Annotated in this window: 51 protein-coding genes and 2 riboswitches (1 of these 53 only partly in view); of the genes, 24 read left to right on the top strand and 27 right to left on the bottom strand. The window is 71.0% G+C overall.

Annotation, left to right across the window (positions count from 1 at the left end; all coding sequences use genetic code 11):
* From ACZ6QQ_RS29535 to ACZ6QQ_RS29520, 4 genes are all read left to right on the top strand, one after another.
* Positions 1–829, top strand: the 3' portion of a protein-coding gene (locus tag ACZ6QQ_RS29535; protein WP_465880711.1) for an NAD(P)H-binding protein. 11 nt of this gene lie to the left of the window's left edge; only the last 829 of its 840 coding nucleotides appear in the window; the start codon falls outside the window, past its left edge; its stop codon occupies positions 827–829.
* A gap of 28 nt (positions 830–857) precedes the next feature.
* Positions 858–1,304: a GNAT family N-acetyltransferase gene (locus ACZ6QQ_RS29530; protein ID WP_465880710.1), complete on the top strand. Its 447-nt coding sequence runs from the start codon at positions 858–860 to the stop codon at positions 1,302–1,304.
* Positions 1,305–1,472: 168 nt separating this feature from the next.
* Complete coding sequence (gene serA, locus ACZ6QQ_RS29525) at positions 1,473–2,687, top strand: phosphoglycerate dehydrogenase (RefSeq protein WP_465880708.1); 1,215 nt, start codon at positions 1,473–1,475, stop codon at positions 2,685–2,687.
* Positions 2,684–4,066: an FAD-binding oxidoreductase gene (locus ACZ6QQ_RS29520; protein ID WP_465880706.1), complete on the top strand. Its 1,383-nt coding sequence runs from the start codon at positions 2,684–2,686 to the stop codon at positions 4,064–4,066. Before serA ends, ACZ6QQ_RS29520 begins: the two co-directional genes overlap by 4 nt.
* A gap of 41 nt (positions 4,067–4,107) precedes the next feature.
* Here the strand turns inward: ACZ6QQ_RS29520 and ACZ6QQ_RS29515 are convergent, their stop codons facing one another.
* Positions 4,108–4,539: a permease-like cell division protein FtsX gene (locus ACZ6QQ_RS29515; RefSeq protein WP_465880705.1), complete on the bottom strand. Its 432-nt coding sequence runs from the start codon at positions 4,537–4,539 to the stop codon at positions 4,108–4,110.
* A gap of 251 nt (positions 4,540–4,790) precedes the next feature.
* On the opposite strand from ACZ6QQ_RS29515, the gene ACZ6QQ_RS29510 reads away from it, so the two are divergent.
* Positions 4,791–5,153 (top strand): YciI family protein, encoded by a 363-nt coding sequence (locus tag ACZ6QQ_RS29510; RefSeq protein ID WP_465880704.1) that lies wholly within the window; start codon positions 4,791–4,793, stop codon positions 5,151–5,153.
* A gap of 114 nt (positions 5,154–5,267) precedes the next feature.
* On the top strand, positions 5,268–6,467 hold the full coding sequence (locus ACZ6QQ_RS29505) for an RNA polymerase sigma factor (protein ID WP_465880795.1): 1,200 nt from the start codon (positions 5,268–5,270) through the stop codon (positions 6,465–6,467).
* Positions 6,468–6,559: 92 nt separating this feature from the next.
* On the opposite strand, the gene ACZ6QQ_RS29500 is transcribed toward ACZ6QQ_RS29505, so the two are convergent.
* The 8 genes from ACZ6QQ_RS29500 to ACZ6QQ_RS29465 form a co-directional block, all read right to left on the bottom strand.
* The gene (locus tag ACZ6QQ_RS29500; RefSeq protein WP_465880702.1) at positions 6,560–7,789 is read right to left on the bottom strand and encodes a right-handed parallel beta-helix repeat-containing protein; all 1,230 of its coding nucleotides are present in this window, start codon (positions 7,787–7,789) and stop codon (positions 6,560–6,562) included.
* A 182-nt stretch (positions 7,790–7,971) separates the two neighbouring features.
* Entirely contained in the window at positions 7,972–9,399 is a 1,428-nt protein-coding gene (locus ACZ6QQ_RS29495) for a GH1 family beta-glucosidase (RefSeq protein ID WP_465880700.1), read from the bottom strand.
* Positions 9,400–9,507: 108 nt separating this feature from the next.
* Entirely contained in the window at positions 9,508–10,527 is a 1,020-nt protein-coding gene (locus ACZ6QQ_RS29490) for an ABC transporter ATP-binding protein (RefSeq protein ID WP_465880698.1), read from the bottom strand.
* Complete coding sequence (locus tag ACZ6QQ_RS29485) at positions 10,524–11,585, bottom strand: ABC transporter permease (protein WP_465880696.1); 1,062 nt, start codon at positions 11,583–11,585, stop codon at positions 10,524–10,526. The genes ACZ6QQ_RS29490 and ACZ6QQ_RS29485 overlap by 4 nt, the downstream gene beginning before the upstream one ends.
* Before the next feature lie 3 nt (positions 11,586–11,588).
* The gene (locus tag ACZ6QQ_RS29480; RefSeq protein WP_465880694.1) at positions 11,589–12,569 is read right to left on the bottom strand and encodes an ABC transporter permease; all 981 of its coding nucleotides are present in this window, start codon (positions 12,567–12,569) and stop codon (positions 11,589–11,591) included.
* Entirely contained in the window at positions 12,566–13,672 is a 1,107-nt protein-coding gene (locus ACZ6QQ_RS29475) for an ABC transporter ATP-binding protein (protein WP_465880692.1), read from the bottom strand. Before ACZ6QQ_RS29475 ends, ACZ6QQ_RS29480 begins: the two co-directional genes overlap by 4 nt.
* A 110-nt stretch (positions 13,673–13,782) precedes the next feature.
* On the bottom strand, positions 13,783–15,459 hold the full coding sequence (locus tag ACZ6QQ_RS29470) for an ABC transporter substrate-binding protein (RefSeq protein WP_465880690.1): 1,677 nt from the start codon (positions 15,457–15,459) through the stop codon (positions 13,783–13,785).
* A gap of 227 nt (positions 15,460–15,686) precedes the next feature.
* Positions 15,687–16,691 carry a LacI family DNA-binding transcriptional regulator gene (locus ACZ6QQ_RS29465; RefSeq protein ID WP_465880689.1) on the bottom strand — a complete coding sequence of 335 codons (1,005 nt, stop codon included), beginning with the start codon at positions 16,689–16,691 and terminating at the stop codon, positions 15,687–15,689.
* A gap of 364 nt (positions 16,692–17,055) precedes the next feature.
* Between ACZ6QQ_RS29465 and ACZ6QQ_RS29460 the strand changes: the two genes are divergently transcribed.
* Together ACZ6QQ_RS29460 and ACZ6QQ_RS29455 are read left to right on the top strand one after the other, a co-directional pair.
* Positions 17,056–18,972 carry a ricin-type beta-trefoil lectin domain protein gene (locus ACZ6QQ_RS29460; RefSeq protein WP_465880687.1) on the top strand — a complete coding sequence of 639 codons (1,917 nt, stop codon included), beginning with the start codon at positions 17,056–17,058 and terminating at the stop codon, positions 18,970–18,972.
* 210 nt (positions 18,973–19,182) lie between these two features.
* Positions 19,183–19,530, top strand: coding sequence for a histone-like nucleoid-structuring protein Lsr2 (locus ACZ6QQ_RS29455; RefSeq protein WP_326558798.1), 348 nt, complete (start codon positions 19,183–19,185; stop codon positions 19,528–19,530).
* Positions 19,531–20,128: 598 nt separating this feature from the next.
* On the opposite strand, the gene ACZ6QQ_RS29450 is transcribed toward ACZ6QQ_RS29455, so the two are convergent.
* On the bottom strand, positions 20,129–20,785 hold the full coding sequence (locus tag ACZ6QQ_RS29450) for a 4'-phosphopantetheinyl transferase family protein (protein ID WP_465880686.1): 657 nt from the start codon (positions 20,783–20,785) through the stop codon (positions 20,129–20,131).
* Positions 20,782–21,633 carry a metallophosphoesterase family protein gene (locus ACZ6QQ_RS29445; protein WP_465880684.1) on the bottom strand — a complete coding sequence of 284 codons (852 nt, stop codon included), beginning with the start codon at positions 21,631–21,633 and terminating at the stop codon, positions 20,782–20,784. The genes ACZ6QQ_RS29450 and ACZ6QQ_RS29445 overlap by 4 nt, the downstream gene beginning before the upstream one ends.
* Positions 21,634–21,950: 317 nt before the next feature.
* Between ACZ6QQ_RS29445 and ACZ6QQ_RS29440 the strand changes: the two genes are divergently transcribed.
* Complete coding sequence (locus ACZ6QQ_RS29440) at positions 21,951–22,298, top strand: hypothetical protein (RefSeq protein WP_465880794.1); 348 nt, start codon at positions 21,951–21,953, stop codon at positions 22,296–22,298.
* A gap of 97 nt (positions 22,299–22,395) precedes the next feature.
* Here ACZ6QQ_RS29440 and ACZ6QQ_RS29435 read toward each other — a convergent pair whose 3' ends face one another.
* Positions 22,396–22,992: a TetR/AcrR family transcriptional regulator gene (locus ACZ6QQ_RS29435; protein ID WP_465880683.1), complete on the bottom strand. Its 597-nt coding sequence runs from the start codon at positions 22,990–22,992 to the stop codon at positions 22,396–22,398.
* Positions 22,993–23,106: 114 nt separating this feature from the next.
* On the opposite strand from ACZ6QQ_RS29435, the gene ACZ6QQ_RS29430 reads away from it, so the two are divergent.
* Positions 23,107–23,802 (top strand): SDR family oxidoreductase, encoded by a 696-nt coding sequence (locus tag ACZ6QQ_RS29430; protein WP_465880682.1) that lies wholly within the window; start codon positions 23,107–23,109, stop codon positions 23,800–23,802.
* A 144-nt stretch (positions 23,803–23,946) separates the two neighbouring features.
* Here the strand turns inward: ACZ6QQ_RS29430 and ACZ6QQ_RS29425 are convergent, their stop codons facing one another.
* Positions 23,947–24,153 carry a hypothetical protein gene (locus tag ACZ6QQ_RS29425; protein ID WP_465880681.1) on the bottom strand — a complete coding sequence of 69 codons (207 nt, stop codon included), beginning with the start codon at positions 24,151–24,153 and terminating at the stop codon, positions 23,947–23,949.
* An 813-nt stretch (positions 24,154–24,966) separates the two neighbouring features.
* Here ACZ6QQ_RS29425 and ACZ6QQ_RS29420 point away from each other — a divergent pair.
* Positions 24,967–26,556 carry a pectate lyase family protein gene (locus ACZ6QQ_RS29420; RefSeq protein ID WP_465880679.1) on the top strand — a complete coding sequence of 530 codons (1,590 nt, stop codon included), beginning with the start codon at positions 24,967–24,969 and terminating at the stop codon, positions 26,554–26,556.
* A gap of 6 nt (positions 26,557–26,562) precedes the next feature.
* Here the strand turns inward: ACZ6QQ_RS29420 and cobN are convergent, their stop codons facing one another.
* Complete coding sequence (gene cobN, locus ACZ6QQ_RS29415; RefSeq protein WP_465880677.1) at positions 26,563–30,183, bottom strand: cobaltochelatase subunit CobN; 3,621 nt, start codon at positions 30,181–30,183, stop codon at positions 26,563–26,565.
* A 123-nt stretch (positions 30,184–30,306) separates the two neighbouring features.
* Positions 30,307–30,427: riboswitch (cobalamin riboswitch) on the bottom strand.
* A gap of 121 nt (positions 30,428–30,548) precedes the next feature.
* On the opposite strand from cobN, the gene cobG reads away from it, so the two are divergent.
* From cobG to ACZ6QQ_RS29385, 6 genes are all read left to right on the top strand, one after another.
* Positions 30,549–31,844, top strand: a complete 1,296-nt coding sequence (cobG, locus tag ACZ6QQ_RS29410) for a precorrin-3B synthase (protein WP_465880676.1) — start codon at positions 30,549–30,551, stop codon at positions 31,842–31,844.
* Positions 31,844–32,467, top strand: a complete 624-nt coding sequence (locus ACZ6QQ_RS29405) for a precorrin-8X methylmutase (protein WP_465880792.1) — start codon at positions 31,844–31,846, stop codon at positions 32,465–32,467. The genes cobG and ACZ6QQ_RS29405 overlap by 1 nt, the downstream gene beginning before the upstream one ends.
* 17 nt (positions 32,468–32,484) lie before the next feature.
* Positions 32,485–34,059: a precorrin-2 C(20)-methyltransferase gene (locus ACZ6QQ_RS29400; protein WP_465880675.1), complete on the top strand. Its 1,575-nt coding sequence runs from the start codon at positions 32,485–32,487 to the stop codon at positions 34,057–34,059.
* A gap of 179 nt (positions 34,060–34,238) precedes the next feature.
* Entirely contained in the window at positions 34,239–35,453 is a 1,215-nt protein-coding gene (locus ACZ6QQ_RS29395) for an NAD(P)/FAD-dependent oxidoreductase (RefSeq protein ID WP_465880674.1), read from the top strand.
* A 4-nt stretch (positions 35,454–35,457) separates the two neighbouring features.
* Positions 35,458–36,522 (top strand): hypothetical protein, encoded by a 1,065-nt coding sequence (locus tag ACZ6QQ_RS29390; protein ID WP_465880672.1) that lies wholly within the window; start codon positions 35,458–35,460, stop codon positions 36,520–36,522.
* 77 nt (positions 36,523–36,599) lie between these two features.
* Complete coding sequence (locus ACZ6QQ_RS29385; RefSeq protein WP_465880671.1) at positions 36,600–37,106, top strand: NUDIX hydrolase; 507 nt, start codon at positions 36,600–36,602, stop codon at positions 37,104–37,106.
* 92 nt (positions 37,107–37,198) lie between these two features.
* Here the strand turns inward: ACZ6QQ_RS29385 and ACZ6QQ_RS29380 are convergent, their stop codons facing one another.
* The gene (locus ACZ6QQ_RS29380) at positions 37,199–37,579 is read right to left on the bottom strand and encodes a hypothetical protein (RefSeq protein WP_465880670.1); all 381 of its coding nucleotides are present in this window, start codon (positions 37,577–37,579) and stop codon (positions 37,199–37,201) included.
* Positions 37,580–37,698: 119 nt separating this feature from the next.
* On the opposite strand from ACZ6QQ_RS29380, the gene ACZ6QQ_RS29375 reads away from it, so the two are divergent.
* Positions 37,699–38,574: a helix-turn-helix domain-containing protein gene (locus ACZ6QQ_RS29375; RefSeq protein WP_465880668.1), complete on the top strand. Its 876-nt coding sequence runs from the start codon at positions 37,699–37,701 to the stop codon at positions 38,572–38,574.
* Positions 38,575–38,583: 9 nt separating this feature from the next.
* Positions 38,584–38,775, top strand: a complete 192-nt coding sequence (locus tag ACZ6QQ_RS29370; RefSeq protein ID WP_465880666.1) for a DUF397 domain-containing protein — start codon at positions 38,584–38,586, stop codon at positions 38,773–38,775.
* Positions 38,776–38,985: 210 nt separating this feature from the next.
* On the opposite strand, the gene ACZ6QQ_RS29365 is transcribed toward ACZ6QQ_RS29370, so the two are convergent.
* From ACZ6QQ_RS29365 to ACZ6QQ_RS29355, 3 genes are all read right to left on the bottom strand, one after another.
* Entirely contained in the window at positions 38,986–39,495 is a 510-nt protein-coding gene (locus tag ACZ6QQ_RS29365) for a hypothetical protein (protein WP_465880664.1), read from the bottom strand.
* 260 nt (positions 39,496–39,755) lie between these two features.
* Complete coding sequence (locus tag ACZ6QQ_RS29360; RefSeq protein WP_465880663.1) at positions 39,756–41,276, bottom strand: hypothetical protein; 1,521 nt, start codon at positions 41,274–41,276, stop codon at positions 39,756–39,758.
* A 142-nt stretch (positions 41,277–41,418) separates the two neighbouring features.
* Positions 41,419–42,198 (bottom strand): cobalt-precorrin-6A reductase, encoded by a 780-nt coding sequence (locus ACZ6QQ_RS29355; RefSeq protein WP_465880661.1) that lies wholly within the window; start codon positions 42,196–42,198, stop codon positions 41,419–41,421.
* 77 nt (positions 42,199–42,275) lie between these two features.
* Here ACZ6QQ_RS29355 and ACZ6QQ_RS29350 point away from each other — a divergent pair, with 77 nt between their 5' ends.
* Positions 42,276–43,364: a cobalt-precorrin-5B (C(1))-methyltransferase gene (locus tag ACZ6QQ_RS29350; protein WP_465880660.1), complete on the top strand. Its 1,089-nt coding sequence runs from the start codon at positions 42,276–42,278 to the stop codon at positions 43,362–43,364.
* 22 nt (positions 43,365–43,386) lie between these two features.
* Here ACZ6QQ_RS29350 and cobM read toward each other — a convergent pair whose 3' ends face one another.
* The 7 genes from cobM to ACZ6QQ_RS29315 are packed head-to-tail and all read right to left on the bottom strand — an operon-like array spanning position 43,387 to position 50,284.
* Complete coding sequence (gene cobM / locus ACZ6QQ_RS29345) at positions 43,387–44,130, bottom strand: precorrin-4 C(11)-methyltransferase (RefSeq protein ID WP_465880658.1); 744 nt, start codon at positions 44,128–44,130, stop codon at positions 43,387–43,389.
* Entirely contained in the window at positions 44,127–45,425 is a 1,299-nt protein-coding gene (gene cbiE, locus ACZ6QQ_RS29340) for a precorrin-6y C5,15-methyltransferase (decarboxylating) subunit CbiE (RefSeq protein ID WP_465880657.1), read from the bottom strand. Before cbiE ends, cobM begins: the two co-directional genes overlap by 4 nt.
* Complete coding sequence (locus tag ACZ6QQ_RS29335) at positions 45,418–45,834, bottom strand: PPOX class F420-dependent oxidoreductase (protein ID WP_465880656.1); 417 nt, start codon at positions 45,832–45,834, stop codon at positions 45,418–45,420. The genes cbiE and ACZ6QQ_RS29335 overlap by 8 nt, the downstream gene beginning before the upstream one ends.
* Positions 45,831–46,322: a cobalamin biosynthesis protein gene (locus ACZ6QQ_RS29330; RefSeq protein WP_465880655.1), complete on the bottom strand. Its 492-nt coding sequence runs from the start codon at positions 46,320–46,322 to the stop codon at positions 45,831–45,833. The genes ACZ6QQ_RS29335 and ACZ6QQ_RS29330 overlap by 4 nt, the downstream gene beginning before the upstream one ends.
* Entirely contained in the window at positions 46,313–47,662 is a 1,350-nt protein-coding gene (locus ACZ6QQ_RS29325) for a cobyrinate a,c-diamide synthase (protein ID WP_465880654.1), read from the bottom strand. Before ACZ6QQ_RS29325 ends, ACZ6QQ_RS29330 begins: the two co-directional genes overlap by 10 nt.
* Entirely contained in the window at positions 47,656–48,258 is a 603-nt protein-coding gene (gene cobO / locus ACZ6QQ_RS29320) for a cob(I)yrinic acid a,c-diamide adenosyltransferase (protein ID WP_465880653.1), read from the bottom strand. The genes ACZ6QQ_RS29325 and cobO overlap by 7 nt, the downstream gene beginning before the upstream one ends.
* Before the next feature lies 1 nt (position 48,259).
* Positions 48,260–50,284 (bottom strand): VWA domain-containing protein, encoded by a 2,025-nt coding sequence (locus tag ACZ6QQ_RS29315; protein WP_465880651.1) that lies wholly within the window; start codon positions 50,282–50,284, stop codon positions 48,260–48,262.
* An 83-nt stretch (positions 50,285–50,367) separates the two neighbouring features.
* Positions 50,368–50,492, bottom strand: a riboswitch (cobalamin riboswitch).
* 178 nt (positions 50,493–50,670) lie between these two features.
* Here ACZ6QQ_RS29315 and ACZ6QQ_RS29310 point away from each other — a divergent pair.
* Together ACZ6QQ_RS29310 and ACZ6QQ_RS29305 are read left to right on the top strand one after the other, a co-directional pair.
* Positions 50,671–51,666 (top strand): acyl-CoA dehydrogenase family protein, encoded by a 996-nt coding sequence (locus tag ACZ6QQ_RS29310; protein WP_465880650.1) that lies wholly within the window; start codon positions 50,671–50,673, stop codon positions 51,664–51,666.
* Between the two features lie 374 nt (positions 51,667–52,040).
* Positions 52,041–52,301: a hypothetical protein gene (locus ACZ6QQ_RS29305; protein ID WP_465880649.1), complete on the top strand. Its 261-nt coding sequence runs from the start codon at positions 52,041–52,043 to the stop codon at positions 52,299–52,301.
* Positions 52,302–52,427: 126 nt separating this feature from the next.
* Here the strand turns inward: ACZ6QQ_RS29305 and ACZ6QQ_RS29300 are convergent, their stop codons facing one another.
* Entirely contained in the window at positions 52,428–52,901 is a 474-nt protein-coding gene (locus tag ACZ6QQ_RS29300) for a hypothetical protein (RefSeq protein ID WP_465880648.1), read from the bottom strand.
* A 389-nt stretch (positions 52,902–53,290) separates the two neighbouring features.
* On the opposite strand from ACZ6QQ_RS29300, the gene ACZ6QQ_RS29295 reads away from it, so the two are divergent.
* Positions 53,291–54,193: a DMT family transporter gene (locus ACZ6QQ_RS29295; RefSeq protein WP_465880646.1), complete on the top strand. Its 903-nt coding sequence runs from the start codon at positions 53,291–53,293 to the stop codon at positions 54,191–54,193.
* Between the two features lie 110 nt (positions 54,194–54,303).
* Here the strand turns inward: ACZ6QQ_RS29295 and ACZ6QQ_RS29290 are convergent, their stop codons facing one another.
* Positions 54,304–55,194: an SMP-30/gluconolactonase/LRE family protein gene (locus ACZ6QQ_RS29290; protein WP_465880645.1), complete on the bottom strand. Its 891-nt coding sequence runs from the start codon at positions 55,192–55,194 to the stop codon at positions 54,304–54,306.
* Positions 55,195–56,142: 948 nt separating this feature from the next.
* On the opposite strand from ACZ6QQ_RS29290, the gene ACZ6QQ_RS29285 reads away from it, so the two are divergent.
* On the top strand, positions 56,143–56,820 hold the full coding sequence (locus ACZ6QQ_RS29285) for a C40 family peptidase (protein ID WP_465880644.1): 678 nt from the start codon (positions 56,143–56,145) through the stop codon (positions 56,818–56,820).
* Positions 56,821–57,015 lie beyond the last annotated feature (195 nt).

The raw sequence follows: 57,015 nt of genomic DNA, 5'->3' as shown, positions 1-57,015 counted from the left end.
AACGGGAGCAACCGGAAACGTCGGCCGACCACTCGTAGCGGCACTGAACGCGGCCGGCGAACGGGTGAGGGCGGTCTCGCGGGGCGCGGCCCACCCGGACACACCCCCGGACGTACGTCACCATCCGGCCGACCTGGCCGCGCCGGAGACCCTTCGGCCGGTGCTCGACGGCGCCGACGCGCTGTTCTTGCTCGTCTCCGGTGCCGGAGCACACCTCGACCCGCGCGCCATCCTCGACGTCGCGAAGGCGGGCGGGGTGCGACGGGTGGTCGTGCAGTCCTCCCAGGCCGTTGGCACCCGACCGGCGTCGGTGTCGCACTCGCCGCTCCTGCGGATCGAGAACGCCGTCCGGCAGTCGGGTCTGGAGTGGGCCATCCTGCGACCGGGCGGCTTCGACTCCAACGCGTTCGCCTGGGCCGACGGGATCAGGGAGGAACGGACGGTGGCGGCGCCGTTCGGTGACGTCGCCCTGCCGACCGTCGATCCCGCCGACATCGCCGAGGTAGCGGCCGTGGTGCTACGCGACCGGAGGCACGCCGGTCGGACATACGAGCTGACCGGTCCGGCGCCGATCTCGTCCCGCGAGCGTGTTCGGGCGATCGGCGACGCACTCGGCACACCCGTGCGGTTCGTCGAGCAGAGCCGGGACGAGGCGCGGGCGCACATGCTGCGGTTCATGCCCGAGCCGGTCGTGGAGGGCACGCTCGCCATCATCGGCGACCCGACCCCCGCCGAGCAGCGGGTCAGTCCCGCCGTCGAGCAGATCCTCGGCCGACCGGCCCGTACGTTCGCCGACTGGGCCGCCCGCAACGTCGCCGCGTTCCGCTGATCGGCCGGTCCGGTGCGAGAGTGGGCACATGGCGATCACGATTCGGACAGCGGTGGAGGCGGATCTGCCGGCACTGCTGGCCCTGTACGGACAACTGCACCCGGACGACACCCCGCTCCCGATCGATCGGGCCGGAACGATCTGGCGGGAGATCACCGCACAGGCCGGGCGTACGGTCCTGCTCGCCACGGATGACGAACTGCCGGCCGGCACCCTGGACTGCACCGTGCTGCCGAACCTGACCCGTGGCGGCCGGCCGTTCATGCTGGTGGAGAACGTGGTGGTCGGCGCGTCCGTACGCCGTCGCGGGGTCGGCCGGCAGCTGCTCGCGGCGGCGGTCGACCGGGCCCGGTCGGCCGGCTGCTACAAGGTCCAGTTGCTGTCCCGGCAGACCCGCGACGAGGCGCACGTCTTCTACGAGTCGTGCGGGTTCCGGCAGATCGCCGCCGGCTTCCGCCGCTACCTGTCCGACTGAGGCCCGGTTTCCGCGCGTCGAACCGGACGCCGGGGATCCACGGGTCGGGACGGGGCGGAGGAGGCGTGGGAGCGACTCGGCGCTGGACTAACCTTGGCCTCTGGTCGGGCTCTACGGCGCGCTCGCCACTGATCAACGCAACGGACCGCAACGGACGGAACAAAGATCATGATCGACCAGGCCAAGACACGCGTCCTGCTGCTGGAGAACATTCACCCCGACGCGGTCACCCGGCTGGAGTCGGAGGGATTCCTCGTCGAGTCGCTGCGCAACGCACTGGACGAGGACGAGCTGATCGCCCGGATCGAGGGGGTGCACCTGCTCGGCATCCGGTCGAAGACGCAGGTCACCGCCCGGGTGCTGGCCGCCGCGCCGCAGCTCGTCGGCATCGGCGCGTTCTGCATCGGCACCGACCAGATCGACCTGGCCGCCGCCGCCTCCGCCGGCATCGCCGCGTTCAACGCCCCGTTCTCCAACACCCGCAGCGTGGTCGAGTTGGCGCTCGCCGAGATCATCATGCTGGCCCGGCGGCTGCCCGAGAAGAACACCGGGATGCACGCCGGGATCTGGGACAAGGCCGCCAACGGCAGCCACGAGGTCCGGGGCCGGACCCTGGGCATCGTCGGGTACGGCAACATCGGCGCCCAACTGTCGGTGCTCGCCGAGAACCTCGGCATGAAGGTCTACTTCTACGACACCGCCGACAAGCTCGCCCTCGGCAACGCCAAGCGCTGCGACAGCCTCAACGAGCTGCTGGAGGTGGCCGAGACGGTCACCCTGCACGTGGACGGCCGGCCGGGCAACAGCGGCTTCTTCGGCGAGGAACAGTTCGCCCGGATGCGGCCCCGGAGCCTCTTCCTGAACCTCTCCCGCGGCTTCGTGATCGACTACGCCGCCCTGCGGGCCAACCTGGTCAGCGGACACCTGGCCGGTGCCGGCATCGACGTCTTCCCGCACGAGCCCAAGGGCCGGGGCGACGAGTTCACCTCCGAGCTGCGCGGCCTGCCGAACGTGATCCTCACCCCGCACATCGGCGGCTCGACCGAGGAGGCGCAGGCCGACATCGGCGGGTTCGTGGCCAACAAGCTGGCCCAGTTCGTCGGCGAGGGCAACACCACGCTGAGCGTGAACCTGCCCGCGATCCAGCTGCCGGCGGCGCCCGGAACGCACCGGATCGCGCACACGCACCACAACATGCCGGGCGTGCTGGCGCAGGTGAACAGCATCCTGGCCGAGCACGCGGTGAACATCGAGGGCCAGCTGCTGGGCACCCGTGGCGAGTACGGCTACCTGCTCACCGACCTCGGCGCCGGCTACACCGAGGACGTCGTGCTCCAGCTGCGGGCGATGAGCCAGACGATCCGGCTGCGGGAACTGTCGTGAGCGACCTCGAAGAGGACCTGCGGGCCATCGTCGGCCCGACGCACCTGCTCGTCGACCCGGACCTGCGCGACGCGTACGAGACCGACTGGACCCGCCGGTTCACCGGCACCGCGCGGTGCGTGGTCCGCCCGGCGGACACCGCGCAGGTGGCCGCCGTGGTCCGGGCCTGCGCCTCTGCCGGCGTGCCGATGGTGGTCCAGGGCGGCAACACCGGCCTGGTCGGCGGGGGTGTGCCCGGCGGCGGCGAGGTGCTGATCAGCCTGACCCGGCTGACCGACCTGGAGCCGGTCGACACCATCGAGGGCCAGGTCACCGTCGGGGCCGGCGTCACCCTGGAGAAGCTCCAGGCGCACGCCCGCCCGGCCGGCCTGGACGTCGGCGTCGACCTGGCCGCCCGGTCGGCGGCGACGATCGGCGGCATGGTGGCGACCAACGCCGGTGGCATCCGGGTGCTGCGCTACGGCAGCATGCGCGACCAGCTCACCGGTCTGGAGGCGGTGCTGCCCGACGGCACGGTGATCACCAGGCTCGCCGGCCTGGCCAAGGACAACACCGGGTACGACCTGACCCAGCTCCTCGCCGGCAGCGAGGGCACCCTGGCGATCATCACCCGGGTACGCCTGCGCCTGGTCCCGCTGCTGCCCGCGCGGGCGGTGGCCCTGGTCGCCGTCGACGGCACCGACGCGGCGCTCACCCTGCTCGCCGCCGCCCGCGGTCGCCTGTCCACCCTCGCCGCGGCCGAGATCTGCTACCCCGAGGGCATGGAACTGGTCCGCTCGTACGGTCGGCTGCCCGCCCCGTTCGACACCGACTATGCCGCGTACGTGCTGCTGGAGTGTGCCGGGCACACCGATCCGACGGACGAGTTGCTGGACCTGCTCGGCGAGTGCGACGCGGTGCAGGACGCCACGGTCGCCTCCGACGCGGCGGGTCGGGCGCGGCTGTGGGCGTACCGGGAGACGCACACCGAGGCGATCAACACGGCGGGCGTGCCGACCAAGCTCGACATCTGCGTACCGTTGCGCGAGCTGGCCGGACTGGTGGCGGTGCTGCCGGAGACGGTCGAGGCGGTCGCGCCGGGCGCCCGGACGATCCTTTTCGGTCACCTCGGCGAGGGCAACCTGCACGTCAACGTGCTGGGTGCTGGCGAGCGGGCCGAACAGGTGACGGACGCGGTGCTGCGGCAGGTCGCGGCGCGGCGCGGCAGCATCAGCTCGGAACACGGGGTCGGCCGGGCGAAGGCCGAGTGGCTGTCGCTGTCCCGCTCCGCCGAGGAGATCGACGTGCTGCGCCGGATCAAGTCCGCCCTGGACCCGGCCGGTGTGCTGAACCCCGGCGTCCTGCTGCCCACGTCCGCCGACGACCACGAGCGCGGGTAGCGCCCGTCGGTGACCGCTGGCCGGGCAGCAGCGACTTCCGGTCAGCGGGTGGGTGACGGTGCCACCGTCGGTGGTGCGGTCACCTCCGCGACGCCCGGCAACCGGCGCAGCTCGGCGAGAATCGGCTCGGCGGCGGCCCGGTCGGCCAGCGTGAACGTGAACGACTCGGGCAGGTCCTCGGGTCGGACCGACGCGACCAGCTCCGGCCTGTCCTTGAACGTTTCCTTGAACCGCTCGTAGGCCCGCTCCCGGGTTTCGAAGGTAATCCCGGTCGCGCTCGGGAGCGCCCGCAGCCTCGCCTCGACTTCCTGCTTCTGTGCGCCCGTGACGTCGTTGTCCAGGAACAGGACGACGTCGAGCGGTACGGGTCGGGACGGCGATGGAACCGGCACGGGCAACACCACCGGCACCGGCGTGCAGGCGGCCAGAACAGCGACCGTCAAGACCACCGCGAGCAGCCTGATCCTCCGCACCGTCGTAGCCTAGTCGGCAGCCTTTGCCGGCGCGCGTCACCGAACAGCGGTGCTCCGATCACCTCGCCCGCCGGGTAACCGCCGACGTGCCGGATCAACCTGGCAGGCTCCCCTACCGTCACGAAAGCTCTGGTCAAGCCAGCCATGACGAGATCACCCATCCCTAACCTGGACACGGGCTGTCGAATTCGTGCCGGCCGTACGACGTAGGGGTGCGGGCAACCGAGCCCGCCACCCGATGGGAGAACACGATGACCCAGTACGCGATCCTGCTGTTCGCGAACGCGCCGGCCGACCCCGCCGACCTGACCCCGCAGGAGCAGCAGGCACACGAGCGGCACGGCGAGGACGTGGAGAGGTTCGGCGGGACCATGGTCGCGGCGTTCGCGCTGCAACCGAGCACCACGGCGACCTCGGTCCGTGGCGATGTCCTGACCGACGGCCCGTTCCTCGACGCCAAGGAGGTCGTCGCCGGCTTCTACGTGATCGAGGCACCCGACCTGGACGCCGCCCTGGAGATCGCCCGCCGCAACCCCGCCACCCAGCAGGGCGGCGGTGTCGAGGTGCGCCCGGTCGCGGGCGGTTTTGTCGCGGTGCCGCAGGTCGAGCGCTGACGGACCGGGCCGACGGGTGAAGGCCGGAGACGGCTGGGGGCGGGGAGACGGATGACCGACCGGGAGGATGTCCGGGCGGCCGTCGCGGACGCGCACCGGCGCGAATGGGCCCTGGTGCTCGCCGCGACGGCGCGGGTCGCGCGGGACCTTGACCTGGCCGAGGAGTGCGTGCAGGAGGCGTACGCCACGGCGCTGGGCGCCTGGACCCGCGACGGGATCCCGGACAACCCGGCGGCCTGGCTCACCACCACCGCCAAGCGCCGGGCGATGGACGCGATCCGGCGCGAGCGGCTGTTTCGCGCCAAGCTGCCGTTGCTGGTCGAGCCGGAGGAGTCGGTGGAGATGGACATCCCGGTGGCGGAGGAACCGACGGACGTCGTACCGGACGAACGGCTGCGGCTGATTTTCATGTGCTGCCACCCGGCGTTGGCACAGGAGGCGCAGATGGCGCTCACCCTGAGGCTCGTCTGCGGGGTGCCGACCGCCGACATCGCCCGCGCGTTCCTGGTCTCGGAGGCGACGATGGCGGCCCGGCTGACCCGGGCGAAGAAGAAGATCACGGTCGCCCGGATCCCCTACCGGGTGCCCGGAGCCGCCGAGTTGCCGGAGCGGCTGGCCGGAGTGCTCGGGGTGATCCACGTGCTGTTCACCCTCGGGCACACGGCGCCGGCCGGTGCGGCGCTGGTGCGTACGGATCTGGTCGACCGGGCGGTGCACCTGACCCGGATGCTGCGGGAGCTGATGCCCGACGAGCGGGACGTGTGGGGCCTGCTCGCCCTGCTGCTGGTCACCGACGCCCGGCGGGCCACCCGGGTCGACGACCGGGGCCGGTTGCTGCGGCTGGAGGAGCAGGACCGGTCGCGCTGGGACCGGTCGGCGATCGCCGAGGCAAGCAACCTGATCATGGATGGTCTGCGCGGTGGCCGCCCGGGACGCTATGTGCTCCAGGCGGCCATCGCGGCCGTGTACGCCGAGGCGCCGACCTACGAACAGACGGACTGGCCGCAGATCGTGACCCTGTACGACGTACTGCTGTCGGTCTGGCCGTCGCCGGTGGTGGCGTTGAACCGGACGGTGGCGCTGGCCGAGGTCTCGGGGCCGGCGCGGGCGCTGGCCGAGGTGGAGGAGTTGGAGCGGGACGAGCGGTTGGCGGGTTACCAGTACCTGCCGGCGGTGAGGGCGGACCTGCTGCGGCGCCTGGGGCGTGCCGACGAGGCAGCGGTCGCGTACCGCCGGGCGCTGGAGTTGACCGGGAACGAGGCCGAGCGGGAGTTCCTGACCGAGCGCCTGGCCGCCGCGACCGAGCCCGGGTAGCCCCCGCTGCGGGTACGGTCACCGGCGGACCGCGACATCCACCTCCGCGCGGAGGTCAGCGGCGGACCACGACATCCACGTCCGCGCGGAGGTCACCGGCAGACGACTCCCACGCACCCGTTCGGGTCACCGGTCGAGACGTTGCCGCCACCGTCGCGGACGCTGCCGAGCGGTAGCGCCTCGATGCCGTGGTCGGCGTTGCTCTGGGTACGGTTCCCGGTGACCACGATGTCGCTGCCGACCGGCACGTTCGTGTGCAGCCCGTCGTCGTTGGGGCGACCGGCGGCGTCGGACTCGCCGGAGGCGTATCCGTTGGCCGTGAACCGGTTGTCGGAGACGCTGATCCGCGCCGGCACCGGTCCGACCGTGGTCGCTTCGATGAACAGGCCCACCGCCCCGTTGTCGGTGAAGGTGTTGCGGGTGACGGTCAACCCCTCGACGACGGCGAGCAGGTCCACCCGCACGTACAGCCCGTAGGACTGACCGGTGAACTGGTTGTCGAGCACCCTCGCGTCGCGCGAGGGCCCGAAGATCACAAAGCCGAACTCGGCGGCCCGGAACCGGTTGCCCCGGACGACGGCGTCGTCGACGGCGGGCCCGAAGATCACGGTCCCGCTGACGAACTCGTTGTCGACGATCGATGGCGCGGTGGACTCGGAGACCCGGATCCCGGCCTGGGTGAAGGAGTTGCCGCGTACCACCGTGTGGTTCGCCTCGGAGAGGGAGAGCCGGCCGCCCCGGAAGGTGTTGTCGGCGACCAGCGATCTGTGGGTGTTGATGCTCAGGTCGATCCCGCCGAACACGGCGATGTCGCGGATGACGACCCCACTGGAGTTCGTCGCCACCACAGCCGACGTACCGCTCTGAACGGCTTCGACGGCGCCGTCGCTGATCCGCAGGCCCGAGACGGATTCGGCCCGCACCCCACCGCCCCCCGGGGCTTCGGAGCCGTTGCGGAGCAGGCGTACGCCCTCGACCACGGTGTTGCGGGTGGAGTCGAGGTCGATCCCCCACGCGAAGTCGATGATCGCGCCGTTGCGGATGCGCAGTCCACTGCGCTGGGTCGCGGAGATACCGACACCGCCGGTACGCGGGCCGCTGATCACATGCTGGTTGAGATCCACCGTGACGCCGTTCGCGCCGATCACCAGTCCGACCCCGGCACAGCGTAGATCGGCCCGCAGGGTCACGTCCCTGGTGATGGTGTCACCGCAGGCTACGGGCGGGGGCGCCGCAGCCGACACCGGCGTGGCCGACACCGCCAACCCTGCGGCAAGGAACAGGATCGTTCCACTACGAAGCAACACTCGGTTACGTGCCATCTCTCTCACCACACAAACACTCGGGGAATTCCCCAGAGCGTAGTAACGCTGAGTGATCGAGTGCTCACATCTGTCACCTAGGCGACCCCATCCCGCCGCGTTGATCATGAAGTTAGCGCATCTCCGAGACCGGATTCCTGCACCAACTTCATGATCAACGCGACGAGGTGGGGTGGGAGGGGTCAGGGGGTGCGGGTGCGGGTGCGGTGGATGGTGTTGCGGTACCAGAGGGCGCTGGCCTTGGGGGTGCGGACCTGGGTGTCGTAGTCGACTCGGATGATGCCGAACCGCTTGTCGTAGCCGTAGGCCCACTCGAAGTTGTCCATCAGCGACCAGGCGAAGTAGCCACGGATGTCGGCGCCCTGCTGGCGGGCGAGGGCGACCGCGCCGAGGTGCGAGACGAAGTAGTCGATCCGGTCGTCGTCCTGGACGAAGCCGTTGGCGTCCGGCTGGTCGTCGAAGGCGGACCCGTTCTCGGTGATCACCATGGGCAGGTCGGGGTAGTCACGGCTGAGCCGTACCAGCAGCTCGGTGAAGCCCTCGGGCACTATCTCCCAGTCCATCGCGGTCCGGGGCCGACCGAACGGCACCTCGCGGCTGACCGGCAGCCCGTCGGCGTCCTCGGTGCGTCCCTGCTCGTCCACCCCGGAGTGCTGGGTGCTGAAGTAGTAGTTGACGCCGAGCACGTCGATCGGGGCCGAGATGATCTCCAGGTCACCGTCCCGCACCGGCAGCTCGATCCCACGCGCGGCCAGGTCGGCGACGATGTCCTGGGGGTAGCGGCCGTGCCGCAGCGGGTCGAGGTAGATCCGGACGCCGAGCCCGTCCGCCCGGCGGGCCGCGTTCACGTCGGCCTCGCTCTCGGTCGCCGCGACCGAGGTGCCCATGTTCAGCGTGATGCCGAGGTCGATCGGGCCGGGCGCCGCCGCCCGCATCCGCTGGGTGGCCAGCCCGTGCCCGAGCAGGAGATGGTGTACGGCGTGCATGCCGGCCTCGAAGTCCTGCCGGCCCGGCGCGTGCCGCCCGTACGCGTAACCGAGCATCGCCGAGCACCACGGCTCGTTCAGCGTCGTCCAGGTGCGTACCCGGTCTTTGAGCTGGTCGAAGACGAGCATGGAGTAGTCGGCGAACCGGTAGGCGGTGTCCCGCGCCGGCCAGCCGCCCGCGTCCTCCAGCTCCTGCGGCAGGTCCCAGTGGTAGAGGGTGACCCACGGGTCGATCCCCTGGGCCAGCAACTCGTCCACCAGCCGGTCGTAGAACGCCAACCCGGCCGGGTTCGCCGGGCCACGGCCGCCCGGCTGCACCCGGGGCCAGGCCACCGAGAACCGGTAGGTGTCCACCCCGAGGTCGCGCATCAGCCCGACGTCGGCGGGCATCCGGTGGTAGTGGTCGCAGGCGATGTCGCCGTGTTCGCCGTTGTGCACCGCGCCGGGGACCCGGCAGAAGGTGTCCCAGATCGACGGGGTGCGTCCGTCCTCGGCGACGGCGCCCTCGATCTGGTACGACGAGGTCGCCACACCCCAGCGGAAGCTGGCGGGCAGGCTGTCGATCGGGTCGGGTTGACCGCTGGCGACGCGGGCGGGATCGAGTGTCGAGGCGGTCGTGTCCATGGCTCTCCTGATCGGTGTGGGGAACTGGTGTCGGACTGGCGGGTGCGCGGCGGCCGCCCGTGGGTGGGCCGCGCGCGACGCGACGGACGACGGTGCGCACCGTCGGAGTCAGCTCCGGCTGATCACGACGGACTCGCGGGTGGGGTGCAGCCAGCAGGCCACGTTCCGGTCGGCGGCGGTCCCCTCCTTCGGCACGCCCAGCACCGGGATCTGGGTGGCGCACGGGTCGAACGCCTTCGGGCAGCGCGGGTGGAACGAGCAGCCGCTCGGCATGCCGCGCAGGTCCGGCGGGGAACCGGGGATGCCGCTCAGTTCGCGGCGGGGTCCGCGCAGGGCCGGAAAGGAGTTCAACAACCCCTCGCTGTACGGGTGCAGCGAGTCGCGGTAGAGCGCCGCCGCGGGCGCCTCCTCGACGATCCGTCCCCCGTACATGATCGCGATCCGGTCGGAGAACTCGACCAGCAGCGACAGGTCGTGGGTGATGAACAGCACCGAGAAGCCGAGCCGTTCGCGCAGTTCGACGAGCTGCCCCAGGATCTGCCGCTGCATCACCACGTCGAGGGCGGTGGTCGGCTCGTCCATGATGACGATCTGCGGCTCCAGGGCGAGCGCCATGCCGATCATGACCCGTTGCCGCATGCCGCCGGAGAGCTGGTGCGGGTAGCTGTCCAGCCGGTCGGCGGCGATGCCGACGAGTTTGAGCAGTTCGCGGGCGCGGGCCAGCCGGGCGGCTGCGCTCATCGTCGGCTCGTGCGCCTGGATCACGTCCATCAGCTGGGTGGAGACCTTGTGCACCGGGTTGAGCGAGTTCATCGCCCCCTGGAACACGATCGAGGTCTCGGCCCAGCGGAACCGGCGCAGCTGCGCCGGGCTGAGGGTCATGATGTCGATCGGATCGCCGCTCGGCGGGTGGTAGAGCACCGAGCCGCCGCTGATCACACCGGGCGGGGGCAGCAGCCGGGTCACCCCGTACGCCAGGGTGGACTTGCCGCTGCCGCTCTCCCCGGCCAGGCCCAGCACCTCGCCCCGGTGCAGGGTGAGGCTGACGTCCCGGACCGCCCGGACGGCCTGGTCGCCGAGTCCGTAGTCGACGTTCAGATTCTTGATCTCCAGCACGGGTCGGCTCATCGCCCGGCCGCCTTTCCCTCGGCGTTGGTCAGCACGGCGGCACCCCGGGGCGCCGGTGGCGGGCTCGGCGGTGCCCCGAGTACGGGGGTGAAGCCGACCCGCATCCGGACCACCCGGCCGTCGGCCGTACGCACCTTCGCCTTGCCGCTGCTGCGCAGTCGGGGGCTGACGAACTCGTCGATGCCGAAGTTGACCAGCGACAGCGCGGTGCCGAGGATGGCGATCGCCAGTCCGGCCGGGACGAACCACCACCACGCGCCCTGGGCCAGGGCCTGCTGGCTCTGCGCCCAGAACAGGATGGTGCCCCAGTTCCACTCGGAGATGGTGGAGATGCCGATGAAGGCCAGGGTGATCTCGGACATGACGGCGAAGATGACGGTGCCGACGAAGTTCGAGGCGATGATCGCGGTCAGGTTCGGCAGGATCTCGAAGCCGACGATCCGCCAGGTGCTCTCCCCGCTGGCGCGGGCCGCCTCGACGTAGTCGCGGCGGCGCAGCGAGAGGGTCTGGGCGCGCAGCACCCGCGCTCCCCAGGCCCAGGAGGTCAACCCGATGACCAGGGCGACGACCAGGTCACCGGCCGACGAGATGGTCGAGGCGACGATGATGACCAGCGGCAGCGCCGGGATCACCAGGAACACGTTCGACAGGGCGGAGAGGCTCTCGTCGGCGGCCCCGCCGAGGTAGCCGGCGGTGACCCCGATGACCACCGAGAGCACGGTCGCGACCACCCCGGCGAGGAAGCCGACGAAGATGACGCCCCGGGTGCCGACCAGGACCTGACTGAAGATGTCCTGGCCGAGGTGGGTGGTGCCGAACCAGTGTTCCCCGGACGGCGGCGCTACCAGGTCGGGTCCGCGCCCGGACGGGTCGTACGGGGCGATCCACGGGCCGATCACCGCGATCAGCAGGAAGACGCCCAGGATGATCAGCCCGGTCGCGGCCTTGGGGTTGGCCACGAACCGGAACCTGCGGCGACGGGCGGCGGCCGGCGGTGTGGCGTCGGTGACCGCGCCGGTGGGGATGACAGCGTCGATGCTGCTGGTGGGGATGGCCATCGCTCAGCCCTCCTTGCGGGTTCGGGGGTCCAGTGCCAGGTACGCCATGTCCGCCAGCAGGTTCGCCAGCAGCACCGAGAGCGTGATGATCAGGAAGATGCCCTGCATCAGCGGGTAGTCCTTGGCGCCGACCGCCTGGAAGAGCTGGAAACCGAGGCCGGGATAGGAGAAGACGATCTCCACCAGCAGGGTGCCGCCGACGATGAAGCCCAACGACAGGGCGAAACCGGAGACGTTGGGCAGCAGGGCGTTGCGGGCGGCGTAGCTGACCGCGACCCGGCGCTCCGACAGGCCCTTGGCGTGGGCCACGGTGATGTAGTCCTCGGCCGCGACGGTGACCATCATGTTGCGCATGCTGAGGATCCAGCCGGAGACCGACGAGATCAGGATGGTGAACGCGGGCAGGATGCTGTGCTGGATGGCGCTACCGATGAAGTACTGGTCGAACGCCGGCACCAGGCCGGGTTCGTAGCCGCCGGAGGACGGGAAGAAGCTGCCCGGCCCGGCGAGCAGGGCGATCGAGATCAGCCCGAGCCAGAAGTACGGCACCGACGACAGGAACGTGGTCGCCGGCAGCAGCCCGTCGATCCAGGAGCCGCGCCGCCAGCCAGCCACCACCCCGAGCGCGGTGCCGGTCAGGAAGCTGATCACGGTGGTGATGCCGACCAGGGCCAGGGTCCAGGGCAGGCTGTCGGAGAGCACCTGGGAGACCGGTGCGGGGAAGAACGTGAACGACAGTCCCAGGTCACCCCGGAAGAGCTGGCCCCAGTACTCGACGTACTCCTGCCAGATGCTCTTGTCCTTGTCCAGGCCGAACAGCACGTAGAGCGACTGCATCGCCTGGGTGCTGATCTGGCCCTGGTAGCGGGAGATCAGCGACTGGACCGGGTCGCCGGGGATCATCCGGGGGATGAAGAAGTTGATGGTGATCGCGGCCCACGCGGTGAACAGGTAGAACGCGATCCGTTGCAGCAGGAACTTCACGAGGCCACCGTCCGTACCTCGCGCGCGGCGGAGCCGGGCGTCTCGGTGTTCTCCGGGTCGTAGAGCCAGCAGGAGGCCCAGTGGCCCGGCTCGCCCTGCACGGCCAGCCGGGGCGGCAGTGCCGTGGAGCAGCGGGGCATGGCGCTGGGGCAGCGGGGGTGGAAGCGGCAGCCGGCCGGTGGGTCGATCAGGCTGGGCGGTTCCCCGCCGCCGCGATCCTCCGGGGTGGCGGCGGCCGCCTCGGTGGGCGAGCCCTGGATCCGGTCCGGGTCCGGCGCCGAGGCGATCAACAACCGGGTGTACGGGTGCGCCGGGCGCTGCGTCACGGTCTCGCTGTCACCGCCCTCGACCATCCGGCCGGCGTACATGACCAGGGTGTCGTCGGCGAAGTAGCGGGCCGAGGCGATGTCGTGGGTGATGTAGAGGATGGCCAGGTTCAGCCGTTCCTTGAGGTCACGCAGCAGGTTCAGCACGCCCAGCCGGATCGACACGTCGAGCATCGAGACCGGTTCGTCGGCGAGCAGGACCTCCGGGTCGGCGCCGAGCGCGCGGGCGATCGCCACCCGCTGGCGCTGGCCGCCGGAGAGTTCGTGCGGGAACTTGTCGATGTAGCGCTCGGGCGGGGTGAGGGACACCCGGCCGAGCAGTTCGTGCAGCGCCTGTTCCAGTTCGGCCCGGCTGTTGCCGCCGTGGCCGTGGATGCGCAGCGACCGGGTGAGGTGGTACCGGACGGTGTGCACGGGGTTCAGCGAGGCGAACGGGTCCTGGAAGGTGAGCTGCACCCGGCGGGCGTACGCCCGGAACCGCCGGCCGCCGCGTACGGTGGTCGACTCGCCGTGCAGCCGGATGTCGCCCGAGGTGCGGTGGTAGAGCTGGGCCAGCAGTCGGGCCACGGTGGACTTGCCCGATCCGGACTCGCCGACGAGTGCGGTGACCCGCCCCCGGCGCAGTACCAGGAACACGTCGTCGACCGCGTGCACCACCCGCCGCTCGCGGGAGAAGAGATCCCGCAGCCGCCGTCGGACCGGGAAATGTTTGGTCAGGCCTTCCGCCTCCAACACCACCTCGGTCAGCGCGGGGGTGGAGGTCTCGCTCATGGTCATGCCGGAGCTCCTGTCGAAGAGAGCTGATCCGTGCGCGGCGCTGGCTCCGCGCGGCTGCGCTGCCTCCCGGGTGGCCTGGTTCGGCACACCCGGGAGGCAGCGTGGCTGGATCAGGAAGCGGCGGGCTTGAGGTGCAGCACGACGTCAACCGCGTTCGGCTGGGTCGGCTGGGCCGGGGCGTACGGGTTCTGGTCGTCCGGCCAGCCCACCCAGTTCTTCGTGACGTAGGCGCCACCTGCGTTGTCCGCGCCGACCGGGATCATCGGCATCTGCTCGACGAAGATCTTCTGCAGGGTGTTCATGGCGGTGGTACGGGCGGCGTCGTCGGCGGCGTTGGCGTAGTCCGTCAGCGCCTTGGTCGCCTCCGGGTTGTTGAACCGACCGAAGTTGCCCTGCGGCGACGCGGTGCCGATCGGCTTGAGCAGCCGGCCGTCCATGATGGTCTGGTAGATGTCGTACGGGGTGGCACCACCGTTGGTCCAGCGGAAGCTGGCCTCGAAGTTGCCCTCCTCGACCGAGGTGAACCAGGCGTCCTGGTTGGCCTTGTCCACGGTCGCGGCGATGCCGATCTGGGACAGGTTGTCCTTCACGATCTCCAGGCTGGTGATGTAGTCGGACCAGCCCGCAGGGTCGCTCAGCTTGATCGTGACCGGCTTGCCGGTCGGGTCCTTCAGGACGTTGCCCTCCAGCTTGAAGCCGGACTGGGCGAGCAGTGCCTTGGCGCCCTCGACGTCGACCTTGTGGTTCTGGCCCTTGTACTCCGGGGCGATGAACGACTCACCCGCCGGCAGCGGGATGCCGGTCACCGAGGTCACCTCGGGGTGGAAGTAGGCCGCCTCGGCCTGGACGAAGATGTCGTTCCGGTTGATCACCATGTTCATCGCCCGACGCAGGGCCGGGTTGTCGAACGGCTTGATGGTGGTGTTGATGTAGAGGCCGTGGATGCCGAGTACGGACGCCGGCCAGACCTTGTTGAACTCGGGGTTCTTGTCCACGTAGACGGTCTTGTAGTTCGGGATGAAGACGAAGCTCCACTCCGACTCGCCGTTGGCCAGCGCGGTGGTCTGCGCGTTGTTGTCGTTGTACGACGTGTAGCGCAGCTCCTTGACCTTGGGCAGTTCCTGCCAGTAGTTGTCCCGCACGGTCAGCGTGGTGGTCTGCGGCGTGAACGACTTCAGGGTGTACGGACCGGTGCCGACCGGGTTCTTGTTCACGTCGGTGGCCGGGTCGGCGATGGTCGACCAGATGTGCTTGGGCACCATCGGGATGGTGGTGAGGATCTTGTGCTGGTTGACGAACTGCGGCGCCCCGAAGTTCACCGTGACGACGTTGCCGCTGGTCGTGATGTCCAGCAACGGCAGGGCGTTGATGTTCAGCGCCTCGGTCTTCTTGATCAGTTCCCAGGTGAACGCGACGTCCTCGGCGCCGAACGGCTTGCCGTCGGACCACTTGACGCCGTCGCGGATGGTCAGCGCGAGGGTCTTGTAGCCGTTGCTCCACTCCGCCTTGGTGGCCAGCCACGGCTTGCCCGCGTCGGAGGGGCGGATCAGGTTGTCCATGATCAGCGGCTCGTAGATCATCCAGCGGTAGCCGAGCGATGCGGCGGACGCGGACGTCAGGAACGGATTGTGGTTCTCGGTCTGCGGACCGTTGGGCATGCCGATGTTCAGCACGGACGGGGCGTTGTTCCCGTCCCGGTTCGCGTTCGGGCTGTCGCCGCAGGCGGCGAGTGCACCGACCGCCATCACGCTGGCGAGGGCGACCGCGAGAGTGCGCCTGACGTGCATGTATTCCTCCCTGTGTCGTGGTGGTGAGGGTGGTCATCGGGTGGTTCTGAGGGGGCTGTCTGACCGGGCCGGCCGATCGGTAGAGCGCTCTCTCAATCGGGTGGACGGACCCGGTGGATTTTGCTGCCGGTGGGGATGGTCGGAAACGGGTGGAGCCGGGCGGGGTGGTCCGGTGGGGCCGGGCGGACCGGTCAGGGGTGGTGACCGGTTGGGATCGGGTGGGTCGGTCAGGCGGGAACCATGGTGGAGGCTCGGATGATCAGCGTGGTGGGCAGCACGTGCGGGGCGTCGGGCAGCGGAGTGCCGTCGAAGTACGCGAGCAGCATCCGCGCCGCCGCCTCTCCCATCTGACGCATCGGCTGGTGCACCGTGGTCAGTGGTGGGTCGGTGTGCGAGGCGTACGGGATGTCGTCGAAGCCGACCAGGGCGACGTCCTCCGGCACCCGGCGGCCCGCCTCGCGGATGGCCAGCAGGGCACCCGCCGCCGACAGGTCGTTGTGGGCGAAGACGGCGTCGAACTCGACCCCCTCGGCCATCAACTGCTTGACCACCGCCCGACCCCGGTCGAAGGTGAAGTCGCCCTCCACCACAAGTCTCGGGTCCAGTGGCAGGCCCGCCTCGGCGTAGACGTCGCCGAATCCGGCCATCCGCTCCTGGGTGCAGCCGAACGGCTCGATGCCGGTGATGACCAGTGGCCGACGCCGGCCCAGTTCCAGCAGGTGGCGGGCGGCTGCCGCGCCCCCGCTGCGGTTGGTGGTGGCCACCGAGGGGAAGAGCGGCTGGTGGCCCCGGTCGTCGATGAGCACCACCGGCAGGCCGCGCGCATGCAGGTCGGTGATGTAGTCGAGGGTGCCCTCGGGCTCGATCACCAGCAGGCCGTCGAAGGACTTCGCCGACACCTGGGAGGCGAACTGCCGCATCGACTCCTCACCCCGGTTACAGGTGAACAGCAGCAGGCCGTAGCCCTCGGTCTCCACCACGTCCACCGCGCCCTGCAACACCTCGCCCATCCAGGGCCAGGTCAGCGAGGGAACCAGCATGCCGACCACCCGGGTACGACCCCGGGCCAGTCCGACCGCCCGTGCGCTCGGTACGTAACCCAGCTCCTCGATCACCCGGCGCACCCGCGCCGCCGTCTGCACGTCGAGCTCACCCTTGCCGTTCAGCACGCGGGAGACCGTGGTCTTGCTGACCCCGGCTCGGGCCGCGACGTCGGCGATGGTGATCGGCACCGGGTGCCCCTTCTTCGTGTCAGGACGGTTAACGGCTGGTTCGGAACCGGTTGCGGAAGCGGTTCCGGGCCGAGTCAACCGGAGTGACGCGGGCCACGTCAATCACGGTCGCGTAACAAAACCGATTTCTAAACAAACCTTGCAGTTAGCTGTACGGGCGTGTTACCTCTTCATCATCATCGATGGGCCCCGCCCGATCGCGGGCCCCATCCCGACGCAGACGGGCATCGCACCCCGGCCGACCAGCGCATCAGTCCCATCCGGCCGTGGCCCGCCCATCGCCCGGACGCTGACCGCCCCCGCCGAGCGGGCGCGGGGCGGCCGCCGTCCGCCGCGAAAAACTCCTCGCGGAAGGGGAACTTCTGTGCCATCGACAGCGACTCCACCGCTCGTCGCACCCGCCCGCCCGACCGGGCCGACGCGCCGACGCACGCTCCAGGCCGCCCTGCTGGCCTGCTGCCTGGTCGCGACCGGGCTGGCCGTGCTCCGGGCACCCGCCGCCCTCGCCGCCGGCGAACAGGTCAACATCTGGCTGACCACGACCTCGGACGCCCGTGGTCGTACGGTCACCCGCGGACTCCAGCCGCAGACGCCGATCGCCTTCGCCGCCAGCAGCGGCGCCGGCAACCAGACCGTCACCGTCAACGAGGACACCACCTACCAGCAGTTCGAGGGGGCCGGTGCCTCGTTCACCGACACCGCCGCCTGGCTCATCCACGGCAGTGGCGCCCTCAGCCAGAGCACCCGTGACAGCGTCATGCGGCAACTGTTCGATCCGGTGAACGGCATCGGGCTCAGCTTCACCCGCAATCCGATGGGCGCCTCCGACCTGGCCCGGTTCAGCTACTCGTACGACGACACCTGTTGCGACCTGAACGACTTCTCGCTCAGCCGGGATACCGACGTGATGGCGCTGACCAAGCAGGCGAAGAGCCTCAACCCGGCGTTGAAGGTGATGGCCTCGCCATGGAGCGCACCGGGTTGGATGAAGGACAACAACAGCATGACCCAGGGCTGGTTGCAGTGGCAGCACTACCCGACCTACGCGCAGTACTTCGCCCGGTACGTGCAGGGCTACGCCGCCCAGGGCGTGAAAATCGACTACGTGACCGCGCAGAACGAACCGACCTGCTGCGCCGGCTACCCCTCCATGCAGTGGAACGCCGCCGGGTTGCAGGAGTTCACCAAGAACCACCTCTACCCGGCGTTTCGCAACGCTGGGATCAACACCAAGGTGCTGGTGCACGACTGGAACTGGGACGGCTACCAGGAATGGGCCGCGCCACTGCTCAACGACCCGGCGATCCGCACCGACCCGCTCTTCGGCGGAATCGCCTGGCACGGGTACGGCGGGAACGTCAGCACCCAGACCACGGTGCACAACCAGTTCCCCAACGTGAACGCGTACATGACCGAGCACTCCGGCGGCGACTGGATCGCCAACCAACAGACCGAGGACATGCTGAACCTGGTCGACTACACCCGTAACTGGGACCGCAGCTGGATCAAATGGAGTCTGGCGCTGGACCAGAACCAGGGCCCGCACAACGGCGGCTGCGGCACCTGCACCGGGCTGGTGACCGTACACAACGGGGACGGCCGGCACGGCCAGGTCGACTACACCATCGAGTACTACACGATGGGACACCTGACCAAGTTCGTGAAGCCGGGCGCGTACCGGATCGACTCCACCGCCAACGCTTCGGTACCGAACGTGGCGTGGAAGAACCCGGACGGTTCGAAGGCGCTGATCGCGTACAACAACACCGGCGGCACCCAGAACGTCAAGGTGAACTGGGGAAACCAGTCCTTCACCTACCCCCTTCCGACGAAGACCTCGGCCACCTTCACCTGGAGCGGCACGCCGGGCACCGGTCCCACCACTCCCCCGGCCGGTCCGGCCGGACAGATCACCGGCCTCGGCGGAAAATGCATCGACATCGCCGGCGCCAACTCCGCCGACGGCACGCAGGTGCAGTTGTACGGCTGCAACGGAACAACCGCCCAGCGCTGGACCCGGGCCACCGACGGCACCCTGCGTGCACTCGGCAAATGCCTCGACATCAGCGCCGGGTCGACCGCGAACGGCGCCCGCGTGCAGCTCTACACGTGCAACGGCTCCGGCGCGCAAGTGTGGACCTACACCGCCGGACGGGACCTGGTCAATCCGCAGGCGAACAAGTGCCTGGACGTGACGGGTAACACCAGCGCCGACGGCACCCCGCTGCAGATCTGGAGCTGCACCGGCGCCGGAAACCAGAAATGGACCGTCCCGGCTTAGTAAGCGCGGAGCGCTTCGTACCGTACCGGCAGCCGCCGGCGCCCACCGAACCGGGAGGGCGCCGGCGGCGTCGCTTATGCCGGTCGGACGCGTTTCCGGGCTGCTCGGGGCACCCGCGCCACTCTGGCAATGGGTGAACGTTGCGAAATCAGTGATTGATGAGTCAAACTCATCACCTGGAACCCCATTGTTCACGTGGAGTGATCAACCATGGCTAAAAAGGTAATCACCGTCCTGACCGACGACCTCGATGGCGGCGAGGCCGACCGCACCGTCGAGTTCGGGCTCGACGGCGTCAGCTACACCATTGATCTGTCCGAAGAGAACGCGGGCAAGCTCCGTAAGGTGCTCGACCCGTACATTGCCGCCGGTACCCGCGTCGGTCGTGGTGGCGTGGAAAGCCGTCGGCCGGCTCGCCGCAGCGGCAACGCGGCACCGACCCGCAGCGACCGGGACCAGAACAAGGCGATCCGCGAATGGGCGTCCAAGAACGGCTACGACGTTTCCGAGCGCGGCCGGATTCCGGCTTCCGTGGTCGAGGCCTACAACAACCACTGAGCCGGCAGCTCAGGAGGTGGGGGGATACGCGGGAGATGCCCGGTCGGGGCATCCCCCGGCATATCGATCACCTCTGCCGGTCGGGCCCGGCCTACCCACCGTCGGTGAGCCGGGCTCGGAAGCCCCGAGGGCTGAAAATTGCACCACGCAAAGACGACCGCACGGCGATCCCCACATACGGCACCCCGGGTAGTCATCGTTACCGGGGATACGCGGGGTAACGAACAGAGACTGGAACCCGACGGCCGTCTTGTCCGGCCCGATCCCGCAACGGTTCCTCGCGGGCCGGTTCGCAACCAAGCTGACCAGGCATTCCTGTCGTTCTGAGGCAGCGCCATTCGGTCCGTTTGCCGGCAGAACGGCACTCCGGTGACCGGATACACAATGTCACCTTGCCGGCCCGGTAGTCACTATCCCGGCAACGGAGGCGACTCCGCGTCCGAGTGCACAGCACTCATTGAACGGAGTCGACCCAACTGCCGGGCAACCGACCGGGCACGCCATCGTGCTCGGCGCGCACATCGGGGCCCACTCGCCCCCGGTGCCCGGCGAGTCGTACCCGAAGGTCACTGTCCTGCACCGGGGCGACCGGCGCGGGTCAGGCCGGGACGGTGATCACGGCGAGCAGCAGGCCCCGGTCGACCAGCCACCGCCCGGTGAACCCGGTCAGCGGTGCGGCGCCGACCCGCGGTCCGGGCACCAGCAGGGCGGCGGTGAAGGTGCCGGTGGCCGGGTGGAAGTCGATCTCCGCCTCCTGGAAGTCCAGCCACCGTCGGGCGAGCGGGAACCAGGCCTTGTAGACCGCCTCCTTGGCGCAGAAGAGCAACCGGTCCCAGCAGACCGACGGATCGACCACCGCGAGTTCCGCCAGCCGGGCGACCTCGACCGGCAGCGCCACCGCGTCGAGCACACCGGACGGCAACGGCTGGTGGGGCTCGGCGTCGATGCCGACGGTCACCAGGTCGGTGGTCCGGGCCACGGCAGCGGCCCGGTAGCCGTCGCAGTGGGTGATGCTGCCGACGATCCGGTCCGGCCAGCGCGGCTCCCGCTGGGGGCCGGGCAGCAGCGGTGCCGGCGGGAACCCCAGCCCGGCGAGCGCCTCGCGGGCGCAGCGGCGGGCGGTGACGAACTCGCGGCGCCGCTTGTCGACCGACTTGGCGAGCAGCGCCTCCTCCTCCGGAAAGAGCAGACCGGGCACGCTGTCGTCGAACGCCTCCACCGCGACCGCCGGTGGGCGTACCAGCCGCTCGATCACCGGGTCGGCCCGTCGCCGGGGGTCAGCAGCCGGACCGGCACCCGTGGCGGCTGCTCGCGCCGCTGCCACTCGCGGGGATAGCCGAGCGAGACCTCCTCGAACCGGACCCCGTCATACCAGGTGGTACGCGGAATGTGCAGGTGACCGTAGACCGCGACCGCCGCCCGGAAGCGCAGGTGCCAGTCGGCGGTCCGGTCGGTGCCGCACCACTGCGCGAACTCGGGGAACCACAGCACGTCGGTCGGCTGCCGGACCAGTGGATAGTGGTTGACCAGCACGGTGGGGATGTCCGGGTCGCAGGCGGCGAGCCGGCGCTCGGTCTGCTCCACCCGGGCCCAGCACCACTGCTCGCGACTCGGGTACGGGTCGGGGTGCAGCAGGAACTCGTCGGTGCAGACCACACCCACCTCGTGTGCCCGGGCCAGCGACGCCTCCTTGGTGTCCAGGCCCGGCATCCGGAACGAGTAGTCGTAGAGCAGGAACAGTGGTGCCACGGTGACCGGACCGCCGGTGCCGTGCCAGACCGGGTACTCGTCCTCGGGTGTCAGTACGCCGATCTCCCGGCACATCCGTACCAGGTGCTGGTAGCGCTCCTCGCCCCGCAGTTGCAGCGGGTCCCCGGCGGGTGTCCACAGTTCGTGGTTGCCCGGCGCCCAGATCACCTTGGCAAACCGTTGGGCCAGCCCGGTCAGGACGGACTCGATGTCGGCGGCCATCTCGCCGACGTCGCCGGCCACGATCAGCCAGTCGTCGTCGGACTCCGGCCGCAGCTCGTCGGCGATCCGTCGGTTCTCCGGGTAGCCGACATGCAGGTCGCTCACGGCGAACAGGTGACCGGTCACCGCCATGCTCCACTCTTCACCGCACCAGCCTCGCATCCCGACGCCGCAGACGCGATATTGACGTGAGCCGTGCCTCGACGGACGCGCGGGTTGGTGGTGCCGGGCCGGTCGGTCCGGGTCGGCTCGGGGCCACGTGGTCCGATGGCCGACCGGATGTCAGGATGGACGGGTGCGACACCTGTCCGCCGGGTCCCGGCAGCCGCGATCGGCCGCGCGGTCGCCGTATCCCACCGCCGGCCGGACCGGCTCGCACCGGCGTGGGGCGGGGCACCGTGGCTGAGCTGTCCGGTCGACGCCACTGGTCGCCGCCGACCGGTTGCGCGTTGACCGTCTGTCGCGGCTGCTGCTGCGGCTCGGCCCGCAAGCACCCGGACGTGGACCACGCCGGCCAGGTGGACCGGCTGCGGGCCGAGGTCGGTGCGGAGCACCGGGTACGCGTCAGCGACGACTGCCTGGACGCGTGTGAGCGGTCGAACGTGGTGGTCGTACATCCGTCACCGGCGGGGCGGGCGGCCGGGGCCCGTCCGGTCTGGTTCGGTTTCGTCCTCGACGACCCGGCGGTGGACGAGATCGCCGCCTGGGTACGCGCCGGTGGCCCCGGCGTGGTCCCGATCCCCGCCGTGCTGGAGCTGTACGCGGTCCCCGCCCCCGGCCCGGCCGCCCGCCGCTGAACCCGAGCCGTCCGCTCCCCCGGCCGAGCCGCTCCTTCGACCGAACTGCTCCTTTGGCCGAGTTGCCCCTTTGGCCGAGCCGCTCCTTTGGTCCGGGCTACCGGCCGGATTCCGGCTCCGGCGGATGTACCCCGTTCGCCGCGAGCAGGGCGTCGGCGGTGAGCAGGCTGAGCCCGTCCAGCCCGGTGGCCTGCATGACGCTCCGGGCGGCGGCACCGTCATAGACGATGGTCAGCTGCTTGGCCAGCGTCTCCGGGTCGGTGGCACCGGCGAGTGCGGCCTGGGTGGCGAAGTAGTCGGTCATCGCCTGCTTGAAACCGTGGGCGACCTGGCTCGCCGCGTGGGCCGGATCGCGTAGTTCGGTGGCGACGTTGACGAACGGGCAGCCCCGGTACTGCGGGTTGGCCGCCAACTCCTCCAGGCGTTCGAAGACGTAGCGGATGCGCTCGCGCGGGGTGGGGTCGGGAATCGGGGGTGCGAAGAGGCCCGCGATGGTGGCCGGGCCGGAGTGGGCCAGGCTCTCCGCCACGAGTTCGTCCTTGGTCGCGAAGAGCTGGTACATCGACTTCTTCGAGATCCCGGCGGTCTGGCAGAGCTTGTCCACCCCGGTCGCGGTGATGCCCTCCCGGTAGAACAGGTCGGTGGCCGCCCGGAGCAGCCGTTCGCGTGGCGGGAGCTTGGCGGACGTGGTCATAACCGCAGCCTACCCGCCGTTTCCCCGATCGCAAACCGATCTGTTTGCATTTGGAAACAGATCGGTTTACAGTCGGGAAACCGATCAGTTTCCACACCCTGGGGGAGATCAACCATGAAGATCCAAGACGCAGTGGTGCTCGTCACCGGCGGCAACCGCGGCCTCGGCCGGTCCCTCGTCGAGGAGGCCCTGGCCCGCGGCGCACGCAAGGTCTACGCCGCCGCCCGTGATCCGAGGACGATCACCAACCCGAATGTCGTCCCACTCACGCTCGACATCACCGACCCCGAGTCGGTCGCCGCCGCGGCCCGTCTGGCGGACGACGTCACCATCCTGGTCAACAACGCGGCGATCGCGATCGGCGCGGAGTTCCTCGGCTCCGACGTCGACGACGTCCGCCGCGAGTTCGAGACGAACTTCTACGGTCCGCTCAACGTCACCCGCGCCTTCGCCCCGCTGCTCGTCCGCAACGGCGGCCACCTGCTCAACATCCACTCCGCGCTCTCCTGGCTCGCGGTGAGCGGGTCGTACAGTGCCTCGAAGGCGGCGCTCTGGTCGATGACCAACTCGCTGCGCCTGGAACTGCAACCCCGGGGCGTCGGCGTCACCGGCCTGCACGTCGCGTACGTCGACACCGAGATGGCCGCCGACGTCACCGCCCCGAAGACCGCTCCGGCCGAGGTGGCCCGGCAGGCGTTCGACGGAGTCGAGATCGGTGCCCCCGAGGTGCTGGCCGACGACCTGACCCGCAACGTCAAGGCGGCTCTCGCCGCCGACCTGACCGCGCTCTACCCGCAACTCGCCGCCTGACCGGCAGACAGCGCGGAGCAGGCCACCCGACCGGCAGACCGGGCGGAGCGGGTCAGCCGATCGGCTCCCGTACCGCCCGGTGGTGGTCCAGTGTCTCTTCGACGAAACCGAGCCACGCGCCAGCCCTCGAACCGCAGCCGGGTCCTACTGACCGGTCAACCGCAGCTCCTGGTGGATCCCGTGTGCCTCGGTGAGCAACTCCCCCGCCTCGGTGTCGCCGGCCCGTTCGCCGACCGCGGCGAGAGCGACGAGCGTACGGGCCCGCAGCGCCGGGACCTGCTCGGCGGTCCAGTAGCACAGGGCCCCACGCAGGCGGTTGACGGCGCCCGGAGCACCTCGGCGCAGTTCCACCTCACCGAGGCTGAGTTCGGTGAGGTGCAGCCCCCACTCATGTCCCCCGGTCGCGGAACAGGGCCGCCGCGAGACCCAGCACCCGCTCCGCCTCGGCCTGCCGCACGATCTCCCGGGCCGGGTCGGCCGACCGGTGGGATTCGTGAGCCCGCCGCCGGCCCGGCTCCCCTGAGTGACTGCAAAAAACCTGCAAACACCAGCTCTTGCATTGAAGGAAACCGCTTTCCTACGATTGCGTTTCGTTGATGTTTCATTCCCGGGCCGGGCAGGGGCATATCGAGCAACGCCACCATCGGCGTGCGGGCAGTACGGCGGTGCCCACACGTCATCACAGCATGGGAGATCGTGACACAGACTCAATTCGTCCAAGGCGGACACGGCTCGCGCGGGTCGACGCGATCCACACCCCTGCCACCGGCCAAGGCGTCCCTCGCGCCGCCCCGCGACGGACGTGAATCGGCCGGTGGCCCACGCCGAAACGATCCACACAAGGCAACGGACCAGTCCGGTAGCGGCGACCGCGACGGCTGCAGCGACCTCGCGCCCGAGCCGCTACCGATGTGACGAAGGAGATGTCCTCCTGACGGGGACGCTTCGCGCCGTACATCACGGATCCCGGGGCGACAGCCCTTCCCAGTCCACATCGCACAGGCGCCTTCCGCGCCGCTGGCTCCACGATCGTTGCGCGGGAACCGCCGGCGCCGCCATCTTCCTGGCCGGCCGCTGGATCCTGCACCGCGGTCGTGAGTGCGGGCGGCCCCTCCTCGTCTGCGGCGGCACCAACCAGCTTTCCGAGAACGAAGGTGAGACGACATGAGACGACCAGTCGCAGTGCGACTCCAGGCGGCGCTGGCCACGGCCGCCATCGGGGCCGCGATCACCGTGGCGCTGCCGGTGCCCCAGGCATCGGCGGCGGTAGGCAGCGTCACCGGCTACGCCACCCAGAACGGTGGGACGACCGGCGGTGCCGGCGGGCAGACGGTACGGACCAGCACGGGAACCGGGATCCACACCGCCCTGTGCGGTCGGGCCAGCAGCAGCACCCCGATCATCATCGAGGTCACGGGAACCATCAACCACGCCAACACCAGCAAGGTCTCGGGCGGCAGCTGCAACACCGCCGCCGGTGTGATCGAGCTCAAGCAGATCAGCAATGTCACGATCATCGGGGTAGGCAGTGGAGCCGTGTTCGACCAGCTGGGCATCCACATCCGCGAGGCCAGCAACATCATCATCCAGAACGTGACCGTACGGAACGTCAAGAAGTCGGGCTCGCCCACCTCCAACGGTGGCGACGCCATCGCGATGGAGAGCGACGTCCGCAACGTCTGGGTCGATCACGTGACGCTGCTCGCCTCGGGCGGGGAGTCGGAGGGGTTCGACGGCCTCTTCGACATGAAGGACAACACCCAGTACGTGACCCTCTCCTACAGCATCCTGCGCAACTCCGGTCGTGGCGGCCTCATCGGGTCCAGTGAGAGCGACCGCTCGAACGGCTTCATCACGTTCCACCACAACCTGTACGAGAACATCGACTCCCGTACGCCCCTGCTGCGTGGCGGCGTCGCCCACATCTTCAACAACTCCTATGTGAGCCTCAACGAGTCCGGCATCAACTCACGGGCCGGTGCCCGCGCCAAGGTGGAGAACAACCACTTCCTGAACTCCAAGGACGTCCTGGGCACCTTCTACACCGACCAGGTCGGCTACTGGCAGGTCAGCGGCAACATCTTCGACAACGTGACCTGGTCCAGCCCCGGCAGCGACAACTACCCCGCCGGCCCGAACCCCCAGTCCAACACCACCGTCGCCATCCCGTACTCCTACAGCCTGGACGGGGCCGCCTGTGTGCCGGACATCGTTCGCCAGACGGCGGGTGCCGGCACGGGTATGCGGGTGTCGAACGGCAACTGCTCGCCGCAGACACCCACCCCGACACCGACGCGCCCCACGCCGACTCCGAGCAACCCCACACCGACGCCGGCCAACCCCACGCCCACCCCGACCAACCCCACCCCGACGCCGACCCGGCCCGGCGGAACCAACCTGAGCATCGGTGCCGGTTCGGACGGCTCCAGCAAGGCCAGCGGTACCGGCTACGGCGACGTACGCGACGGCGACCTGGGCACCCACTGGTCGCCGGCCGGCGCGACCGGTTCCATCTCGATCAAGTGGGGCTCGGCGACCTCGGTCTCCAGGATCAACATCCGGGAGGCGTCGGGTTCCGCGGGCAGCATCGGTTCCTGGCGGGTCGTCAACCACGACACCGGTGCCGTCCTGACCTCCGGCAACGGGGCCGGCGTCATCACCTTCCCGCAGACCGCGCTAGGCAAGATCACCTTCGAGATCACCAGCTCGACCGGGACGCCGAAGGTCGCCGAGTTCGAGACCTACGCCGGATAGCGGCGGTTATTCGGAGCCGTCGTCCTCCAGGTCACCCTCGGTGCGCACGTACAGCTCGCGCAGGGCGTCGAGGGTGGCCTGCTCCGGGTGCTCCCAGAGCTGCCGGTCGGCCGCCTCCAGCAGCCGCTCGGTGATGCCGTGCAGCGCCCACGGGTTCGACTCGGTGAGGAACTTCTGGTTCTCCGGGTCGAGCACGTACGTCTCGGCCAGCTTCTCGTACATCCAGTCGGCGACGACACCGGCGGTGGCGTCGTACCCGAAGAGGTAGTCGACGGTTGCGGCCAGCTCGAACGCCCCCTTGTAGCCGTGCCGGCGCATCGCGGCCAGCCAGCGCGGGTTGACCACCCGGGCGCGGAAGATCCGGGCGGTCTCCTCGCTCAACGTCCGGGTACGGACCGCGTCCGGCCGGGTGCTGTCCCCGATGTACGCCGCCGGGGCCCTGCCGGTCAGCGCCCGGACGGTGGCGATCATCCCGCCGTGGTACTGGAAGTAGTCGTCGGAGTCGGCGATGTCGTGTTCGCGGGTGTCGGTGTTCTTCACCGCCACCGCGATCCGCTTGTACGCCGTCTCCATGTCGCCACGGGCGGGCACCCCGTCCACACCCCGGCCGTAGGCGTAACCGCCCCAGACCGCGTACACCTCGGCGAGGTCGGCGTCGTCGCGCCAGTTCCGGCTGTCGATCAGCGGCAGCAGTCCGGCCCCGTACGCGCCGGGCTTGGAGCCGAAGATGCGCATGGTGGAGCGGCGCTCGTCGCCGTGCTCGGCCCGGTCGGCGAGCGCGTGGGCGCGTACGTAGTTCGACTCGGCCGGTTCGTCGAGTCCGGCGACGAGTCGTACGGCGTCGTCGAGCAGGGCCACCACGTGCGGGAACGCGTCCCGGAAGAAGCCGCTGATCCGCATCGTGACGTCGATCCTGGGCCGGCCCAGTTCGGCCAGGTCGACCGCCTCCAGGCCGGTGACCCGGCGGGACGCCTCGTCCCAGCGCGGCCGTACGCCGAGCAGCGCCAGCACCTCGGCGATGTCGTCACCGGCGGTCCGCATGGCGCTGGTGCCCCACATGGACAGGCCGACCGAACGCGGCCACTCACCGGTGTCGGCCCGGTAGCGGGTGAGCAGTGAGTCGGCCATCGCCTGCCCGGTCTCCCAGGCCAGCCGGCTCGGCACCGCCTTCGGGTCGACGGAGTAGAAGTTCCGGCCGGTCGGCAGCACGTTGATCAGGCCGCGCAGCGGCGACCCGCTCGGGCCGGCGGCCACGTAACCGCCGTCGAGGGCGTGCAGGACGGCGGTCATCTCGTCGGTGGTCCGGTCCAGCCGGGGCACGATCTCGGCGGCCGCGAACTCCAGCACCCGCACCACCGGCACGTGGTCGGCCACCGTGTCTCCGAGCACCCGCTCGCACACGTCGACCGCGACGCCGGTCGCCCAGTCCCGTTCCTCCATCGCCAGCACCAGGGCGCGGGCGGTCTCCTCGATCCGGTCCACCTCGACCCGGCCGGCGGAACCGTCCTCGGTGAGGCCGAGCGCTTCGCGCAGGCCGGGTAGCGCGGCGACCTGACCGGCCCACATCTGCCGGGCGCGGAGCATGGCGAGGACCAGGTCGACCCGGTTCTGCCCGCTCGGCGCCACCCCGAGCACGTGCAGCCCGTCGCGGATCTGCACGTCCTTGACCTCACAGAGCCACCCGTCGACGTGCAGGATGAACTCGTCGAACTCGGCGTCGTGCGGCCGGTCGGACAGGCCGAGGTCGTGGTCGAGCTTGGCGGCCTGGATCAGGGTCCAGATCTGGGCCCGGATCGCCGGCAGCTTCGCCGGGTCGAGCGCGGCGATGTTCGAGTGTTCGTCGAGGAGCTGTTCCAGCCGGGCGATGTCGCCGTAGCTGTCGGCGCGGGCCATCGGCGGGATCAGGTGGTCGACCAGGGTGGCGTGCGCCCGCCGCTTGGCCTGGGTGCCCTCGCCGGGGTCGTTGACCAGGAACGGGTAGATCAGCGGCAGGTCGCCGAGGGCGGCGTCGGACCCGCAGGCGGCGGACATGCCGAGCGTCTTGCCGGGCAGCCACTCCAGGTTGCCGTGCTTGCCGACGTGCACCATCGCGTGTGCCCCGAACTCGTCGGCCAACCACCGGTACGCGGCCAGGTAGTGGTGGCTCGGCGGCAGGTCCGGGTCGTGGTAGATGGCGACCGGGTTCTCACCGAAGCCGCGTGGTGGCTGCACCATGACGACGGTGTTGCCGGACCGCAGGGCGGCCAGCACGATCTCACCCTCGGGGTCGCGGGAGGTGTCGACGAACAGTTCACCGGGCGGCGGTCCCCAGTGCCGTTCCATCCCCTCGCGCAGCTCGACCGGGAGGGTGTCGTACCAGGCCCGGTAACGGCTGGCCGGGATCCGGATCGGGTTGGCTTCGAGTTGTTCCTCGGTGAGCCAGTTGAGGTCCTGTCCACCGGCGGCGATCAGCGCGTGCACCAGGGCGTCGCCGTCACCGGCGGCCACTCCGGGGAAGGCGTCGGGGCCGTCGGCGGGGCCGATGTCGTACCCCTGTTCGCGCATGGCGGTGAGCAGCCGGACGACGCTGGCCGGCGTGTCGAGGCCGACCGCGTTGCCGATCCGGGCGTGCTTGGTCGGGTACGCCGACAGCATCAGCACGATCCGGCGTTCGGCCGGCGGGGTGTGCCGCAGCGAGCCGTGCCGGACCGCGATGCCGGCCACCCGCGCGGACCGCTCGGGGTCGGCGACGTAGACGGTCAGCCCGTCGGAGTCGATCTCCTTGAACGAGAACGGCACGGTGATGATCCGGCCGTCGAACTCGGGGATGGCGACCTGGGTGGCGGTGTCCAGCGGGGAGAGACCGTCGTCGTTGTCCGCCCAGACGGCGCGGCTGCTGGTGAGGCAGAGCCCCTGGAGGATCGGCACGTCGAGGGCGGCGAGCGCGCCGACGTCCCAGGCTTCGTCGTCACCGCCGGCACCGGCGTCGGCCGGGCGGGTGCCACCGGCGGCGAGCACGGTCACGACCAGCGCGTCGGCCTCGCCGAGGGTGTCCAGCAGGGCGGGTGCGGGGCTGCGCAGCGAGGCGCAGTAGATCGGCAGCGGGCGGCCACCGGCGTCCTCGATCGCGGCGCAGAGCGTCTCGACGAAGGCGGTGTTGCCGGCCACGTGGTGGGCCCGGTAGTAGAGGACGCCGATCACCGGGCCGGCGGTGTCGCGGGGCTCACGCTCCAGCCGTCCCCACTCCGGGGTCGGCACCGGCGGGGCGAAGCCGTAGCCGGTGAGCAGGACCGTGTCGGAGAGGAAGCGGTGCAGCTCGGTGAGGTTCGCCGGGCCGCCGTGCGCGAGGTAGGCATGGGCTTCCGCGGCCACCCCGGCGGGCACGGTCGAGCGGCGCATCAGCTCCGCGTCCGGTGCCTGTTCACCACCGAGGAGTACGACCGGCAGCGCCCCGGCCAGCAGCGAGTCCAATCCCTCCTCCCAGGCGCGGTAGCCGCCGAGGATGCGGACGACCACCAGGTCGACGCCGTCGAGCAGGGCGGGCAGGTCCTCGACCGAGGTACGGGCCGGGTTCGCCAGCCGGAAGTCGGCGCCACTTGCCCTGCCACTGAGCAGGTCGGTGTCCGAGGTGGAGAGGAGCAGGATCATCGGGCACCGCGCAGGGCGTGGCGTGACATGGTGGTTCCTCCCTCGGGGTCCGCGCCCCGGGTTCGTCGGTTGCGGCTCGGGGCGGGCCCGGACGGGTCCGCTCGATGCCGCGCGGTGACCCGGAGTCTCCTGGCTCCCGGATCGTCGCTCGCCCCGGTCTTCCCGCCCGTGTGGGCCGTGACCGTGTCGGGGTCCGCTCCCCGGTAACAGTGGCGGGACCGCGCCGGGATCACACCGGCTTCCTCCACCTGTCGCCGCGTTCAGCGGTTCTCACTCTCACGACTCGGACCCCGGTTCGTCAAGCGGCCCCCGATAGAGGTGCCGCTCCGCCGGGGCGGGCCTGCGCAGGCCGTAGTATCCGCCGGGTGTGGTCACCACGAGGGCGGTCGGCTCCGGACGCCTGTCCGGGGACGCTGCGCGTACATGTCGCCGCCGACGGGAACCTGGCCCGGGTGCGGGTGCCCGGTGGGCGGCTGCACACCGACCAGCTCGTCGCACTGGCCGGTGCCGCGCTCGAATGGGGTGACGGCGCGCTGGAGTTGACCTCGCGCGGCAACGTGCAGCTCCGGGGCCTGCGGACGGGCACCGAACGGGACCTGGCCGCCCGGTTGTACGCGGCCGGGCTGCTGCCCTCGGAGAGCCACGAACGCGTACGCAACGTGATCGCCTCCGTGCTCAGTGGTCGGGTGGGTGGGGGTCTGCTCGATGTCCGGGGGCTGGTCGACGAGTTGGACGACGGACTCTGCGCCGATCCGGCGCTGGCTGGGCTGCCGGGCCGGTTCCTGTTCACCGTCGACGACGGGCGGGGCGACGTGACCGGCTTCGGCGCGGACGTCGGGCTGCACGCCGTGCCGGGAGGGGCGGTGGCGGTGCTGCTGGCCGGCACCGACACGGGCGTACGCGTACCGCCGGCAGCCGCCGCCTCGACCGCCCTGCTCGCCGCCCGCGCCTTCCTGTCCGAGTCCACCGCCCAGCAGAGCACCGCCTGGCGGCTGGCAGAACTCGACAACGGGATACGCAGTGTCACCGCCCGGCTGCTTGCCGCCGTCGATTCACGGTTCGTGTCGGTGCCGGGTGACCTCGTCCCCGCCTCGACACCGACCCGGGCACCGGTCGGGACGGTGGAGCAACTCGACGGGCGGGTCGCGCTGGCGCTGGTGGTGCCGCTCGGTCGACTCACCGGGGCCCAGCTCGCCGCGTTGACCGCAGCCGCCGGGGCGGGCGGCAACGAGATCAACATCACTCCGTGGCGCACCGTTGTCGTCCCCGATCTGGACACCGGCGAGGCTGGGCGCCGGCTGGCGGCACTGGCCGCCGAGACTCTGGTGGCGGATGCCGAGGCCGGTTGGGTCGGGGTGACCGGCTGCGCCGGGGCGCCCGGTTGCGCGAAGGCGCTCGCGAACGTACGGACCGACGCGACCGTGGTGCACGCCGCCGCGCCGTCGGGCCCGACCGGACTGCCGGCGCGGTCAGGCCCGACCGGACTGCCGGTGCACTGGGTCGGCTGCGAGCGGCGCTGCGGCAAACCGGCGGACCGGCATGTCGAGGTGCTGGCCACCGCTGACGGGTACCGGGTCAGCCTGGACGGTCGACCGCGCTCGCGGTCGGCGACGCTGGACGAGACCGCTGCCGCGATCGCGGCGGCACGGAGGGGTACGTGATCGACTACGTCCGCGACGGCGCGGAGATCTACCGCCGGTCGTTCGCCACGATCCGCGCCGAGGCGGACCTGTCGGGCCTGCCCGACGATGTCGCCGCGGTGACCGTACGCATGATCCACGCTTGCGGGATGGTCGACCTGCCGGCGGACGTCGCCCACTCCCCCGGCGTGGTGTCGGCGGCGCGGGCGGCGCTGCGCGCCGGTGCGCCGATCCTCTGCGACGCCGAGATGGTCGCCGCCGGGGTCACCCGCACCCGACTGCCCGCCGACAACGAGGTGATCTGCACCCTGCGCGACCCTCGGGTGCCGGCCCTGGCCGCCGAACTCGGCACCACCCGCAGCGCCGCCGCCCTGGACCTGTGGGGCGACCGGCTCGACGGTGCGGTGGTGGCCGTCGGCAACGCCCCGACCGCCCTGTTCCGCCTGCTGGAGATGGTCGAGGCGGGTGCCGGACGGCCGGCGGCGGTGCTCGGCATCCCGGTCGGTTTCATCGGCGCCGCCGAGTCGAAGCAGGCGCTCGCCGACCATCCCGCCGGGCTGGAGTACCTGGTCGTGCACGGACGGCGTGGCGGCAGCGCGATGACCGCGGCGGCGATCAACGCCGTCGCCAGCGAGAAAGAGTGACCAGCGTGGACGGCGTCGTGCCATCGAATGGGGCGGGACCGGACCGAGGCACCGGCCGGCTGTACGGGGTGGGACTCGGACCCGGTGACCCGGAACTGGTGACGGTGAGGGCCGCCCGGCTGGTGGAGCGGGCGGACGTGATCGCCTACCACAGCGCGCGGCACGGGCGGAGTGTGGCGCGGACGATCGCCGAACCCTACCTGCGGGACGGGCAGATCGAGGAGGCGCTGACCTACCCGGTCACCACGGAGAAGCCGGAGCACCCGGACGGCTACCGGGCCGAGATCGAGGAGTTCTACGCGGCGAGCGCGGCCCGGCTCGCCGCACACCTGGACGCCGGGCGGGACGTGGTGGTCCTCTGCGAGGGCGACCCGTTCTTCTACGGCTCGTACATGCACATGCACAAGCGGCTCGCCGGTCGGTACCCGACCGAGGTGGTGCCGGGCGTGACGTCGGTCAGCGCGGCTTCGGCCGTACTCGGGCGTCCGCTGGTGGAGCGGGACGAGATCCTGACCGTGCTGCCGGGGACCCTGCCGACGGAGATCCTGGCGGAACGGCTGGCGGCCACCGACTCGGCGGCCATCATGAAACTGGGCCGCACCTTCGGCAACGTCCGCGCGGCCCTCGCGCAGGCCGGCCGGCTGGACGAGACCTGGTACGTCGAACGCGCCACCACGGATCGGCAGCAGTCGGCGAAACTGGCCGAGGTGGATCCGGCCACGGTGCCGTACTTCTCGCTGGCGTTGCTGCCGAGCCGGGTGCACGAACGTACCCGCGCCGAGCTGACAGGCGTCGACTCCCCTACGTTGCCCGTCGTCGAGACGGTGTCGGATGAGCCCGCTGGGCTCGGCGAGGTGGTCGTGGTCGGGCTCGGTCCGGCCGGGCGGGAGTGGTGCACGCCGCAGGCGCAGGATGCGCTCGCCGCCGCCGACGACCTGGTCGGTTACGGGCCGTACCTGGACCGGGTGCCGGCGAACCCGCGCCAACGCCGGCACGCCTCGGACAACCGGGTGGAGGCGGAACGGGCCGAGTTCGCCCTGGACCTGGCCCGACACGGCCGACGGGTGGCGGTCGTGTCGTCCGGTGACCCGGGCGTGTTCGCGATGGCCGCCGCCGTCCTGGAGGTCGCCTCCGAACCGAAGTGGACCGACATCCCGGTACGGGTGCTGCCAGGGCTGACCGCCGCCCAGGCGGTGGCGAGCCGGGTCGGTGCCCCGCTCGGGCACGACTACTGTGTGCTGTCACTGTCGGACCGGCTCAAGCCGTGGGAGATCATCGCGAAGCGGTTGACCGCCGCGGCCGAGGCCGACCTGGTGATCGCGATCTACAACCCGGGGTCGAAGAGTCGTACGTGGCAGGTGGCGGCGGCGAAGGAACTGTTGCTGGCGCACCGGTCACCGGAGACCCCGGTGGTGCTCGGCCGGGACGTCGGCGGCTCGGGCGAACGCGTACGCGTGGTCCGGCTCGCCGACCTCGACCCGACCGAGGTCGACATGCGTACGCTGCTGCTGGTCGGCTCGTCCACCACTCAGGTGGTGACCCGGGGTTCCGCCGATCCGGTGGTCTTCACGCCCCGCCGCTACCCGGCCTGATCCCGGCCGCCGATCGGCCGGCCGGGGGCACCGGTCCCGCTTCCGCTCCTGCTCCCGGTCCCGGTCTTGCTTCCGCTTCCGCTTCCGCTTCCGACGATTCGAGAGGTTTGGCGATCGGCGCGGACCCCGACCTCCCCCGGCTGCCGTAATGGAGCGACTACGGCTGGCAACATGGGCGCATGGGCCCGGTCCGGTTCGATGTCGTGGTGGCCGGTTCCGGCCCGGCCGGTGCCACCGCCGCGATCGTCGCCGCCCGTCGTGGGTGGAGCGTCGCCCTGGTCGACCAGCGCACCTTTCCCCGGGACAAGCCCTGCGGTGACGGGCTGGGGCCCGGCGTGGCCCAGTTGCTGCACCGACTCGATCTCGACCACATCCTGGCCGGCGAGACCCCGGCCGCGTCGCTGACCGTCTACGGTCCGGCGGGGGCGGAGCTGAACGCCGCGCTGACCGGCCTGGACGGGATGTCGACCGAGGGGTACGTGGTGCCGCGCGCCGACTTCGACCAGCGGCTACGGCTCGCGGCGCTGAAGGCCGGGGCGGTGGACCTGAGCGGGCACAAGGTGACGGCGACCGGGCTGGCCGACGATCGCCGCTGGGTGTCGGTACGGCGGGCCGGCACCGAACACCGGCTGGAGGCGGGACTGGTGATCGCGGCGGACGGCGCGTACTCGGTGCTGCGCCGGCAGCTTGGTGCCGGCCGCCCGGCTGGTCGGAGCACCGCCATCGCGATGCGCGCCTACTCCGACAGCGACGCCTTCGACCCGGACGGGCCGCTCGGCCAGCGCATGATCTTCGAGTGGTCGAAGGAGATGCTGCCCGCGTACGGCTGGGTCTTCCCCAGTGGCAAGGGCACGGTGAACGTCGGCGTCGGCATCATGGTCTCCGAACTGCGTCGCCGGTCACTGGACCTGCGCCGGGTCCTCGACCGGTTCGCCGACTCGTGCCGGCAACGCGGCATCGAACTGGGCGACCTGTACGCCCACCGGGCGCACCATCTGCCACTCGCCCGACCGATACCGCGCCTGGCCCACGAGCGGGCGGCCCTGGTCGGTGACGCCGGCTCGATGATCAATCCGCTCAGCGGGGAGGGCATCGTCTACGGCATGAACGCCGCGTACGAGTTGGTCACCCGGCTGCCCGCGGACCTGTCCGGGGCGGACGGACAGGCGCGGGCGCTGGCCGAGTTCGAAACCTGGTTCCGGCGTACCTACCGCGCACACCTGATCTCCAGCCGGCTCGCACACGGCCTGATGTCCATCCCGTGGTGGGCCCGGCACATGATCCGCGCCGCGAACAACGACCCGGTGGTCTTCCGCGACGCGGTGGACCTGCTGTTCGGGCTCGGCCGCATCCGCGCGGAAACCACCTGGCGCATTCTTCGACACGGCTGGTAGCACCATGCCGGCCGTCGAGACCTGGGTGTCGCCGTACACCTCGGTGCCACGGCGGGCGTCCTGGGCCGGACGGGCGCGGTACCGTCAACGTCTCGCCTGCGCCGCGATCTTCGCACTGGGACCGACCACGCTGTTCTGGTGGTGGTTCGCCACCGCCGTGGTCGACCGGATGGGTTCGCACCCGTCCACCATGCGCTGGGGCATTCCGACCGCCGCCCTCTGGGTGAGCCTCAGTCCGCTGCTGATGCAACAGGCCGAGTTCAAGCTGGAGAACCTGCTGCGTGAGTTCGGCCGGCACGGCGCCCGCGCCGGCTGGGACCTGCGCGCGATCCAGCGCTGCGTCGACTCCTGGGACCGGGCGTTCTACCTTCTGGTACTGCCGGTCGGACTGGCACCGCTGCTGGCCCTGGCACTGTCCTTCGAGCCGCTCGACGCGGTCATCCCCGTCCACAACGGCTGGCACCGGGCCGCCGGCCTCGTGGTCATCGGCGCGGTCGGGGTATGCAGCGCCGCCGGCATCTGGGGCATCAGCAAGGCGATCGCGCTGGTCTACGCGGCGACGAAGAACGCGCGACTGCACTGGACCCCGTTTCGTACCGAGCGTGCCTGGGGCATCCGTCAGCTCTACACCTTCGCCTGGGTCGAAGGGCTCATGTTCAGTTGCGGCGCCCTCTTCGTACCGGCCATGCTCGGCGTCCAGCCCCAGCTCACCCCGGCCAGCAAGGTCATCGTCTGGGTGTTCGTGGTGCTCCTGTTCACCGGTGGGCTGACCGTCTTCAGCATCCCGGTCTGGTTGCTGTACCGGCTGTCCCGGGAGAGTCAGGAGCGGGCCCTGGACAACTTCGCGCCCGCGATCGAGGACGCGGTCCGGGTGGTGACCGCGCGCGGCAGCCTCGCACATCCGCTGATCCAGCAGGAGCTGATCCGGCTGGATGTCACACTGCGCGTCCGACAGGTGATCGTGGCGACGGAACCGGCACCGTTCTCCTTCGGCTACATCGGACGGGCCGCCACCACGCTGCTGCTGCCGATCGCGCTGACCGTGGTGCAGGTCGTCACCTCCGGATAGCCGCTCATCTCCGTACCCGATGGTCGTCCTGGCCCCGCTGCTCGCGCTGGCGTATGCCGGCTCGGTAACCTGAGCCGATGACGGAACAGGCGCCGTACCGGCGCCGGGCGGCGCGGGTGCTGCTGCTCGACAGCGCCGGCCGGGTCCTGCTCCTGCGTTACCTGATCGACGGCGCCAACCCCGGTCTCGGCCACTACTGGTGCACGCCCGGCGGCGGGGTGGAGGAGGGTGAGTCGCTGGCCCAGGCGGCGGCCCGCGAACTCCGGGAGGAGATCGGGCTGGCTGTCGACCCGGACGAGCTCGGCGGCCCGGTCGCCTACACCGGCGGGTACGCCGACCTCGGCTGGGCAGTCGGCAACTTTCGCGACGACCTCTTCCGCCTCCAGGTCGACTCCCACGAAGTCCAGCTGGGCGGGTTGACGGCGCACGAGCTCACGATCCACGTCGGGCACCGGTGGTGGCCGGTGGACGAGTTGGCGTCGACCCGCGACACGGTCTACCCGAGCAAGCTCGCCGCACTGCTGACCAAGCTGCTCACCGAGCCGCACCCGCGCCACCCCCACCAACTCCCCTGGCACCACTGACCAACCGCCGGTCCGCACCATCCGGCGCTGTGGTCGTCTACTACCCCTACAGGGGCAGTAGACGACCGCAGCCCCCGGAGGAGTCCGATCGGCTACGGCTTCGCGATTCGGAGCCGGGCGGTCCAGTAGGTCAGGTCGGAGTGGTGTTCGACCAGGGTGACCGGCTCACCGCACGCCTGCTCGATCAGGTCGGCGGCCTCGTCCAGGTCGCCCGGGTTGTGGTCCCAGTCCCCGTCGCGGTACATCCGCAACCCCACGTCGGTCCGGTCGTAGCCGATCACCTCGGCCGCCTCCGGCGGCACCAGCACCACCGTGTACCGACCGGCCTCGATCTCCGCCTCGCTCGGTTCGGGCTGCTCGGGTCGCCCGCGCCGGAACCGCTCCAGCACCGACGGGATCGGCCCCGGCGAGTCGGCCGGGTCGTACGGCTGTGACCAGGTCGGGACGTACCGATTCAGTTTGACGTCAATCATCCTTGTACGCCTCCCAGCAGTGTTCCGGATTCGGACGAGCATCGAGCAACGTTGCCATCGACTCTTGCGCCCAGGAGCGGGACTGTCAATACTCAACGTGACGCCAACAGTCGATCAACGTGACATCGAACGCCACGGAGGAGCAGATGTCGAAGGCGAGCCAGCCCACAGTGGTCGGACGCGGCCTGGGCGGCGAGTTGCGCGAGCTGCGGGAGACGCGCAAGCTCGGCCTGCGCCGGGTCGCGGCCCGGCTGGACTGGGCGCCGTCCAAGCTGTCCCGGATGGAGACCGGCATCCAGGGCATCCCGGCTGCCGACGTGGCCTCGCTGCTGGTGATCTACGGCGTCACCGGCGACGAGCGCAAGCGCCTGCTCGGCCTGGCCGAACGGTCCACCGAGACGGGTTGGTGGGAGGTGATCGGCGGTCTCTCCGACGAGTCCCGCACCCTGATCCGGCTGGAGGCCGAGGCCACCAGCATCGTCAACTGGCAGCCGCTGCTGATTCCCGGACTGCTCCAGACCGCCGACTACACCCAGGCGTTGATGCGCGACGGCGGGGTCGCGGAGGACGACGCCCAGTCACGGGTGGCGGCCCGGCTGGGTCGGCAGGCGATCCTCACCCGCCCGACCCCACCGGAACTCCTGTCCATCGTGGACGAGATGGTGTTGCGTCGGGTGCTCGGCAACCGGCGGTTGATGGCCCGACAGCTCCGCCACCTGGTCGAGATGGCCGACCGGCCGAACATCACCCTGCGGGTGGTGCCGTTCGCGGTCGGCGGGCACACCGGACTCGACGGTGCGTTCGCGCTCTTCGACTTCCCGCGCAACAGATCCGTGGTCTACCTCGACCACAAGCTCTCCGGACTGTTCCTGGAGGAGGCGCCGCAGGTGGCGTTCTTCCGGCGAGAGGCGGACCGGCTCGGCAAGGTAGCCTTGAGCCCCGCCGAGTCGGTCGACTTCGTTGCGCGGGTCGCAACAGAGCACGAGCGAGAGTGAGTCCTCCTGATGATCGCCTCCGATCTGTCCGCAGCCACCTGGCGCAAGTCCAGCCGCAGCGGCACCAACGCGGACTGTGTCGAGATCGCCGAACTGCCGCAGGCGGTCGCCGTACGCGACTCCAAGGATCCGTACGGGCCGGTGCTCGCCTTCGACCGCGCCGCGTGGAGCACCTTCGTCAGGGCCACACCCTCGGCGTAGACACCGCAGGTCCTACGCTCGTCGTCAAAACGGATTGTCAGCCCTGCGACGCCCAGCGCCAGAATCCGTGAGGCTGGCCGTAGCGGGCCGTCAACACACGGACGAATTCCGACGAACGTGGGCGGCGTACGACCATCTCGGGTGCAATGAGGTCGTCGTACGCCGCGTCGCTCCCAGACGCAGCCGGTGCGAGAGGAGACCGCGAACAACTCAGCTCTGTTGTTCTTCTCTCACGGTGGGGCGGTAGCCGGCTACGTATGCACGCCGTTCCGCCTGCGCCAACAGGTCGTCCAGCTCGGATGAGGACAGTCGGAGATCTGTCACGACAGCACCCAGGGTCAGCATCTTCACCGACTCCAGCAGCTTTCCGTCGATCCGGTCCAACGGAATCTCCTCACCGATGCCCCATCTCAGTACCAGCTCCACCTGCTGTGGGGTCAGGATCTGCTTCGCACTCTTATAAATCCGAAAGAAACGAAGGGTGAACTTCCTGACCATGTGGAGCGACGGCTGCTCACCTAGCTTCCGTCGCAGTGCTCCGACAAACGCCTCGTCGATGACCGCACCCGCTTGGTGCCATCTGGTCGCGATGAGAGCGGTGTGGAGCTCGTCCCGCACAGCCTTGTCATTTTGGGCAGAAGCGCGCAGGAAGGCCCCGATGAGCGTCGCCGGGCCGGTCACCGCCATATTATTCACCCCTCTCAATGTCCACTGGATCATGGCGCTCGGTGTATGCCCTTGTAGCCGCCAGTCACCATACGTTTGACGCCCACCCCAGCGACCTACAACACGATTCCAGCATTAGACACAGCCTCTGTCGTCACCACTGGCGGCAACTCACATCGACAGCCGTAGCGATCAGGGTAGGGACGGCCGGGCCCACTGCCTGCGCAGGGATAGACAAATCGGGGTGGTCACGGACGTTTCCGTGTCCACCCCGATCGGTCCTGCCGATGGCCGCCACCGAGCGGCCGTACGTGTTACCAGACGAAGCCGTACTGGTTGATCTTCGAGTTCGACCACAGTCCGGCCGAGGCGCGTACGTCGTCGACGTCGCCGATCCAGTGGTCCGCCGCCGTGCCGTCGCGCCAGCCCCGGCCGATGGCGAACGTTCCGGTGGCCGGCCAGCCCTGCGCGTAGTCCGCCTCGGCGTAGGCACCGCCGAGGTCCGGGGTGCCGTTGACGTACAGCTTGATCTTGTTGTTCGGCCGGTCGTAGGCGGCGATCAGGTTGACCCACTCGCCCGGTACGACGTAGTCCCTGGTGCAGGCGCTCACCGAGGCCGCGTCGGAGGTGTCCTTCGTCGCTACGGTGAAACACCACGCCGGGTCCGCAACCGTGTCACCGTCGACGTCGACGTCATCGCGGTACTGCAACGCGAACATCGACGTGTCGGCCCCGTCCTGCGACAGCACCGTACGGACACCGCCGCCAAGATCGGCCGGGCGCACCCGTGCCGCCACGGTGAATCCCTCCGGCGCCACCGTGTTCAGAACCGACGAACCCGTGGTCAGCTCACCCGCCCCGGTCAACGAGACCGCCGCGTCGCTGTCCCGACCCGGCGAGAGCCAGGAGACACCGGACGGGCTGAAGGTCGCCGGCCGGGTGTTCGGCACCGAACCGGCGGTCGTGCCGGTGTTCTCGTCCAACGGCCAGGTCCACGAGCCACCGACCGTCGGCGCCACCAGGAACTGGTAGACCGTCGGGTCGGAGGTGGTGCCGGCGCTGTTGCGGGCCTGCACCTGGAGCACGTTCACGCCGTCCCTCGTCGGTGTGATCGACTCGGTGACGCCGCCACCGGCGGTTGCCGGAACCGTCACGGAGTTGCCGGAGTTCAGGTTGTAGACGTACTCGACCACGTCGGTCGCGCCGTTGGGACCGAACTCGAACGAGCCCGGCTGCCCCACCCCGCCGTTCCACGTCCCGGTCGAGGAATCCGCGTACGGCGTGCCGGCAACCGTCGGCTGTGGCACGGACGCGGTGGTCACGGTGAACGCGAACCAGCCCGAGTACCCGCCGCAGGCAGCCGTGTCACAGGCCCGGACCCGCCACCGGTACGCACCGTCCGGCAACGCCGCCCCGGTTGTCGGGACGACCCGCCAGGGTGCGACCGAGCCGGAGCGCACACCCGTCACGGTCGTACCGGAACTGGCGACCAACCGCTTGCGGGAGCCCTCGTACACCTGGAACTCGGCCCGCAGTGTCCCGCCGTCGGGGTCGTTGACCGTCGCCGACAGCACCGGTGTGCCCGAGCGCAGCACGGCGGGCGAGGCGCAGGCCAGGTAGCACGAGTCGACCGAAAGCACCGTCGGCACACCCGGCTTGTGGTTCTTCGGGTGTGCCTTGGTCGCCGCCGTCGCACCGGCCGGGGCAGCCGCCTGGCTCGCGGTGGCCGGGGTCAGCCCGGCAAGCGCCAGACCGGACACCGCGACGACCGCGGTACGCCGCAGCCACCCGCCCCGGGCCTTCCACGCCGAAGCGGAATTGGACTCTATTCTCACCAGAACCCCCGTTGATCTTGCCGGAAAGTCCCAGCATCATAAGATCAAGATCGCCGGTCCAGCCACTCTTCAGCAAGCACCGAGCTTGCCTGCGGGCCACGTCGATCCCGATCCGGCACCGGAGATCGGGCGTCCACCGCGTTCATCCCCGCCGGTGACCGGAATCGGTGGTGGTGACGTGGCTGTCGAGCCAGGGTAGGGCCGCCTCGATGCCGGTCACCCGGGCAGTGCTGGGATGGGTCGGGGGACGATCCACCATCACGACCGGGAGGGCCAGGTGGCGGGCCGCGTGCAGCTTCGCGGCGGTCATCGGGCCACCACTGTCCTTGGTGACCAGCACCTGGACGCCGTACCGGCGCAGCAGTGCCAGCTCGCCGTCCACGGTGAACGGGCCACGGTCGAGCACCACCGCCAGCCGGCGCGGCAGCGGCGGCTCGGGAGGGTCGACCGAGCGGACCAGGAACCAGTGCCGGTCCAGACCGGCGAAGGCGGCGAGACCCTGCCGCCCGGTGCTGAGGAACACCCGCTCCCCCAACCCGGCGACGGTCTCGGCGGCGGCCGCCAACGACGGCACCCGCCGCCAGTCGTCACCGGGCTGCGCGGTCCACCCCGGTCGGCGTACGACCAGCAGCGGCACCCCGACCTCGGCGCAGGCGCTCACCGCACCGGCGCTCATCCGGGCGGCGAACGGGTGGGTCACGTCCAACACCGCGTCGACCCGCTCTTGGCGCAGCCAGTCAGCCAGCCCCGCCGATCCACCGAAGCCGCCGATCCGTACCTCGCCCTCGGGCAACGCCGGATCGGCCACCCGACCGGCGAGCGAGGTGACCACCCGCCAACCGGGTCGCTCCCGCGCCAGCAGGGCGGCCAGCCGGCGGGCCTCCCCGGTGCCGCCGAGCAGCAGGACGGTCAATTCACCCACGGTCACCACCGACCTTCGCCCGCACCGGGCCGGACCCCCGGGTCAGCCGCTGTCCCGAGAGCAGGCATGCTGGGCCGGTGACCAGCGGTAGGACCTCGACGCAGCTCCGGTACGGCTGGACGACCGGTGCCTGTGCCACCGCGGCGACCACCGCCGCGTACACCGCTCTGCTCACCGGATCGTTCCCCGACCCGGTGGAGATCACCCTGCCGAAGGGTCAGCGGCCGGCGTTCGCGCTGGCCCGCGAGGAACTCGGCGACCGGACGGCCCTCGCGGGCGTGGTGAAGGACGCCGGTGACGACCCCGACGTGACGCACGGGGCCCTGGTCTGCGCCACCGTACGCCCGGCCCCGGCCGGTGTCGGAGTGGTGTTCCAGGCCGGTCCGGGGGTCGGCACGGTGACCAAACCCGGCCTGCCGCTGCCCGTCGGCGAGCCGGCGATCAACCCGGTCCCCCGCGACATGATGCGCCGGGCGGTGGCCGAGGTCGCCGAGCGGCACGGCGGCACCGGGGACGTGCTGGTGGAGATCTCCGTCGAGCGGGGCGAGGAACTGGCCCGACACACCTGGAACCCCCGGCTGGGCATCCTCGGCGGGCTCTCCATTCTCGGCACCACCGGCATCGTCGTGCCGTACTCCTGTTCGGCCTGGATCGACAGCATCCGGCGCGGCATCGACGTGGCCCGCGCCGCCGGGCACCGGCACGTCGCCGCCTGCACCGGCAGCACCTCCGAGCGGGTCGCGACCGAGCTGTACGGGCTGCCCGACGACGCCCTGCTGGACATGGGTGACTTCGCCGGGGCGGTGCTGAAGTACCTGCGCCGGCACCCGATTCCCCGGCTCACCGTGGCCGGTGGCATCGGCAAGCTGACCAAACTCGCCAACGGTCACCTCGACCTGCACTCCGGCCGGTCGCAGGTGGACTTCCACTCCCTGGCCGAACTGGTCGCCGGGGCCGGCGGCGGGGCCGAACTGGTCGAGGGCGTACGCGAGGCGAACACGGCGCTGGACGCGCTGCGCCAGTGCCAGGCGGCCGGGCTGCCGCTCGGCGACCTGGTCGCCGCCGGTGCCCGCAACACCGCCGCCGAGGTGCTGCGCGGCGCCCCGATCGAGGTCGACGTGGTGGTGATCGACCGGGCCGGGACCATCGTCGGCCGCGCCGACTAGCCACCCCCGCCCGGAAACACGGTCAGACACGGCAGCGGGTGGTCGAGTAGAGGTGGCTGTCGGGGAAGGTCGCGGCGGTGAGGACGTCGCCGACGATCACGACGGCGGTGCGGACGATGCCGGCCGCGCGTACCTGCTCGGCGATGTCGGCCAGGGTGCCGCGCAGGACCAGTTCGTCCGGTCGGCTGGCGCGGGCGACCACGGCCACCGGGCAGTCCGGCCCGTAGTTCGGGACCAGTTCGTCGACCAGTTCGGTGATCCGCTGGACGGCCAGGTGGAGCACGAGGGTCGCCCGGCTGCGGCCGAGGGTGGCCAGGTCCTCGCCCGGCGGCATCGGGGTGGCGCGGGCCGCGGTCCGGGTGAGGATCACCGTCTGACCCACCCCGGGGACGGTCAGCTCCCGGCCCAGCGCCGCCGCCGCCGCGGCGAACGCGGGCACTCCGGGCACCACCTCGTACGGCACGCCGTGCGCGTCCAGCCGGCGCATCTGCTCCGCCACCGCGCTGAACACCGACGGGTCACCGGAGTGCAGCCGGGCCACGTCCAGGCCGGCGGTGTGCGCGGCGAGCAGTTCGGCCACTATCTGGTCCAGGTCGAGGTTGGCCGTGTCGACCAGCCGGGCGTCCGGCGGGCAGTGGTCGAGCAGTTCCGGCGGGACCAGGCTGCCTGCGTAGAGGCAGACGGGTGCCGCCGCCAACCGGTCCCGGCCCCGGACCGTGATCAGGTCGGCGGCGCCGGGACCTGCGCCGATGAAGAAAACCGTCATGTTCGTGTCACCGTCCACTGGGTTACCGGCAGCATCGGGCGCCAACCGGTGAAGGTGCCGACCGGCGCCGCCCGCTGGACCGCCAGTCGGATCAGGTCGCCGCCGAGCCGCTCGTAGGCGTCGGCGACCACCCGCTCCGACTCCAGGGTGACCGCGTTCACCACCAGCCGTCCGCCCGGCCGCAGCGCCTGCCAGCACCGGTCGAGCAGGCCGGGCACGGTCACCCCGCCGCCCACGAAGACCGCGTCCGGTGGTTCCAGTCCGGCCAACGCCTCAGGCGCGGCACCGCGTACGACGACCAGCTCCGGAACGCCGAGCGCGGCGGCGTTCCCGGCGATCCGGTCGGCCCGGGCCGGCTCTCGTTCGATCGCCACCGCCCGACAGGACGGGTGCGTACGCAGCCACTCGATCGCGATGCTGCCGGCGCCCCCGCCGACGTCCCAGAGCAGTTGACCGGGGATCGGGGCCAGTCGGGCCAGCGTGACCGCTCGGATCTCCCGCTTGGTCAACTGCCCGTCGTGGTCGTACGCGTCGTCCGGAAGACCCGGCACCGGCGGGCGGGCGGCGGCGTCCGGGGCGGCGTGGCAGTGCACCGCGACGATGTTGAGCGCCCCGGCGGTGCCGGTCCATTCGGCGGCGCCGCCGGTACGGATCCGTTCGTCCGGCCCGCCGATCGACTCCAGGACGGTCAACGCACTCCCGCCGTAGCCCCGGCCGGTCAGCAGGTCGGCGACCGCCGCCGGGGTGCGCCCGTCGGCGCTGAGCACGAGCAGCCGGCGCTCCGGGTGCACGAACCGGTGCAGCCGGTCCACCGCCCGTCCGACCAGGCTCACCACCTCCACCTCGTCGGCGGGCCAGCCGAGCCGGGCGCAGGCCAGCGAAACCGACGACGGGTGGGGCAGGACCCGTACCCGCTCGGGTCCGAGCAGCCGGGTCAGCGTGCCGCCGACGCCGAAGAACATCGGGTCACCACTGGCCAGTACGCAGACCGCCCGGCCGGCGTGGGCGTCGAGCAGACCGGGCAGCGCCGGCAGCATCGGCGACGGCCAGGCGATCCGTTCCGGACCGGCGGGGTCGTCTCCGCGAGCGGGGACCGGCGACGCGTCCGCCCCCGCGACGTCGGGCCGGGCGGACAGGTTGGTGGGGAGCAGGGCGAGTTGCCGCGAGCTGCCCAGTAGCACCTCGGCCGAACGGATCGCGGCGCGGGCCGGGCCGCTCAGTCCGGCCCAGCCGTCCGCGCCGATCCCGACCACGGTCACCACGTCCGTCGTCGCGGGCGAGCGCTGGTCAGACATTGCCGAGCACGCGGGTGACCCGGATCTCGATGACCACCCGCTCCGGGTTCGGCCTCGGCTGCCGGTAACGCTCGGCGTAGCGGCGTTCGGCGTCGGCCACCGACGCGGCGTCGTCGCGGATCACCGCGTGTCCTTCGAGGGTCGACCAGCGGCGGCCGTCGACCTGGCACACCGCGACCGGGCCACCGGTCGCCGCCAGGTGGACCACCTTGCGGGAGGTACGGGAGGAGATCACCCGGGCCAGACCGGTTCCGGGGTCGAAGGTGACACCGACGGGCACCACGTGCGGGGTGCCGTTGGGCCGAATGGTGGTGAGCGTGCACAGGTGCCGCTCCCGCCAGAACTGCCCGAGCGCACCATCGCCCGGCTCGATCCGGTGGTCCACCTTCCCGCCGGTCCGCTCCGTCATACCGTCTCCTCGCTGTGCTGATCCCCGCTGTGCTGATCCTGGCCGGTGACCGCCCCGGCCCGGTGGTGACGGTACGTGACCGGCTCGCCGGTCGGGGCGGCCACCGCCACCGTGGCCGTACCGTCGGTCTGCTTGCCGACCAGCAGGACCGGCTCGGCACCGGTGTCCCGTACGGCGCGCAGGGCGGCGGCCTCCGCCACGCTCGGCGTACCGACCGCCGCCTCGACCAGAGGCGACGGATGCGGCACCGGCTCGCCGGCCAGTTCCTCGGCCGGGTAGCCGAGCAGCGGCCAGCCCCGGCGGGCGGCCACCTCGACCAGGGCCGCGTCCACCGCTCGCCGGTCCACCGTCGCCAGCGCGGTCACCCGGTCCGGGTCCAGCCCGTACCCGGCGAGCGTCGCGCCGATCAGCGTGTCGAGGTCGTCGGCGCGCACCGTCGACCGGGCTCCGACGCCGACGACCAGCGGCCCGCCGACGATCAACGACACGCGGCCACCAGGTTGCGCGCCAGCGACGGCTGACCGGCCCAGTGCAGGTGCAGGTACGACGCGTGCACGCCCCCGGCGACGAAGCCCTCCGGGGCGGCGTCCCGCCAGGCCCAGGCCGGTGCGTGACCCGCGCGCGGGGTGATCGTGGTGCGGTGGAACTCGTGCCCGGTGACCCGGGTGCCGGTCGGCGCCAGCACGCTGTCGGTCAGCGCGACCGCGTCCCGGTAGCCGAGGGTGAGCTTGCCGGTCATCACCGCCTCGGCGTCCAACACCCCGCACATCGGGGCGCCGTCCAGGCTGCGGCAGAGCCAGAGCAGGCCGGCGCACTCGGCGGCGATCGGGGCGCCGGACGCGGCGAGCCGGGCCACCTCGGCGCGGAGCGGGGCGTTCGCGGTGAGCTGTTCGGCGTACACCTCGGGGAACCCGCCGCCGACGACCAGGGCGGCCGTGCCGGCGGGCAGCGCCTCGTCGTGCAGCGGGTCGACCACGGCCACCTCGGCACCGGCGGCGTGCAACAGTTCGGTGGTCTCGGCGTACCCGAAGCTGAAAGCCGGACCACCGGCGACCGCAACCACCGGGCGCGGTCCGGTCACCGCGACGGTCGGCGGCTCCCACGGCCGGGCGGCCAGCGGCGGCGCGCTGCGGGCCACCGCGAGTACGGCGTCCAGGTCGACACTCTCGGTGATCAGGCTGGCCAGCGCGGCGACCGATTCGAGCGCCTCGGCCCGCCGCTCCACCGCCGGCACCAGACCGAGGTGGCGGGACGGGGCGGCGATCACCGCGTGCCGGCGCAGCACTCCGAGCACCGGTGTGCCGACCTCGGCGCAGGCGTCCCGGAGCAGTTGCTCGTGCCGGTCGGAACCGACCCGGTTGAGCAGCACCCCGGCGATCCGGATCGCCCCGGTGGCCGCCGAGCCGAAGGACCGGAAGCCGTGCACCAGGGCGGCGACCGAGCGAGCCTGGGCGGAGGCGTCGACGACCAGCAGTACCGGGGCGTCGAGCAGGGCGGCCACGTGCGCCGTCGAGCCGAAGTCGCCGGCACCGACGCGCCCGTCGTACAGGCCCATCACACCCTCGACCACGGCGAGGTCGGCGCCGGTCGCGCCGTGCGCGAACAGCGGCCCGACCAGGTCCTCGCCGACCATGACCGGGTCCAGGTTGCGACCGGGCCGGCCGGCGGCGAGCGTGTGGTAGCCGGGGTCGATGTAGTCCGGCCCGACCTTGAACCCGGCCACCCGCACCCCGCGCGCGGCGTAGGCGGCCAGCAACCCGGTCGCGACCGTGGTCTTGCCGTGTCCGGAGGCGGGTGCCGCGACGACCAGTCGGGGAACCGTCACCACTCGATGCCCTGCTGGCCCTTGCGGCCGGCGTCCATCGGGTGCTTGACCTTGGTCATCTCGGTGACCAGGTCGGCGAGGTCGACCAGGTCCGGGTGGGCGTCCCGGCCGGTGATCACCACGTGCTGGTTGCCGGGCCGGTCGCGCAGGGTGGCGACCACGTCGGCGATGTCGATCCAGCCCCACTTGATCGGGTAGGTGAACTCGTCGAGCACGTAGAAGCGGTACGCCTCGGCGGCCAGGTCACGCTTGATCTGGGCCCAGCCCTCGGCCGCCTCGACGGCGTGGTCACGCTCGGTGCCGGGGCGCTGGATCCAGGACCAGCCCTCGCCCATCTTGTGCCAGACGACGCTGCCGCCCTGGCCGCTCTCGCCGAGCGTACGCAGGGCGGTCTCCTCGCCGACCTTCCACTTCGGGCTCTTCACGAACTGGAAGACGGCGATCGGCCAGCCCGCGCTCCAGGCCCGCAACGCCATCCCGAACGCGGCGGTCGACTTGCCCTTGCCCTGACCGGTGTGCACCGCCGTGACCGGCTGACGGCGCCGCTCCCGGGTGGTGAGGCCGTCGTCGGGTACCTGCTCCGGCTTGCCCTGAGGCACGTCAGGCCGCCTTTCCGAGAGTGTGCAGCGCGTCCAGCGGGACGCAGTCGGCGTCCAGCGCGGTGGCCAGCCGTCGGGCCAGGCCGAGCCGGATCGGTCCGGCCTCGCAGTCGACCACGACCGAGGCGATGTCGGCCAGCGACGGCACGACGGTCAACGGGTCCGGCCCGCTGGTCGCCCGGCCGTCGGTGACCACGACCAGCAGCGGCCGGCGCCGTGGGTCGCGACGCCGCTCGGACTCCAGGGTCCGGGCCGCCTGACGCAGCCCGGCGGCGAGCGGGGTACGGCCACCGGTGCGCAGTTCGGCCAGGCGCAGCACGCCGACCTCGTGGCTGGCGGTCGGTTCCAGCACCGTGCTCGCCCCGGTGCCCCGGAACGTGATCATGCCGATCTTGTCCCGCCGCTGGTAGGCGTCGCGCAGCAGCGACAGCACGGCGGTCTTGACCACCCGCATCCGGCGGCGCGCCGCCATCGATCCGGAGGCGTCGACCACGAAGAGCACCAGGTTCGCCTCCCGACCGACGTGCACCGCCTCGCGCAGGTCCGCAGGCGTGACCGTGCGGGCACCGCGTCGGGCCGTGGCCAGCAGGGTGGCGGGCAGGTGCAGGCTGGTCAGCCGGCCGGTCGGCAGCCGGGACCCGACCACCCGACCCCGCCGGGCGTACGCCGGGGAGCGGCGGCCGGTGTGCGCGCCGGTACCCCGTCCGCGTACGGCCAGGGCACGGGTCCGGTACGGGCTGGTCGCCGCGACCGCCGGCTGGTTTCCGGCGGACGGCTGTTCCTTCTGCTGCTCATCCGTCCGCTGCTCCGGCACCGGCTGCTCGTCCGGGCCGGTCTGCTCCGGTCCGGTGGCCGGCGGGGGCGACCCGTCGGGCCGGTCGGGCGTGTCCGGGCCACCGTCGGGGCCGCCCGGTGGCGGACCACCGGCTGGTGGCTCGGGCGGACCGTCGGACGGGCCGCCGTCGGGATCGTCGTCCGGTCCGGCCGGCGGTTCGGGCTCCGGATCGTCGTCGGCGGCGTGCTCGCGCAGCAGTTCCTCAAGCTTGTCCTGGTCGGCGCCGGGCGGGTCGAGCGGGTCCCGGCGGCGGCGGTGCGGCAGGGCGAGCCGGGCGGCGGCGGCCACGTCGTCGGCGGTCACCACGTCCCGGTCGTGCCAGGCGGCGAGCGCCACCGCCGTACGGGCCACCACGATGTCGGCGCGCAACCCGTCGACGCCGTAGCCGAGGCAGATGGCGGCGATCCGGTCCAGTTCGTGATCGGGCAGCCGTACCGAGGGCAGCCGTCGGCGGGCGACCGCGATCCGCCCGGCGAGTACGGCGTCCTCGTCGACCCAGCGCGCCGCGAAGCCCACCGGATCCGTCTCGTACGCGAGCCGCCGGCGGACCACCTCGGCCCGGGGTGCCGTCTCGCGGGGCGCGGTCACCGCGACCACCAGCCCGAACCGGTCCACGAGTTGGGGACGGGGTTCGCCCTCCTCCGGGTTCATCGTGCCTACGAGCAGGAACCGGGCGGCGTGCTTGACCGACACCCCGTCCCGTTCGACGTGTGCCCGACCCATGGCGGCGGCGTCGAGCAGCAGGTCGACCAGGTGGTCCGGCAGCAGGTTCACCTCGTCGACGTAGAGCACTCCCCGGTGGGCGGCGGCGAGCAGCCCCGGTTCGTACGCCTTGATCCCGTCGGCCAGGGCGCGTTGCAGGTCGAGGGTGCCGACGACCCGGTCCTCGGTGGCGCCGACCGGCAGCTCGACCAGGGTGGCGCGGCGCCGCTGGCCGCCCGCCCCCGGTTCGTGCGGGCCGTCCGGGCAGTCGGTGTCGGGGTTGGCCGGGTCGCAGGCGAACCGGCAGCCGGGCACCACGTCGACGTCGGGCAGCAGGGCCGCGAGGGCCCGGACGATGGTCGACTTGGCGGTGCCCTTCTCGCCCCGGACCAGCACTCCGCCGATCGCCGGGGAGACCGCGTTGAGCAGCAGGGCAAGTCGCAGTTCGGCCAGACCGACGACGGCGGAGAACGGGTACGGCGGGGTCATCGCCCGCTCAGGCGTGCAGCCATGCTCAAGTCCCTTCCGCGGGTATCCACGCCCGCGTGTGGCTGGGTGTCACCGAGCGGTCGGAGTCTCCTGACTCCCGGATCGACGCTTCCCCCCGACCTTCCGGCCGCTCGGCCGTGGCCCGTACGTGAGAGGTCACTCCCCGGTCACAGTGGCGGGACCGCCCCGGATTCGCACCGGGTTCCTCCGCGCACCGCTCGTGCAGGCCATGCTGTCCCACGGACCGCTCCGTCGTCAACGTGACCGCTCCGACCGCGCCCCGGCGGACCTGCGGGTGGGCGCGTCCGTCGGCGCCGGTATCGGGAAGATCACCCCACGGGTACGGTGCCCGGACGGCTCGGCCGCCGGAGCACTAGATTGACGTGGTGGCGGCTGAGGCGGCGGGGCTGGAGCGGGCCCGGCAGATCGCGGACGAGGTGCTGCTGCCGGCCGCGCTCTCGGTCGACCGGGCCGAACGGGTGCCGACCAGCCAACTCGACCTGCTCGCCGCCGAGGGCTTCTACGGTGTGGCGGCCGGTGGTCGGGACACCACCGTCGACCTCGGTGCCCTGGTCGAGACGTTCGCGAGCGGCTGCCTGGCCACCACCTTCGTCTGGTTGCAGCATCACGGCGCGGTGCGCGCGGCGGCGAGCAGTGAGCGCCCGGGTGTGCGGGAGACCTGGCTGGGACCGCTGAGCCGGGGTGAACGCCGGTCCGGCATCGCCCTGGCCGGGCTGCGTCCCGGTCCGGCCCCACTGCGGGTACGCCGCACCGACGACGGTTACCTGCTCGACGGCACCGCCCCGTGGGTCACCGGCTGGGGTCTGGTCGACACCCTGTACCTGGCCGCCCGCGACGAGGACGACCTGATCCACTATTTCCTGCTCGACGCCACCCCGGCCCGTGGCCTCACCGTGCACACGCTCGCGCTGGTGGCGGTCAACGCGAGCCGTACGGTCGACGTCGTCTTCACCGGGCACCGGGTGCCGGCCGAGCGGCTGGTCGCCACCGAGCCGTACGCCGAGTGGGCCCGTACCGACGCGTCCGGTTCGGCGTTGAACGGGTTCCTGGCGCTCGGGGTGGCGAACCGCTGCCTGCGGTTGCTCGGGCCGGGGCCGCTGGACGCCGTACTCGAATCCTGTCGCGCGGACCTGGTCGCCGCCGAGCCGGGCGATGTCCCGGCGGCCCGTGCCGCTGCTGCGGAGCTCGCCCTGCGGGCCGCTGCGGCGCTGGCCGTGAGCACCGGCAGTCGTGCGGTGCGCACCGACCAGCATGCCCAGCGCCTGGTCCGGGAGGCAACGTTCCTGCTGGTCTTCGGCTCACGGCCGGCGATCCGGGACGCCCTGCTGCACCGGCTCACCGGGTACGCAGCGAGCTGCTAGTGCCGTGACCACGATCCTTGGCCGGGTCCGGTGACACGCCGACCGGCGTTCGTGGGGTTGGTGGTGTCCGGCGCCAGGCTGTCGGGATGGCAGCACCTGTTCGGGCGCGCAGCTCAGGATGACGAGGCGTCCTGGACACAGTAAGGCCACCCGCACCGGCTCCCCGCAGCACCTGCTCGGTGCCCGGCCCGCCGGCGAACTGGACCACGGCGAATGTTCGTGGTCACGGCACCAGGGCCACGCGACCGGCTGGCGGTGACGGTGACATCCGCCGGTATTGACGGGTCCGGGCTGTCCGGATGGTCGATCATAAATCGGTGACCGTGGATCTATGATGGCCGGGCAGGTTCGTCACCCCTCCGGAAGGACTCGCCATGCCCCAGCCGCTCCGCCGCCGGCTCACCCGCCTCGCGGTTGTCGCCGCCGCGGCGGCAGCCGTCGGCTTCACCGTCCAGCCGGCCCCGGCCGCCGCCGTGAAATTCGATTGGAACGGCTATTTCGTGACCTACGACGAGTGCGAGCTCCACCGCATCGATGCCAGCTACTGGGGTGAGGTGAGCGGCAACTGCGAATACCGCACCCTGCCCAACAGCGAATACAACGGCTGGTACTTCCGGGCCTGGCTGCCGGGGTAGGACCGCCGCGCCGGATCAGGTGGCGGCAGCGTGCGCCGGGCTCGCGCGTCCCGCCCTGCCGCCACCACACCTCATACACCTGGTCCGGTGTGTCGCCGGACCAGGCCAACGATCGTGGTCACACCACTAGCCGCAGTGGATCGGTCCCCACCGCTCCTCGGCGAGGTTGCGGTACACGACGTAGACCAGGATGCACCGGTCGGCCGTCCCGGTGACCTGGGCCGGGCCGGCGTAGTACTGGAAGTTCCCGAAGTCGCGGTCGAAGTCGAGCGGTTCACACGGGTTACCCGCGTTGCCGGTGGGGCACTTGCCGATGAAGACCTCCATGTGCTCGGACTTGTCGCGGTTGAGGTTCTTCTGGGCCCAGACGCAGTTCGTTCCCCCGTTGGCGCTGGAGTAGGAGATGAACACGGAGATCGCGCCGCCGTAGGCGTCACGGTGCGGCGACAACTCGGTACCGGCACAGGTGGCGCGGGGGCTCAGCTTGGTGTGCGCGGACGCGGGCGAGCCGGTCACGGCGAGCGTCGCCGCCACCAGGACCGTGGCGAGGATCGCTCCGATCAGGGCGCGGGTCCTGGACCGGCGGATCGCGAAGACCATAGAAAATCCTTCCATGAGGGACACATTCATCCTCACTATTACACAAACGATCTCCACGCCGGTGATGGTGGTTCTGTCACAAAGGTCACTCACCGTCCGATGGACGGTTCACAATCCACTCGCGTTCAGGCTTCCATCGGTTCATGATCTTCGGAATGGGGCACCCCGAGGCGCTACCCGCCCACCTCCCCATGGATCCGTCCGGCCCGGATACACCTCGGGGGCACGCCATCATTGGGACCAGCGCCGCCGGGCGTCCCGATCATCGAGGTGCTGCACCGGGTACGACCCGGAAGACAGACCGTTCGAGGTCACGAGATTCACACTCCGGGGCGACCTGAACGGCCTGGACTACGAGATGCCGATCGAGGACTGAGGCGAAGCACCGGATGAGCCGCGGAAATCTCACAAGACTGGCCCTACTCGCCCTGATCTGGGGTTCCGGCTTCCTATGGATCAAGCTGTCGCTGCGCGGGTTCACCCCGGTCCAGATCGTCCTTGTCCGTCTTCTGCTCGGCGTCGCGGTACTGGGGCCCATCGCCCTGGCACGCAGGATGCCCTTTCCGGTCGGTTACGGAATCTGGGGACACCTTGTCGTCGCGGCGCTGCTTGCCAATGCGGTTCCGTACACACTTTTCGGCATCGGAGAACAGACGATCGGCTCGAACGTCGCCGGGGTCCTGAACGCGACCACACCATTGTGGACGGTGCTGGTGGCGGTCCTGGCCGGTACGGATCGGGCGATCAGTCTCGGGCGCGGCGCGGGCATCGCGTGCGGCTTCGCCGGAACGGTGCTGATCTTCACACCGTGGGAAGCGGCGGGTGATGTCGCGAGCTGGGGCGGGCTGGCCTGCCTTGCCGCATCCGCAAGCTATGGCATCAGTTACGTCTACATGGGCCGACATCTCGCCGGACGGGGCATCTCTCCGATCATGCTCTCGACCTGTCAGCTCGCCGCCGGGGCCGCTCTACTCACGGTCGCCCTGCCCTTCGGTGGACTGACCGTGCCGGACTGGGGCGTGGTGCCCGTCAGCAGTCTCGTCATACTCGGCACGATCGGGACCGGGGTCGCCTACGTGCTGAACTATCGACTGATCGGCGATCTCGGGTCAACGGCCGCGTCCACGACCACCTACCTCCTTCCGGTCGTGGCGGTGCTGCTCGGCGCCCTCGTCCTCGACGAACCCGTCACCCTGCCGATGGTCGCCGGCACGGTCCTGGTGCTGGCGGGAATCGCACTCGTTCAACGCCAGGTCAGTCTGCCCAACGCACCGCTCGCACACCCTTCCTGATCCGTACCCGCCCTCTCAACGCTCGACTACCACGTACCGGTCGAATGACCAGCGCGTTGATCATGAAGTTAGCGCGGAATCCGTGGCTGGAATCCGCGCTAACTTCATGATCAACCGGGTGGGGCGGGGGTGAGGGAGGTGGGGTGGGTGGGGAGGCCGGGGGTTTCGGTGTCGATGGCCAGGAGGGCGCCGTCGAGGTGGTGGCGATTGGTGATGGCGTGGTGGGCGGTGGTGACGAACAGGCGGGTCAGGTTCGGGCCGCCGAGGCAGACGCTGGTCGGTTGGGCGGCCGGTAGGCGCAGTTCTCGCTCCGGGGTGCCGTCGGGGCGGTAGCGGCGGACGGCGTACCCGCCCCAGAGGGCGATCCAGAGGTGGCCGGCGGCGTCGACCGTCATGCCGTCGGGCATGCCCTCGGCGGCGGCGAGCCGCAGGAACGGCTCCCGGCCGGAGAGGTCGCCGGTGCGCGGGTCGACGGTGAACCGGTCCACCTCGCCACGAGGGGTGTCGGCCAGGTACATGATGGTGCCGGTGGCGTCGAACGCGGGCCCGTTGGCGATGGTCAGGCCGGTGACCACGGGCAGTGGCGTACCCGCGCCGGTGTACCGGTAGAGGGTGCCGGCGCCGGGCGTGCTGTCGTACGCCATGCTGCCGGCCCAGAAGCGGCCGTACGGGTCGGCGGTCGCGTCGTTCATCCGGGCGGGTACGGGATTACCGCTCTCCAGGTCGGCGATCTGCCGGTAGCCGTCGGTGCCGGTGAGCGCGGCGATTCCGGTGCCGGTGGCGGCCAGCCAGTCGCCGGGTTGCCCGGCGATCGGTGCCACCGCGCCGAGCGGGGCGTCCAGCCGGCGGAGTTCCCGCAGCGGCGCGGGGGCGTCACCGGTGGTCTCCAACAGCCGGCCGGCGAGCAGGTCGACCAGAACCAGCCGACCGTCGACCCAGCGGGCGCCCTCGCCCAACTCGAACCGGTCGTCGCTCCACGGGGTCGGCTCGGTGAGCCGCATCGTCGCCTCCAGGGGTGGTCGGTGGACCGGGCATACGCGGGCGAATCAGATTACGGCGCCGCCGGGCGCGTCATCGAAACGTGGCGCCGTACACACAGGACGTCCACTGTGGTCGGAAAGACGGTCGCCTCCGACCGGCGCACCGACTGGCCCGTCGAGTTGCGCGCGGATGTGAACCGGCAGCGGGACGCGGCGTCGTCGACAGTTTGCCGGAGACCTGTTTGCCCGGTCCGGCGTGGCGGTCGGTGGCGCGCGATCGTGGCGGTCGGTGGCGCGCGATCCCTGTCGGGGGCCCGTGCGGGTGTGGCTGTTCGCACCCGCCGCCGGTCGAACGGGCCCACCGACAAGATGCCCGGTGAGTGGACCACGGGACGGGGTCGCGGGGCGGCCGGGGCGAAGTGAGCACGAACGCGTACCCGCGCGCGGCGGAGCGGGCCGCCGGGGCGAGCGGTGGCGTCCGGACGGGCCGTACGCGGGATGCGCGACCGTCCTCACCAGGTGATCCTTCCGAAGCCGCCGATCCGGTGGGACGGACGGCATCCGGTGTCCCGACCTCCCTTGTGATCGTGCGGAGAGCCGGGCGGCCGGGCCGTTTTGGCCGCGAATCGCCCGGCGAGTCCCTTGGAGATTGCCCCGAATAGAGACCAATATAGGTGGTTTGAGTCGGCAATCGGGTAGGAATCCGCGACGTTCCGTCAAACTCGTCGTTGGTATGGGTGAGTCGGCTCACCTGAAGAAGCGATCAATCCCGTGAGCGCCTAGCGTCCGGAGCGGCCCTCATTACGGCCGAAGCACTTCCATACCGTTTCGCCCGGTACTTCGGGCCCGCGACCGGAACCTCGGTGGCGCCGTCCGAGATACGCATGAGAGCACCGGGCCGACATTGGAGCGATCCTGAACGTACGGCATCCGCTGCATCGATTCGCAGCCGGTACCACCGTCCTGACCGTGACCGCCCTCTGGCTTCCGCCGGCAGCCATCGGGGCCCGACCCGATCCGGAACCCGCGACAGTCAAGACCAGCGCCGCTCTGGAGGCCTCGACGGAGGCCCGACTGCTCGCCGCCGAACGCGCCGACCGCGCGCACCGGCTACCGATGATTCCACCGGCACCTCCCGCCACCCCGGTCACGGCGACGACGCCGCCCAAGGTGAAGGCGAAGGCGACCAAGGAGAAGGCGAAGACCCCGAGCCGGGGTACGGCCGGCACGCCGAAGCGTACGACCCCGAACACCGCACCGGCGCGGAAGAAGTCCACCGGCAGTCCCAAGCCGGGCACCACCGTGAAACCCCCGTCCGGCGCCGCCGGCACGGTCGTCTCGTACGCGCTCGCGCAGGTCGGCAAGCGCTACGTCTACGGTGCGTCCGGCCCGAACAGTTTCGACTGCAGTGGCCTGGTCGCGGCGAGCTACGCCCGGGTCGGCATCAGGTTGCCGCACCAGAGCGGCGCGATCGCCAGCCGCGGTAAGCGTGTCCCGGCCGGACAGTGGAGGCCGGGCGACGTCATCTACACACCCGGTCACGTGGCTATCTACCTGGGCAACAACAGGATGGTCGCGGCGACGAAGCCCAGCACGGGGGTACGGATCGGCACCGTTCGGGGCGGAACCGCGTACCGGTTCCTGTAGGACCGGACCGCCGGGCGGCGCATGCCGGCGACCGCCGGTGAGCCGACCGGTTAGACGGACAGATCGGTAAGACGAACGGACACGTGGTGGGGGGGGGGGGGGGGGGGGGTGGGGCGTCCCCCCTTTCCCACCCCCAAAACCAAAACAAAACCCCCCCCCCCACCCCCGACCAGAGGTCGTCCGAACCGAAAGCAC

This window comes from Micromonospora sp. NPDC049529, from assembly GCF_055586685.1.
This window is presented reverse-complemented; position numbering and strand designations above follow the sequence as displayed.

Coding starts and splice junctions, on each gene's coding strand:
- ACZ6QQ_RS29530 (WP_465880710.1), top strand. CDS start 858: ATGGCGATCACGATTCGGACAGCGGTGGAGGCGGATCTGCCGGCACTG.
- serA (WP_465880708.1), top strand. CDS start 1,473: ATGATCGACCAGGCCAAGACACGCGTCCTGCTGCTGGAGAACATTCAC.
- ACZ6QQ_RS29510 (WP_465880704.1), top strand. CDS start 4,791: ATGACCCAGTACGCGATCCTGCTGTTCGCGAACGCGCCGGCCGACCCC.
- ACZ6QQ_RS29500 (WP_465880702.1), bottom strand. CDS start 7,789: ATGGCACGTAACCGAGTGTTGCTTCGTAGTGGAACGATCCTGTTCCTT.
- ACZ6QQ_RS29495 (WP_465880700.1), bottom strand. CDS start 9,399: ATGGACACGACCGCCTCGACACTCGATCCCGCCCGCGTCGCCAGCGGT.
- ACZ6QQ_RS29490 (WP_465880698.1), bottom strand. CDS start 10,527: ATGAGCCGACCCGTGCTGGAGATCAAGAATCTGAACGTCGACTACGGA.
- ACZ6QQ_RS29485 (WP_465880696.1), bottom strand. CDS start 11,585: ATGGCCATCCCCACCAGCAGCATCGACGCTGTCATCCCCACCGGCGCG.
- ACZ6QQ_RS29475 (WP_465880692.1), bottom strand. CDS start 13,672: ATGACCATGAGCGAGACCTCCACCCCCGCGCTGACCGAGGTGGTGTTG.
- ACZ6QQ_RS29470 (WP_465880690.1), bottom strand. CDS start 15,459: ATGCACGTCAGGCGCACTCTCGCGGTCGCCCTCGCCAGCGTGATGGCG.
- ACZ6QQ_RS29455 (WP_326558798.1), top strand. CDS start 19,183: ATGGCTAAAAAGGTAATCACCGTCCTGACCGACGACCTCGATGGCGGC.
- ACZ6QQ_RS29445 (WP_465880684.1), bottom strand. CDS start 21,633: ATGGCGGTGACCGGTCACCTGTTCGCCGTGAGCGACCTGCATGTCGGC.
- ACZ6QQ_RS29435 (WP_465880683.1), bottom strand. CDS start 22,992: ATGACCACGTCCGCCAAGCTCCCGCCACGCGAACGGCTGCTCCGGGCG.
- ACZ6QQ_RS29430 (WP_465880682.1), top strand. CDS start 23,107: ATGAAGATCCAAGACGCAGTGGTGCTCGTCACCGGCGGCAACCGCGGC.
- ACZ6QQ_RS29420 (WP_465880679.1), top strand. CDS start 24,967: ATGAGACGACCAGTCGCAGTGCGACTCCAGGCGGCGCTGGCCACGGCC.
- cobN (WP_465880677.1), bottom strand. CDS start 30,183: ATGATCCTGCTCCTCTCCACCTCGGACACCGACCTGCTCAGTGGCAGG.
- ACZ6QQ_RS29395 (WP_465880674.1), top strand. CDS start 34,239: ATGGGCCCGGTCCGGTTCGATGTCGTGGTGGCCGGTTCCGGCCCGGCC.
- ACZ6QQ_RS29390 (WP_465880672.1), top strand. CDS start 35,458: ATGCCGGCCGTCGAGACCTGGGTGTCGCCGTACACCTCGGTGCCACGG.
- ACZ6QQ_RS29385 (WP_465880671.1), top strand. CDS start 36,600: ATGACGGAACAGGCGCCGTACCGGCGCCGGGCGGCGCGGGTGCTGCTG.
- ACZ6QQ_RS29380 (WP_465880670.1), bottom strand. CDS start 37,579: ATGATTGACGTCAAACTGAATCGGTACGTCCCGACCTGGTCACAGCCG.
- ACZ6QQ_RS29370 (WP_465880666.1), top strand. CDS start 38,584: ATGATCGCCTCCGATCTGTCCGCAGCCACCTGGCGCAAGTCCAGCCGC.
- ACZ6QQ_RS29365 (WP_465880664.1), bottom strand. CDS start 39,495: ATGATCCAGTGGACATTGAGAGGGGTGAATAATATGGCGGTGACCGGC.
- cobM (WP_465880658.1), bottom strand. CDS start 44,130: ATGACGGTTTTCTTCATCGGCGCAGGTCCCGGCGCCGCCGACCTGATC.
- cbiE (WP_465880657.1), bottom strand. CDS start 45,425: ATGTCTGACCAGCGCTCGCCCGCGACGACGGACGTGGTGACCGTGGTC.
- ACZ6QQ_RS29335 (WP_465880656.1), bottom strand. CDS start 45,834: ATGACGGAGCGGACCGGCGGGAAGGTGGACCACCGGATCGAGCCGGGC.
- ACZ6QQ_RS29315 (WP_465880651.1), bottom strand. CDS start 50,284: ATGACCCCGCCGTACCCGTTCTCCGCCGTCGTCGGTCTGGCCGAACTG.
- ACZ6QQ_RS29305 (WP_465880649.1), top strand. CDS start 52,041: ATGCCCCAGCCGCTCCGCCGCCGGCTCACCCGCCTCGCGGTTGTCGCC.
- ACZ6QQ_RS29300 (WP_465880648.1), bottom strand. CDS start 52,901: ATGGTCTTCGCGATCCGCCGGTCCAGGACCCGCGCCCTGATCGGAGCG.
- ACZ6QQ_RS29295 (WP_465880646.1), top strand. CDS start 53,291: ATGAGCCGCGGAAATCTCACAAGACTGGCCCTACTCGCCCTGATCTGG.
- ACZ6QQ_RS29290 (WP_465880645.1), bottom strand. CDS start 55,194: ATGCGGCTCACCGAGCCGACCCCGTGGAGCGACGACCGGTTCGAGTTG.